Genomic DNA, 54,274 nt, shown 5'->3' on the forward strand with positions numbered 1-54,274 from the left:
CAGCGCCAGACTCACAGCGTGCATCAGGAGTGCACCGCCGAGCATCGACCACGCCTCCATCGTCTCGATCGGCAACGTGGTCTCGAGACGGCGAGTGAGGACACTCCCGAGTGCGAACGCAGCGGCGGCACAGAACACCAGCAGCGTTGCAACGACATCTGTCGTCAGCAGATTCGAGGGATCTGGCTGGGCGATCACGCCAACACCAACCAGCCCGACGAGCAAGCCGGCGGTACCAAGCGGCGACAGCGCGTCGGATGGGACGAGCACTCGAGCGAAACCGGTCGTCAAAACCGGTGAGAGACTCACCACGATTGCGGCTGCAGCTGCGGTCGTGTTTTGCTGGCCGACGAACAAGAAGACGTGATAGGCCGCGATCAGCAGCGTCGCTCCGACGACGACCACCGCCCACTCGTCGCGCCCGCTCGGATACCAGTCGTCGACGGCGTAGGCCGCGTAGGCAAGCATGACCACGCCTGCGATATCGTATCGCAGTGCTGCGAACAGCACTGGTGGAAAGTGCTCGAGGCCTGCACTGATCGCGACAAACGCGGTCCCCCAGATTCCTGCAAGGGCCAAAAAAAGCCCAAGCGTTCGAGCGCGACTCACATCGAACGTCTCGTCAGGAGCCCCCTCTCTGTTTCGATTCGAGAACAGCGCTGGCAGATGGAGCGATTCAGTAAGATGCAGAGGTTGACGACCACGAGACCAGCTCAGAGTGTCTGGATGGCGACGAAAATCCGGTCAGTTCACAGCGATGAGAGTCGGCGAAGTGTCGGGTCGTCTTCGGTCTGTTTGAACTGGTTCAAAAGCGGCTTGATATCGTCGAAGCCGTCGTCGAGGACGATGTCACCACTTCGAAGGTCGTATTCGATGATCCCGTAATCCGCGAGCCGAGGCAGATGGTTGTGGACTAGCGAAACGTAGACACGCTGTCTGGTTTCGTCGTCGACCTGTGTCTGATCGTCGTCGTGTTCCCACGCAGCAATCTGACCAACGACCTCTTCGAGGTTCGCGCCGCTGTGGGTTGCCAGTTCGTAGAGGAGATATCGGCGTTCTGACTCTGCAAGGAGTGAACACGCTGCTTCCATCCGAGTGGCGGTCGCGTTGTTCATACCTCTTCGAGGAACCACGCCATATTACACCTGCTGCCAACACAGATTGGGTCACCCTGCTGTTCGACCGCCGACTCGAGTACAGAAAACCGTCTGCTAAGGCTGTCAGGGGGAGTTGTACCGACGATTCAGGGGGAAATGGTTGGTGGTTTCATCTCGAGGCTGTAACGCTCGAGACCGAGTATCTCGGCTCACCGCCGGATAGACAACTGACACGACTGGGAACGGCGTACGAACGACCGAGTTCAGTCATCCGACTCGCCGGCTCGTGTTCCCGTCTCGTGGAGGTGACAGGCGACTGGATGAGGCCTGTCACCGAGTGTGGGATGGTTTCGCTCGCAGACGCTCTCGTAGCTCGCCCGTAACCGCTCGGCAGCACCCGTCCAGTTTTCGTCGGCCAGCTCGGCAAGTGCGTCTTCGACGATCGCATCGTGGCGTGGGGGCAACTCGGTCTCGAGCAACCGCGTTTTGAGCGCTGTAACGAAGGCAGGGACGTCTGCCTCCGGGACGCCACCAGCTGTAGGCTCAAACTGGCCGTCGTCACCGACGGAGGCGAGGGAGAGATCGCGGCGTTCGATCCGTTCACGCAGGTGCATCAGCTCACGGTAGGTCGCTTGCTCGATGTCCATCCCCTCGGGTGGGATCACCATCGGACAGCGGGTCCGGAACCGACAGCCACTGGGTGGGTCCCGCGGAGAGGGGACGTCACCGGTAAGCGTCTCCCGATCGCGCTTGCGTTCGTCGGTCGAGACACGAGGCACGCTCTCGAGCAAGGCCTGTGTGTAGGGGTGGTCGGGGCCGGCAAACAGTTCCTCTACTGGGCCGACCTCGACGATCTCGCCGAGATACATCACGGCCACGCGATCGCAGACGTGACGCACCACTGAGAGATCGTGACTGATCAACAAGTAGGTAAGGTCGAACTCGTCTTGCAGGTCGTCGAGTAGGTTCAGGACCTGCGCTTGCACCGAGACGTCGAGCGCCGAGGTGGGTTCGTCCAGCACCAGAAACTCGGGTTCCAGTGCGAGTGCGCGAGCGATCCCGATCCGCTGGCGCTGGCCACCGGAGAACTCGTGAGGGTAGCGATTGAGTTGATCCGCCGAGAGCCCAACGCGCTCGAGGAGTTTAGCGACGCGCTCGCGTCGCTCGGCGTTCGTCCCGACGTCGTGGATGTCGAGTGGCTGTCTGACGATTTCCCCGATCGTCATCCGGGGGTCGAGACTCGAGAACGGATCCTGAAAGACGACCTGTGCGTCGCGGCGGAACTCTCCGAGCGCAGTGTCGTCCATCTCGTAGATGTTCGCACCTTCAAACTCGACGCAGCCGTCCGTCGGCTCCTGCAGTCGGAGCAGCGTCTCACCGGCAGTCGATTTCCCGCAGCCGGACTCCCCGACCAGCCCTAGCGTCTCCCCACGATAGATGTCAAGGCTCACGCCGTCGACGGCTCGGACGGGCACCGGATCGTCGCCCAGTAGTTGATCGAGAAGCGAGTCGTTCTCCCAGAAGTACTTTTCGAGGTTCTCGACGCGGACGAGCGGCTCGTCGGTACTCACTGGTGTTCACCTCCGGTGGTTTCGGCCGGCGGATGTTGCCGTTCTTCGCCATGGTCTCCATCGCGGTCATCGGGGCCGACGTGTTTGTCCCCGGCTGGACGGCCCGTCCCGTCGAAGTAGTCGCCAGGCAGCGCTCTCTTGTCGTCATACCCCGTTTCGGCGAGCACACACCGCACCGTATGGTCGTCGCTGCCGCTCGCCGGATACTCGGCCGGATGGTCCAGGCAATCCTCCATGGCTTTCGGACATCGGTCGGCGAAATGACATCTGTTCTCCATCTCGTGATCGAGGAGACTCGGAACGTTCCCAGGAATCGGCTGGAGACGGCCGGCCGCTCCCTCGAGGTCGGGAACCGAACCGAGTAGTCCTGCCGTGTAGGGGTGGACGTGGTCGTCGAAGACATCCTCGAGCGTGCCGCGTTCGACGATTTCGCCGGCGTACATCACGCCCACGCGGTCACACATGCGAGCGACGACGCCGAGGTTGTGTGTAATCAGGAGAATCGTCATTCCCAGTTCCTCCTGAAGGTCGTCGAGCAGATCCAGAATCTGGGCCTGAATGGTCACGTCCAGTGCCGTCGTCGGCTCGTCGGCGATCAGCACGTCGGGCTCGCCGGCCAGCGCCTGGGCAATCATCGCCCGCTGAAGCATCCCGCCGGAGTACTCGTGGGGGTACTCGTCGGCTCGCTCGACTGGGTCGGGGATGCCGACCAGCTCGAGCAGTTCGATCGCCTGCTCGTGGCTCTCCGACGAGACGTACCGTCTCGAGGAGAACATCGATCCGAGGATCATCGAGGTCAGCGTGTACTCCTCCGATCGTGCGCGGGTTGACCGAGGGTTGGCGCTCGCGCGCCGCTGGACCTCCACCGCCTCGGCGATCTGCTCGCCGACGGTGATGGTCGGGTTGAAGCTGCTTTGGGGATCCTGAAAGATCATGCTGAAGTTCGACCCGCGCAGCGAGCGGCGAACCGACGGAGGGATTCGAAGCAGGTCGATCCGATCGCCGTCGATCGCGTCCGGGTAGTCGTCGGCGATCGCGTCGGCGAGGTCGGGATCGCGGTACCAGATCTCGCCGTTGGTAATCTCGCCTGGCGGTTCGATCAGGTCGATAATCGAACGGGCCGTGACGCTCTTGCCGCTGCCGCTCTCGCCGACGATGCCGTACGTGTCGCCGCGGTCGATCGAGAGGTCGATCCCGTCTACTGCGTTCACCTGACCCTCGTCGGTGAAGAACCTGGTCTTCAGTCCATCGACTCGAAGAATTTCGTCGGTCATACTAGCCGGCACCTCCGGCACCTTCGCCCTCGATGTTCGGGTCGAGGGCGTCCCGTAGCCAATCGCCGAGCAGGTTGACACCGATCACGGAGAGGACGATTCCGATCCCCGGGATGGTGGCGACCCACCACTGGTTGCGCATCACGTCGTGTCCCCGCTGGATCTCGTAGCCCCACGACAGGGTCGTCCCCGAGAAGCCCAGATAGGAAAGCGAACTCTCGAGGAGGATGATCGCCGCGACCTGGATCGTCGCGAGCACGATGATCGGCGTCAGGCTGTTGGGCAGGACGTGCTTGCGCATGATCGTGGCGTGGTTCGCGCCGAGCGAGCGCGCTGCCTTGACGTACTCCTCGTTGCGTATTGCCATCGCTTCTCCGCGGGCAACGCGTGCGAACCAGACCCATGTGACGAGCGCGACCACCACCGTGACCATTCCGGGAAACGTGATCGTCTCGGGCATTCCGTCCGCGAAGCCAGCCACGACGATCGGATCGGGGATACCGATCGTTCCCCTGCCGAACGCGCCCATCAGCGCTAGCGCGAGGACGAGCGACGGGAACGCCAGCATGACGTCCGCCATCCGCATGAGCCCGTCGTCAACCCGGCCGCCAAAGTAGCCCGCCACCAGTCCGACGGGGACGCCGATCGCGGTCGCGAGCAGCGTTCCGGAAAGTCCGACGAGCAGCGAGGTCCGGGCGCCGTAGAGGAACCGTGAGTAGATGTCCTGTCCGACATTGTTCGTTCCGAGAACGTGTTCGCTGGTCCCTTCAACGGTGTGGCTCACTCGTTCGCCGTCCTGGGCGATCGTGATTTCGTCGGTCAGACCGAGCGGCGGATACGATGCGCCGGCCTCGTCGCTGTGGCCCTGCTCGTGGGGATTGTGCGTCGCCAACACCGGAGCGAACAGCCCCATGAGGAGGATCGAAACGAAAATAACGATACCGAGTTTCGCCAACAAGCTCCGGCGCAGTTCCTTCGTCAGATTTGATTTGATTCGATTCGAAATCATCTGTCGGTCACCTGCGGGTTCAGCCGCGCGTAGAGCGCGTCAACCAGGATGTTGATCAGCACGAACGCGACCGCGATGAACAGCACGATCCCTTGGACGACCGGCCAGTCACCGTTTCGAAGCGACGTGATGAACATCTGTCCCAGTCCGGGCCAGTTGAATACCTCCTCCGTAATCACCGCGCCGCCCATCAGCGTCCCGAGCTGGAGCCCGAGGACCGTGATGATCGGGATCAGTGTGTTCCGGAGGACGTGTTTGTACCGAACCAGCGTCCGTGGAAGCCCCTTGGCTTCCGTCGCGGTCACGTACGGCTTCCCGAGTTCGTCGATCATGCCGCTTCTGGTCAGCCGCGTGATCAGCGCCGTGAAGTACGTTCCCAGCGTAATTGCCGGGAGAGTGATATAGCTGAGCCACGAGAGCAGATCGGCGACGTAGCCGTACCGGAACAGGTTGTACATCGCCTCGTGGAATGCGATGCCCCGGCCGGACGTAGGAAACACGCCGACCTGCATGGCGACGATCAGGATCAGCATGATCCCAAGCCAGAAGTTCGGCGTACTGATCCCGACGAGGGAGCCAAGCGTCGCGGCGTAGTCGGCGGGCTGGTCGCGCCGCGTTGCGCTGACGACGCCGAGGGGAATCGCGATGACGATCGCGACGACCGTCGCCGCCACGGCGAGTTCGACTGTCGCCGCGAAGTGTTGTGCGATAATATCGTTGACCGCGCGACGCTGATTGTATGAGTACCCCAAGTTCCCAGTTAGCAGATTGCCAAGGTAGTCAAAATACTGTACGTACATCGGCTGATCGAGGCCAAGATCCTGTCGGATCTGGTCCCGCGTCGACTGATCGGGGACCTGACCCGCAATCAAGTTCACGGGATCGCCCGGCGAAAGCGCTCGTAGGGCGAACGTGATCGTCACGACACCCCAGATGACGAACACCCCCTGCAGGAGCCGTCGTATCAGAAATTTTCCAAAGGCCATTCAGTTCACGTCCTGCGGTTAGCTGTTTTGAATAAGGCGTTTTCGTTCTCAATCGTTGCGGAGCCGGGGCCAGCCCGGCGGTTAGCTCATCTCCCAGACGAAGACGCTCTCGTCTTCGCGGGCGTCCCACTCGATGTCGGCGTCAAGCCCGTAGATGCTCTGTTGCTGGTGGAGGAAGACCCACGGCGCCTTTTCGCGGGCCATCTCGTTGATGTCCTGGAGAAGGGCCTCTCGTTCCTCGGGGTCGTCCTCGACTTGTGACTCCTCGAGGGCCGTCTGCAGTTCCTCGTCGCGGAAGCTCTGGACGCCGCCGTCGTCGTGGAAGAACCCGAACATGCCGTAGTCTGCGTCGCCCGTGATGACTCCCCAGCCGATCAGGAAGAACGGAATCTCCTCGTGGTCGACGCCGGCAGAGTTCGCATCCGAAACCACGTCGAACGGGACGGTCTCGAAGTCACAATCGACGTTCGGAAGCTGGTCGATCTGGTCGGCCGCGCGTTCGCCGACCTCGGCGTCGTTTAAGTACCGGCCCTCGGGGACGGTGAGCGTGATGTCGGCTGGGTCATCCTCCGTGTGTCCTGCCTCTTCGACGAGTTCCTCGGCCTGCTCTAAGTCGTGTTCGTAGGGATCGAGGTCCGGATTGTATCCGTTGACTTCCGGCGGCGTCGGCTGGGACATCGGGGCACCGAAGCCGTTCAGGATGTCGGTGATGATCTCCTCGTTGTCGACGGCGTAGTTCATCGCCTGCCGGAACTCTTCGCTGTCGAACGGCTCGACCTCGTTTTTCATCGGCAGGAAGATGTTGCGGAACGAGGTCACCTCCTCGATTCGTGCGTCGTCGTCGTCTTCGACGTTTCCGACTTCGCCGGGCTGGACGTTGTCGACGAAGTTGGTCTCGTCGGCCAGCAGCGAGCTCACGCGACCGGAGTCGGAGGTCTCGCCCTCGAAGACCAGTTCGCCGACGTTTGGCTCGTCGCCCCAGTACTCGTCGAACGGCTCCATGACGATTCGGTTCTGGCCCGGGTTGTACTCGGTAACCTGGTACGGACCGGTGCCGTTGAATGCCTCGGCGTCGTCACCGGAAATGACGCCGTCGTCGGTCGTCGGTGCGTCGTTCTCGTACCACTCCTGACTGACGGCTCGCAGGTAGTTGCCGAACTCGAACTCCGCGAGTTGGGCCGCCCCGCTGTAGGACAGTTCGAGGGTCGTGTCGTCAAGCGCCTCCGCACCCTCGATCGAGCCGAGCCCGGCGACCTGGTCCGAGGCCGGCGGAACGTCGGGATCGATCTGTCGCTCAAGAGTAAACGCGATATCTTCCGCGGTCAGCTCTTGTCCCTGATGGAAGACGACGTCGTCACGAATCGTGAGTTCGACCGTGCCGTCGTCACCGTGTTCCCAGTCTTCGACGATGCGGCCTTCGGGCTCTTCACCCGGCGTAACGTCGAACAGCGGCTCGTAGACGTGATCGTATACGTTAAAGTATGGTCCCGTGATGTGGTCGTTCGGATCTTCGACGTCGGGGAACTCTCCCTGCGTAATCGTGAGCGAGTCTATATCCAGGTCCCCTTCCCCGTTGGGATCGCCCAAACAGCCAGCAAGGGCACCGAGGCCGGTCGTCGCCCCAGCGACTCCCGTGAGCTTCAGTAACGTTCGCCGATCGACACTCTGATTGGTAGCACCCTTCATATATCATAGGAATATAACCAGACGTTTATAAATATTGGTAGCGCCGGTGGAAATATATAGTTCCCTTTTCCACATGGAAAAAACTGCTGGAATCCTCTCTCGTACCACGTGATTCACCCACAAACTTAAATCCGTCTCATCACATACTACAGATATGGCCGCTCACGGCCGGTCCGCACTGCGTGACCTGTTCGACGAGTCGCCCACACCCCACATCGCCCACCCCCCGCGGACCCACCATCGTGACTTCTACGTCGCTACTGATGGGTCGTTCCGGGAATCGGGCGGTGGATTGGGCGCTGTCATCGAAACGCGCGACGGCACCCGTGTTGCCCGCGTCGCAACCACGGATATGCCGCCCGACAACAACGTCGCCGAGTATCGAGCACTCCATCTCGGCCTCGACGTACTGGCAGCTCGTGCCCCTCGAGACGCCCGCATCGGCGTCCTCATCGACCACGACGACCTCGCCAGCAACGTCAACAGCACGATCCTCGCGACGAACCATCCCGACGGGAAACCACCACGGCCCGTCTCCATCCCTGCCGCGACACGCTATCATTGGCGGGGTATTCTGGCTCGACTCCACGGCTTCGGCGAGGTTCGGGCCGCGCGTATCGATAGCGACCAAAATCCTGCCCACCCGCTCGCGAACACGCCCGACCGCTACCAGCACGTCAATCAGGAGCTAAACCGGTGTGTGCTCCCCGAAATACCAGAGCCGTCGGCAGCACAGGCCCAGTTCCCGCCGCCGTCCCGTGCCGACCGCAACACCGGTGGCGGACGCGCTTCGGACTGACTCACACGCAGGTCCAGCGTCGAGCTGACGCCGACCGGAACCGCCACCGTTATTTCGTCGTTCGGAAGATGCATACTCGATGAGCCTTCGCGTCGCCGTTGCTGCGCCGTTTATTCAGAACGGCACCCAGCGACTGCAGGAAAACGAGTTCGTCGTCGCGCTCTCACTCGACCGGGACTGGTTTTCTCCCGACCAGTCAAAACGTCTGATCGATATCGCGACACAGGAGGGACTCCTCGAGCGAGTCGATGGGGCCCTCGAGACGACGTTCGAGACGGCCGACGTGACGGTCCCCGAGGAGTTCGTTCCCGACGAAGACCTCCTGCAGGAACGCTCCGCGTTCGAGCGCGTCCTCGAGAGCCTCGTCGCCGAAGGCGTTGAGAAACACGAGGCCGTCGGCGCGATCAACACACTCCAGCAGGAACTCGGCTTGACGATCGAAGTCGCCGCCGTCGTCTACGCTCGCCGGGAAGGTATCGACGTCTCCGATCTGCTCCCCGTCGCTCGCTCGACGCTCTGTGATGACGGGCAAGCCGAAGGGCGTTAGTTGCCGGCCGACCGACTACGCGTATGGTCGAGGAACGGATCACCGATGGCCGCCGGATCGCCGAACTACTTGCGTCTGAACTCGACGGCCGCGAGGACGGGGTCCTCGAGTCGGTTCAGGTCATGAACGCCGACCGCGACGTCGAGCCGACGGTCGACGGTGAGCGGGCATACGACGTCACCGTCGCCGACGAGCGGATCGCACAGGTGTTCGTCCACGACGACCGGGCCCGCCTCGAGTTCGAGGCCGGACAGGACGTCGCCGCTGAGACAGCCAAGGAGTTGGAACTTCGCGTGCGACCGAAAGCGACCGAGCCGCCTCGAACGCTCGTCTTCGTCGAACACGGCGCGGCGGTCAAACGTGGTTCGGACGTGGTACAGGCGGTTTGTCGATCGCTGCAGACGGACTCGAGCGAGTAACGCGCCGTCAAAATAGCCTGTTTCGTTCTTATCGTGTCTCGAGCGCCCCAACGACGTCCGGAACCTGCTCGCCGACAGTCGACTGCTCGACGTGGGCCGTGGCCCGTGGGTCGGGGTCGGGGCCGTCCTCGAGCAGCACCTGCACGGCCTCGAGACCGGCGTTCGTCGCGCCGTAGATGTCGGCCTCGACTTCGTCGCCGATGTAGACGGCCTCGTCGGGAGCGACGTCGAGTTCGCCGACGATCGCGTCGAACGCACGGTGGTCCGGTTTGCCGGCCTCGAGTTCGCCGGTGACGAGCGCGGCGTCGAACACGCGTTCCCAGCCGAGTGTCGTGAGCTTGTCCCGCTGGGCGCGAACGGGGCCGTTGGTGAGCAGTCCGACGCGGTACTCTCCTTTGAGATCCTCGAGCATGGCTTCGACGCCGGGTAACGGCTCGAGCGTCTCGGCGATCGTCTGCCGGTAGGCGTCGGCGACGGCGGCCGGCTCGGCGTCGGTCTCCCGGCCCTCGAGCAGGTCGGCGAAAATCGGTTCTCTGGTCTCGCGCGTGAGATTGCGCCGATGGGCCTCGAGATACGCCTCGCGTGTCAGCGGTGGCGCACCGGCAGTGGCGGCTGCCTCCTGCAGAATCGTGGTTCGGTCCTGTGTGGGCACGGCGAGTGTGTAATCGAGGTCGAAGACGACCGCCCGTGGCATAGCAGTCACAGGGGGCTCGAGTAGGTTGAAGCTATCCCTTTTCGATGGCGTCGAAACCCGCCAACAAACGGGCTGAAAATGTCCGGCCAGTAGCGACCAGTCGGACGGATTGCTGTCCTGGTTTACCGGCGCACCGTGAATCGGTCTCCGATTGCGCCGAAACTGACGGACAGCCGTCTGTCTCAGTCGCGACTGAATCGGCTGCCGAAACCTCGTTTCTCGAGTGTGTCCAGCGTCTCGAGTTGGTCTGCTCGGAACGATTCCTTGTCGAAGTCGTCGCTGATTGCGGTCTCAATAGTGTCTATCAGCTGATCAGATGCGAGCACGTTCGGGACACTGACGTAGGTCGCCCCCTGATCGAGCAGTTCACGAGCTTCCGCGGAGGTCTCGGACCGGAGGATTACGTCAGCGTCGGTCTCGACCTCGAGGACGGCCTCGGAGACGGGACGGTGGTCGACTGTCGAAACGACGAGCGACGCCTCCGTCACACGGGCTTTGTCCCATGGATACGACGATATGGCATCACCGAAGGTGTAGTTCTGGCATTCGATCTGCATGTCATCCCAGAGGACGGGGTCGTTCTCGATCACGACGTACTCCCGGTCGAGTCGCTCGAGCGTATCGACGAGACGACGTCCCTGCCGACCGTAGCCGACGATCACGGTGTGGTCGGAGAGTCCGTCAGTGACGTGACTGCGCTCGTCAATCTTCCGAGTCTGCCGTCCGGCGACGAGTCGTTCGATGAGGGACCGATAAACCGGTTCCTCGTACCGTCTGGCGACGGACGTCAGGATCATCGTCGCAGCAGCCGCGAGGATGATGGCATCGAAGAGGGTCTCGGAGATGCTCCCAAGCAACAGCGCCTGAATCGCGACCACGAGCGACAGTTCGCTAACCTGATTGAGGCTCGTACTCGAGAGGAACGCGGTTCTGGCGTCGTACCCCTCGTAGACGAACGAGAGCATGAGTACGAACGGGTTGACAACTAACACGAGGAAGACGAGCGTGAGCGCGACGACGAGCACGCTGATACTGGGAACCGACACGAGTGCACCGAGCGTGACGAAGAAGATCGCGACGAAGAAGTCACGAATGGAGGCGATCCCGTTTTGAACACCGAGCGCGGAGATATCGTCTCCCCGGATCGAAATCCCAGCGGCGAACGCCCCAACGACGATCGAGACGCCGGCGAGTTCGGCCCCTGCAATGAACGCGATAAGGATCGAGATACTCCCCATCATCACGAGTTCATCGGAGCCACCGGCAAGTCGGACGAGTAGCGGGAATCCGTGCCGGTAGACCAACAGCGCCACGAGCAAGAGGAGGACGGCGTAGCCGATTTTCGAGGTCACGATCGTCGACGTGTACTGCTCGGCTGAGAGAACGACGATCAGGCCGATCGCGAGTAGATCGTCGAAGAAATGAACTGAGGAGGCGAGTCGGCCATGGACGAGGTTGCTCCGAATCTCCTGCTCGAGTTCGCGTGCACCGACGATAGTCGAACTCAACGTGGCGGCGATCGCGAAGTAGACCGCGTTCTCGGGGCCGAAGCCGAACACCAGGTAGGCGACGCCGAACGCGATCGGGCCGACGACGAGCAGCTGTGTGACGGCTGCCGTTTCGGCGTCTCTGAGCACCGATTGAATAGAGCTGAAATCCGTCCGGAAGCCGAACGTGAACACCAGAAACGCGATTCCCCACTGGGCGAGTTCGATGAGTTCCGGCTCCGCGACGACCGTGCCGGTGACCAGCCCCGCCAGCAGATAAAACGGGATCGGTGAGAGCGAGAAGTGATTGGCGATCAGGAGGAACACGCCAGCCGTCACGAAGACGACCGCGAGTGCAGTGATCAGGTCAGTCATCGCCATCACCTCCCGGACCGGTCCGCAGATGCTGGCGATCGGTCGGATCACTGCGTGCACGCTCGGTGATCCGTTCGATGTCACGTTCGACTGCTTCGTCGAACGATGCCGGGTCGGAGACGTACCATTCGAGGTACTCGCTCAGCTTTTCGGCGGTCAGGTATGTACTCAGAATCACGTATGATGCGCCGCGGTCGTAGAGCTCACGCGCACCGTCGATCCGCTCGGCTTCGACGAAGGCGGTCGCGTCGTCACTAACCTCATTGAGGAGTGCTTTGTTCACGTCCAGTTGGACGGTCGAACTCAGGACGAACGACGCGTTCTTGAGGTTCGCCGCCTTTCGGATTTCGCCGTGACGGAAATCGCCGTAGATGTAGTCGTACCGCCCTTCTTCCTCGAGTTCCTCGATATGGTCCGTCCGGCGGTCGATGATGACGACGTCCCCGTACTCTTCCTCGAGCAACGGCAACACCTGCTGGGTGACCTCGTCGTAGCCGATGGCAATGGCGTGGTCGTCGTACGATTTCAGATCGATATCGGTTTTCGATTCGGACTCGAAGCGGCTGAACCACGGCTTCGATTTGGCGTAGAGCGTGTGGTTGTAGTTGATGATGTACGTCGAGACGCTCATCGTCATGAGCGCCATCAGACTCAGATAGCCGAGGATGTCCGTGCCGATGTAGCCCTGCTGGACTGCAAGCGCACCGACGACCAGCGAGAACTCACTGACCTGAACCATGTTGATCGCCCCGAGGAAGGAGGTTTCGACGCTGAAATCCTCCCGGTCGATCAGATAGAACATGATCCAGAAGTTGCCGACCATCAACACCACCGAGGCGACGATCGCCTCGAGCCAGTAGGCAAGCAGGTCGTCGGCCGCGAGTCGCAGCCCGATGCTGGCGAAGAACACGAGGATGAAGAAGTCCGTGATCGGCGTAATTCGATCCTCGAGTTCCTTGCTGTAGGGCAACTGGGCGAGGCTGATGCCGGCGAGGAAGGCCCCGACCTCGAGGGAGAGATCGAACTGTTCGGAGACGGCAATAAAGAGGAAGGCCCATGCGATGGAGACGACGAGGAAGACGTCCTTGTTGTCCGCGATCCGGCGGAACAGTTTCGGCAGGAGATATCGCGAGGAGGCGATCGAGAAGACACCGATAAACGTCATCATGACGGCGATGACGCCGAGTGTGGTCGCAATCTCGTTTGCACTGCCGAGTTCGTCGGCACCGAGCAAGGCGAGGATGATGACGAGATAGATGTCCTGAACGATGAGGACGCCGACGTCGATCTTCCCCGGTAGCGCGGTGATTTCGTCTTTGTCGGTGAGGATTTTGACGATGATCGGCGTCGCACCGAAGACGGTCGCCAACGCGATGATGACGACTTCCGTGGGATCGAACCCGAGCGCCCACGCGACTGCGAGTGCGAGTGCCGTCTGGAGAATCGTCTGCCAGACGGCGATGTTGATTATCGGGCGTAAAATCTCTCGGATATCGTCGAATCGCATCTTCATCCCGAGCAAAAAGAGCAGGAAACCGAGCCCGAGTTCGGCCATGCTCTCGACGAGCCCGTCTTCGGTGACGATGTCGAACATCACCGGGCCGAGGATCAGCCCCGTCAGGATGTAGGCGATGATCGTGGGCTGGCCCGTCTGGCGGGCGATCAGGCCAACGATCGTCGCGACGACGATAATAATCGCAAAGTCAGCCGCGAGGGCAATTTCACTCATCAGTGAGTAGTTCACTCGTGCATAGGTTCACTGCTGTTGTTATAGGTTGTCTTCTCCGTTCGGAACCACTCGCACGTCGTGAGCGGTCATACGGACTGCTGGAGTCACTGACCGTCGATCACCGACCCCGCCGCCCGTGATCGGGACCGCAGACCGTCTCAGTCGGCCAACCCCTCGATCAGAAACGTCGCGGATGCGAGGTTCGTCGCCAGTGCCGTGTCGTGGACGTCACAGATCCGCAACAGCGCGGAGATGTCGGGCTCGTGGGGCTGGGCGCGGAGCGGATCTCGGAGGAACACGATCCCATCGAGTTTGTTTTCGGCGACCTCCGACCCGATCATCAGGTCCCCACCGAGTGGCCCCGACTCCTTGCGCTCGACCTCGAGGTCGGTTGCCTCCATCAGTCGCTTACCGGTCGTCCCAGTTGCGATCAGGTCGTACGCACTCAACTGCGTTTCGTGTGTTTGTGCAAACTCGAGGAGATCCGACTTCTTCTCGTCGTGGGCAATAAGTGCGACGCGGGTCATATCGGATCGTTGATCTCCGGGACGATAACTGTGTGTGGCGCAACCGGTCCGCATTCGGCTCCGCTCGAGCGGAGCCGAACGTTTTTCGTGGCTGCTCGCCCGACCACTCGCCATGACAGATTCTGAGCCCAGTGCCCATCACGTCGGTATCACCGTGAGCGACCTCGAGGCGACCCTGCCGTTTTATCGGGACGTCCTCGGACTCGAGGTTATCACCCGATTCAGCGTCGGTGGCGAGGCCTTTTCGGCGGGCGTCGGCGTCGAGGACGCACGCGGCGAGTTTGCCCATCTCGACGCGGACGGCTGTCGAATCGAACTCATCGAGTACGACCCGCAAGCGCGGGGGTCGCCGGCCGCTGGTCTCAACCAGCCCGGGGCGACCCACGTCGGGCTTTCGGTGGACGACCTCGAGGCCTTCTATGACGCCTTACCCGAAGACGTTTCGACGATCAGTGAGCCCCAGACCACCGAAAGCGGAACGTCGATCCTGTTTCTGCGCGATCCAGAGTCGAATCTGATCGAAATACTCGAGAGCTAAGCGAGCCCCGAACCCGTTTCGAAAACTCAGCCGGTTCCTGCTCACGCGAGCGTCGATCGGACTTCCTCGACGGGGACGTCACAGTTCGAACAGACGTGCTTTTCGGCGGCGATATAGACGGTTCCACACGCCGAGCAGTGAAAGAGATTGCCGGGTGCGTCCGGGTTCGTGGCCGACTGATCGTCCGTCGCCTCGTCGGCGGTGTCGTCTGCCGGCGTGTCATCGGCAGCGAACAGTGTCGAGCGGATCCGATCTCGGATTCGGCCGATCGGAGAGGAAGAACGTCTGTTGGTTCGAATAGTCATGCGGTAGGTTTCGATTATATTCGCGAAGTAGTTGCTGTCTAAAGTATTTGGGAGTGGACCTACCGAGACGCACAACTGCTCGAGTCGAGAGCATCGAATACGGGTCGCTTCGGTGGCGTATCCGTCGGATCTGTCTCTGCGGGGCACGTGTGGTTACTGTGTACGTATACCGAGACGTCTCGAGAGCGGCCGAGCTCTCGAACGCGTCCGAGTGCTCTCTGACTCCGGCCGAGAGTATAGCAACCTTTTCGACCGTCGGGGGACCACTCGCTCGCATGAACTTCTTCGACCGCTTGCACGACCGTATTCGGACGGTCGACAGCGTCGTCAGCGTCGGACTCGATCCCGACCCGTCACGTATTCCTGCCCACCTCCAGGAGCACGACCTCCCGCGGTGGGCGTTCAACCGCCGGATCATCGACGCCACCCACGAACACGCGGCCGTCTACAAGCCGAACGCCGCCTTTTATGAAGACCCTGACGGCTGGCGTGCACTCGAGGAAACGATCGCCTACGCCCACGGCAAGGACGTCCCCGTCTTGCTCGACGCGAAACGAGCCGACATCGGGAACACGACCCGCCAGTACGCCGAGATGCTCGAGACCGTCGACGCGATCACGGTCAACCCGTATATGGGCCGGGACTCGCTGCAGCCGTTTCTCGCAGACGAGGAATCTGGCGTCTTCATCCTCTGTCGGACCTCGAACCCCGGCGGTGCGGACATTCAGGACCTCGAACTCGAGACGGGCGAACCCGTCTACGAGCGCGTGGCCGCGCTGGCGGATCTCTGGAACGACAACGACAACGTCGGCCTCGTCGTCGGCGCGACGAAACCCGAAGAACTCGAGGAGTTGCGCGAGCAGGTGCCGGAGCTGCCGTTTCTCGTGCCCGGCGTCGGCGCACAGGGCGGCGATGCCGAAGCCGCAGTCGAGTACGGCCTCGCAGACGGCGTCGGGCTGGTCAACTCCTCGCGCGGGATCATCTTCGCGGGCGAAGAGCAGGGCGAGGAGTTCGCCCACGCCAGCGGTCAGGCCGCAAAACGGCTGAAAAAGCGGCTCAACCAGTATCGGGAGTGACGCTGGGTCACTGTCTCGGCTGAACACGCTCTTCAGTTCGTCGTTTCTCGGTTCTGTTTCAGCCGTTCGGGCTATCTTCAACCACGCGACCTGCGATTCGGCCGTCGACGACGCGACCGAGGAGTTCGACCTCGACTGGCTCCGCCGGCGGTCGGTCCTCGAGTCGCTCGAGTCCCTCGACGACCGCGATATCCATCGGACTCGAGTCATGTGGATGGTCGGCGACGAGTCGGCCGTCGCGTTCCTCGAGGAGAAGGTCAAACCGGTCACCGATCGCAAGCGATTCGTCGAGTAGATCACGAATAGACGTCATAGCGGCCTCACAGGCGGTGGATATCCACGTCGTCGGACTGGCGGCTGGGGTCTGCCTGTGCGACACAGTCGACACAGAGCCCATGCGCTTCCTTGTAGTGGACTGAACAGGCGAGCGTGCCACAGTTTTGACACTGCTCTTCGGCGAGTCGTGACTCACAGATCTGGCAGAGACCGCTGACGCTCATGGCCGTAGTAGGGCCTCGAGTCTCTTGAAACCGGGGCTGGAACTGCGCCGTCACGATCGACGAATCCGACGGCTGTGGGACACCTCGTTTCTGTCTCCGTGAGAGAACGATGCCCGCTGTGACGATGCTATCATGTTTTATGTTCACAACCCACGGGAAGGCTTTTGCCATGTGGGATACTACCGGGCCACATGAGCCGTGACCGGGCTCTTCTCAAGCGAGCCCTGGACCGTGGCGAACAGGACGGTGGCAACGTCGAATTCAAAGAGCGACTCTCACGAGACGTCCACCTCGAGGGTGGACGACGAGAGAGTTTGGCCGCACAACTGCGCCACCGACTGCTCTCCGGCGATGGCGAGGCGACCTACGTCGTTGGTGTAACGGACGACGGTGGCCTTGCCGGGATCGATCCGGACACGTTCGCCGAGACGATGGACGTTCTCTCGCTGCTCGCCGAGGAAGCCGACGCGCATATCAACGACGTCCAGACGTGGGGCGTCGATGACGGCCTCGTCGGCATCGCGATCATCCAGGAAGGTGGTGTCCTCGAGACGGACGACGAACACGTCGTCGTCGGCACTGCGGGTCACGTCGACCACGGCAAGAGTACACTCGTTGGATCGCTCATCACTGGCACGCCGGATGACGGCGACGGTGCCACACGTAGCTTCCTCGATGTCCAACCCCACGAGGTCGAACGCGGCCTCTCGGCTGACCTCTCCTATGCAGTCTACGGCTTCGATGACGAGGGCCCGGTCCGAGTGCGAAACCCGAACCGTAAGGCGGATCGAGCGTCGGTCGTCGAAGAAGCCGATCGACTCGTCTCCTTTGTCGACACTGTCGGCCACGAGCCGTGGCTGCGGACGACCATTCGCGGCCTCGTCGGCCAGAAACTCGATTACGGCCTGCTCGTCGTCGCCGCCGACGACGGTCCGACCCGAACCACGCGCGAACACCTCGGCGTCTTGCTCGCCACCGATCTCCCGACGATCGTCGCGATCACGAAAACTGACGCCGTCAGCGACGAGCGTGTCGAGGAAGTCGAACGCGAGGTCGAAGGAGTTCTCCGCGAAGTCGACAAATCGCCGCTGCGGGTCGCCCGTCACGGCGTCGACGCTGCCATCGACGAGATCGGTGATCGCGTCGTCCCGATCGTCGAAACCAGCGCGATTACGATGGACGGCCTCGAGACGCTTGACGAACTGTTCGACCGCCTGCCAAAGACGTCCCAGGACACCGGCGAGTTCAGGATGTACGTCGACCGGAGCTACTCGGTAACTGGCGTCGGCGCGGTCGCCTCGGGGACGGTGATGTCCGGCGAGGTCGAAGCCGGCGACGAACTCTTACTCGGCCCGATGCCCGACGGCCGCTTCCGGGAGGTCGAAGTCCGCTCGATCGAGATGCACTACCACCGTGTCGACAAGGCTCAGGCGGGTCGAATCGTCGGCATTGCACTCAAAGGCGTCAAAGAGAGCGCCATCGACCGGGGCATGGTCCTCCTGCCTCGCGACGCCGATCCCAACCCGGTTCGGGAGTTCGAGGCCGAAGTGATGGTACTCAACCATCCTACCCGGATCGGCGAGGGGTACGAACCGGTCGTCCACCTCGAGACGATCGGCGAGGCCGCCGTGTTCTCCCCCGAAAACGGTCGCCTCTTGCCGGGTGACACCGGCGAAACCACGGTCCGGTTCAAGTTCCGACCCTACCTCGTTGAGGAAGGCCAGAAGTTCGTCTTCCGCGAAGGTCGCAGCAAGGGTGTCGGAACGGTGACCGGTGTCCATCTGATCGAGTAACGCTGCCGCTTTTCCATGCTTCGTCGGGCACTGGTTCGAACGCCCGGCTACAGGTCGAACGACTCGACGAGCAGCTCTTCGTCCGTCTCGCCGTAGACGTACGTTGGGCCGCCGATGACGTCGACTGTCACCTTCGCAGGCGCGAAGAGATCCGACGGGACCTCCGTGAAGTCCCACTCGAGATCGTCAAAGATCTCTCCGAACGGCCGGCCGTGGCCCTCGGCGGCCGTCGACGGCACCGAGTCGAAGACATCGGCATCCTCACGGACCGTCAGATGTGCCGTGCCGCCGTAGGCGATCGCGTCGTTCGTGCGTGCGATGGCAGTCCGCTCGTCGCCAGCGACGGGCGCGACCGGTGCCCGTCCCGTCGCCGAGACGATGTCCATCGGATCGTAGCCCAGTTCCGAGAGGCGGAACGTCGCAAGTTCGGCCGTGCGAGCGGCGTTCGTGATCGATCCAACGTGACTCGCGGTTGGGTACGCAAGCAGGAAGACACCGCTGGTCTCGACTTCGGCGAGGTCAGCGACCTGTTCAGCGGCGGCTTCGGTTGGGTCCTGATCCGTTTCGACAGCCAGCGCCGTCAGATCGAACGCGTCCGTGTAGCCGACGCGGCGGAACTCCGATTCCTCGGCCACGAGCGCACGTGCCGGACCGCTGCCAAGCCCCTCGAAATCCTCGGTCGTTAGCTCCCAGCCCGCCTTCTGCGAGCAGAGCAGCGACAGCGCCGGCTGATCCGTCGAGAGTTCGACGAACGGAACCGGCGCGCCACCGAGTTCGCCGAGGTCGTGACTCGGCGTTGCCATCCCTGCTGTCTGAATCTCCGTCAGTAACAGCCCTGCCTCGATCCCGCCGGCGAACTCGAGTCCGAAGTCGAGTACTGTCGCCTCGTTGTCGAGGTCGTAGCCACCGATGTTCAGCTCCTCGGCGTACTCGAGGGCCTCGTCGACCAGCTCGATCGCCATCCGATTGAGACTTTCCATAGCGGAGGATTCACCCTCCGACCTAAAACAGTTTGTCAGTTCGTGTCCGCAGCCGTCGTCGCTGCTCACCGACTGCACCGGCATGCGGTCTGCTGTAATTCATTTCCGGCGTGACCGCGAGCAGTCCTGCGGTCGTGGCAGGACATCGGGACGGCAAACCGTATCAGGTCGCCACGTCGTAGCCCGCGTCTTCGATCGTTCCGCTAACCGTAATCTCGTCAACCGTCGTCTCATCGTGTTCGACGCGTACCTCGCCCGCCTCGTGGTCTGCCGTCGCAGACGCGACCCCCTCGAGCGCCTCGAGTGCGTCGGTCACGGTTGCCTCACAGCCATCACACGCCATGCCGGTTACCTCGAGTGTTGTCTGTTTCATCGCCGGTGTCTCTGGTCTCGACGGAAGTGAGCGTTCTGTTTTCGGTGAGGTGGGATACCGAACGGGGGTGTTCTCTGTGTAGGAGACATCGCTTGACTCTCGACAGCCAATCATGCTCGATCACAGCAGTTATTTCGACGACTGTGCGTGTGTCGTGTACTTGTGGCTCTCAATCATGTTCCGTTTGCCGTCGAATACGACGCTAGAGTTCCGCTTCGCACGCGTCATTTCCGGGGAACCGACCGGCAGACGACCAGCACTAGTTCTGATCGGGTGACGGAGACGCGATGAGCAACGCCGTCGAATCACGACTCCAAGTTCGAGGGTGGAAAGGGTACACTGCACTAATCCTTCTGTGGCAGGTGACCGCGAGTATCTGTTTTTATTCAGTGTATGCGGTGACGCCGTTCATCCGTGATGAGTTTGGCATTTCTGCGACCTACGTCGGCGTGATGATGACGACGCTGACACTCGGCTATACGCTCTTTTTGCTCCCGGTCGGGTCGATTATCGACGAGCACGGAGAAGACCGAGCGTTGGTCCTCGGATTGCTCGGCCTCGCCGTCGGTGCCGTTGGCGTGACGGCAGCACCGACGTATCTCACCTTGCTCGCGGCCGTGTTCGTCCTTGGTGCGTTCTATGCGACAGCGATGCCGGGTACTAATAAGGCAGTTTTCAATGCGATTCCAGCCGACCGGCTCAACACCTCGATGGGGATCAAGCAGGTGGGTGTGACTGCCGGAAGTGGGATCAGTGCCGTTCTTGTCCCGTGGTTCGGTGCCGCATACTTCGGCTGGGAAGTCGCGTTCCTCCTTGCGGCGGGCTGGGCGGTGATTATAAGTATCGTCTTCTGGTCGATCTATGATGCTGGGAGTCGGAGCGGCGACAGCAATCGTCACGGTATCCGCGGCCACCTTGCGAATCCGGAGTACATGCTGTTGGCAGCTGCTGGATTCGCGCTTGGCGCAGGCCTGTTTACCACGATCGGGTACACCATTCTTTACATCGATGAGAATGTCGGTGCAAGCGTCGTTCTCGCTGGTGTTACCCTTGCTGCCGCGCAGGTCTTTGGCAGCGCTGGCCGTATCGGATTCGGTTGGCTCGCCGATCATCTTTCGATGCCGCTGACCGCATCGACACTTCGTATCCTCTGTCTCCAAGCGAGTGCCTCAGCAGTCCTTTTCGTCGCAGTGACGTTTGTCGACAGTCCAGTCGTCGCGCTCGTCCTCTTTTCTTTGCTCGGTTTCTTTGTACTCGGCTTTACTGGCGTCTACTACTCCTGTATTGGCTCGCTCGTTCCCACCGAAGAGATGGGAAGCGCGACCGCCGGTGGACAGATCGCGCTCAACTGCGGTGCTCTGCTTGCACCGCCCGCATTCGGTCTCATCGTCGATACTCGCAGCTACGAGGCGGCGTGGACGATGCTCGCGGGCGCGTCGTTCGTTGCCCTCTTGCTTCTCGTCGTTCTCCTCTGGCGAACGTAACACACCGTCTCCCACGCTCGAGGACCCTGTTGTACCGGTTGGTCACTGGCTCGCACGCCACATGGAATATCAACCGTTATGAACACAATCGCAATGGTACACGTATGGAGTTCATCCATACTGCAATCTGGGTCGACGATATCGACGCGACGAGAACCTTCTACTGTGATATCCTTGGACTCGAGGAGACGTGGGGGTTTACGGCCGACGACGGCGTCGAAAACGTCTACATCGGCACCCCTGACGGTTCCGAGATTCAGTTCAAGCACGATCCCGACGGAGACACAGCTGATCCAACGGGTATCGACCACCTCGCACTCGGTGTCGAAGATACCGACGACGTTTTCGACCGCGTCGTCTCAGAAACCGACTGTGACGTCCTCGAGGAGCCGACGACGATGGATGCAATCGATCGACGAGTCGCGTTTGTTCGTGATCCGAACGGCTACGTCGTCGAGTTCGTCGAACGCGTCTAGCTCCGAACTCGTTGCACTGCCAGATAATTTCTTTACCACCGCTAGCAAAATGCAGCCTAATAATAAACACTCAAAACATATTCTTGTGCGGAAACATATGATGATTGATCATAGATCATGGTCAATCCAACATAGTTAAACCAGGCAAGTGCAAGCATGTGAGTATATGCCAGATATGACGCAGCTGAGTCGACGTAATGTTCTTAAGGCAACTGGTGCAGCAGGAATCGCCGGTCTTGCTGGTTGTCTCGGCAGTGACGGGGAGACGGTCACGATCGGTGCGACCTCCGAAAACAGCTCGAGCCAGCAGGCGGCACAGGCGCTTGCACGTGCGGCAAACGAGCACAGCGAAGACGTGAACGTCTCGCCGCAGGTTACGAGCGGGTGGACCGCAAACCTCGACGAGTTCGACAGCGATAACATCCCCGCGATGGCCGTCGACAACAACTCGCTGTCGAAGGCGATGAACGAAGAAGATCCCTTCGACGAGGACCCTGTCGACGACTTCCCGATGCAGGGGTTCGTGTTCACGAGCCTCGAGATGTACTGGGTCGCAACTGAAGAGTCGGGCATCGAATCGACCGCCGACATCGTGGACGGAGATTACGATATCTACCCGATTCAGCCAGGATTCGGTACCCGACTGCTGACCGAGGAGGTCATTGATCGGGCCGGTATGTGGGAACCGCTCGACGACGAGGGTCGAATCTACAATGGTGACACCGGCGACGTTGCTGGTGCGGTTGAGGAAGGCCGAGTGGACGCACTGTGTGTTTACGGTGCAAACGGCGTCGACCTCACCTCGTGGGCCGAAGAAGTCGACGTGCAGGCGGACTTGCAAGCGATCCCGATCCACGACGAGTTCGAAGAGGCAATCGATAACACGCCTGGCGCACTCAAAACGGAGTTCGAGCCCTACGGCTGGAACCAGGATGTCACCGAAATCACTGACACTGTAACCAGCTGGGCACTCGGTGCACAGTGGGCGTTCGGACCCGAAGTGTCGGCAGATGCGACCTACGAGATCGCACGCCTCGCATATGAGCACGACGACACGATCCGTGAATCCGATCCGACGACGATCGACCACACGCCAGAATCGATGACCGAAGCCGTTATCGAAGACCTCGAGATTCACCCCGGTGTCGCGGATTTCTTCGAGGAACACGGCGTCTGGGACGACTCCTGGACTCGCGGCGAGATCTGAACAGAAACGTAGCACACCCTCTACGAACTATAATGATTGATAACAAAACACATCGCCAGTATCGCGTATCGAATAGCCGTAGGTGACTATGCAATGGTGACTCTCAACACAGACCGGAACAAACGGATACTCGAGTCGGTCCTCACCTACGGATCGGTCCTCTTCTGGGTGATGGTCCTCGGCTGGTCGTACTCTCAGCTGATGCCGCGTGCACAGTATGGGATCGTGTTTCTGGGCGCGATCTTACTCGTGTACATTGTCAACGAATTCATCGGCGTCATCGAAGAGGAAGACCGCCTTTCAGCGGTGTTGCTCACGATATCTGCAGCCGTCGTCATCACGACGGTGGTCTACCTCTTTACCAACTACAGTGCCCTCTATGAAGGTGCACGCGGGATCGCGACCGATTCAGCACTCGCGCTCGCGCTTGCGTTCACGCTGGTAATCGTTTATCTGACCTGGCGATCGTTCGGAATGACGTTCCTCGTCGTCTTGCTTGCCGGAATCGGATACGGTCTGTTCGGCCAGTACATCGGTGGCATCCTGGGACACGGCGGCATCACGTCCGAACGGATGCTTCGCCTCCTCGTCCTCGAGGTCGAGGGCTTTTTCGGGTCACTCAACCGACTCGTGGCAGCATGGATCGCGCCCTTTTTGCTCTATGCTGGCCTGCTCAAGGCCTACGGCGCGTTCGACATGATCTTGCGGCTGGCGGTTCGCTCCGCGAAATACATCTCGTCTGGGGTCGCCCAAACTGCGGTCGTCGCCAGTGCTGTCATCGGCTCTGTTAACGGGAGTCAGACCGCAAATGCGGGAATGACCGGATCGTTCACGATTCCGATGATGAAAGAAAGCGGCGTCAAACCCGAAACCGCCGGCGGGATCGAGTCCGTTGCCTCGACTGCTGGTCAGGTCCTCCCACCCGTGATGGGTGCAGCAGCGTTCATCATGGTCTCAGTGATCGGTGGTTCTGTCACGTACGTCGACGTGATGCTCGCTGGACTCATCCCGGCAGCAATCCTCATGGTCTCGATTTTTGCCGGTGTTCACTATATTGCAGCACCACAGATCGAGAATCCCACGATGGACGACTACTTCCAAGGGACCAAAACCACCGGTGAGTTCATTTATGAGGGCCTCAAGTACGCGATTCCGCTTGTGATCCTCCTCTACGTGCTTGGTGTCCTACAGTACACCGTGATGACCGGTGCGCTGTGGACGGCGGTGGCGATGATCATCACTGGCATCACGTTCCCGATTGCAAGAGCCCTGTACGAAGGAGAGAGCCTGACAGCAAAGGGTCGCGAAGTTCTTGTACATACTCGCGACGGGGCCCGTGAGGGCGCTGTGGTGCTCGCACCGGTTGCAATCATCCTTGCAGCAATCAACGGCGTCGTCGATATCTTGCTCACGACTGGCGTTCCGACGGCAATCTCGCTTGCATTGATGGACCTCTCCGGTGGCGTCCTCCTCCTCGCGGCAGTGATGTCGATGATAATCTGCATCCTCCTCGGGCTGGGAATGCCGACATCGGCAGCGTACACGATCGTCGCGTTGCTGGTCGCGCCTGCACTGACCGGACAGTTCCTCCTTCCCGACTTTGCTGCACACTACTTCGTCTTCTACGCTGCAATCCTCGCCGGACTGACCCCGCCAATCGCTACGTGCGCTGCGGTCGCCTGTGGGATCGCCGGTGCGAGTTTCTGGAAGACCGTCTGGGAGGCACTGAAAATCTCTGCGCCGCTCTATGTGCTCCCATTCGCGTTTATTTACCATCCGGAGCTCGTCTCCGGAGCGTTCGACGCGACTGCGATCAGCGCTGGTGCCCTCGCCATGCTCGGTGCACTGACGATCATCCACGGGATCAACTACCGGTTTGCCTTCGGTCGAAGCGTCTCCACCGGTGCTCGAGTCGTCTTCTTCGCACTCGGGATCATCGTGATGGTCTACCCCGACCTGCTGGTGCAGCTTGGCGCTCTCGCCGCTACGGCCGGCCTATTGGTCGTCCAGACAATCGTCGGAAAACCTGATCCGGTCGGAAAGCTCCAGGCGCTTGCAACCGGAATCAACGGTAGCAGCAAAGAGCCGATTGAAGCCGAACGGCCATAACCGCACTGCGTTTTGTTTCTCTTCGATCCGATCTCTCGAGCGTTACTCGTGGCTCGTCGCTGGCCGACCGAGATGATCCTCGACAGCCTCGACTTTCGCTGACGCAGTTGTCTCCTGCGTGCGCTTATCGTCGATCTTCAACACCGTGCTCACGCGGTCGCCGTCGACCGCTTCGTGGGCCGCCTGCGCAGCCGCGAACAGCTCCCCGATCTCGTCGGCCTCGATCACCGTCCCCATCGGGTTCGTCTCGTAGGCGACGTCGTACGCCTCGAGTGCATCGACGGCTTTTGCGACCTCGCCGGACATACTCCCCTCGGTCACTGGTGCCACACTCAGTAGTGCAACGACTGTCATCGATCGTACTGAGGATCGGAACGCCCCTAAATCCGACCCCTCGTTTCCACAACGGGAACACTCAACACAGCGTTACAGAACGAGCAGCGACGCTCGCGTGGCGTCGTGGCTGCTGGGAACGCACACGAGACGATTACTCGGCTTGGGGACGCGGGCAGTCGGTCAGTTCGTCTTCGATGATCGACTCGAGTCCGTCGGCGGATAGATGATGACATCTCCGTTGGCGTAGACGTACACCTCGTACTCGAGGGCGGTGAAGGCGACGTGACCACCCGTGCGCTCGGTGCCGTCTGCCTTTTTTCTGAATAGTCGGTCGAGTGCGTCCGGATCGACGCTGTCGTACAGTGAGAACTCGCCCTGTGAGACGTCGGTGTCCGCAATCGACGCAAGTGCATGGACGATCGTCGTCGTAATCGTCGCAGTGCCGTCGATATCGTGGTGGAAGACGTAGCGATCGTTCGTCTGATCGTACTGAATGTCGTCCGTGTCGTCGGTGGATGTGAGTTCAGTTTCCATAGGAGGTCTGCGAGTTCGGGCGTCTATCATTTCCTAGCCCTTCATGGTATAAAAGCCAATCGTAGACAACATTCGTAACTGTCTCTGACTGAAATGCTGCCTAATAGTTCAAAAATAGCCATTCTCTGTTGTCAATGAACGTCGTATTTACTGACTGGCTAGTGACATCAACGAATACGGCCTGTGTGCTCGTCTCTGCTATCGTGGTCGCTCGTGGTATTGGAGCCAAAGCACTACGCTGGCTGACGTTGACTCGCGTGAAACAGCTCGCTCGCTTCGATCGACGCTGTGACAGACTTGCTTCGAATCCAGGTTCGCATTCCAGAATTCGACGCGTACTCACGACACGCTTCGCGGTCGCTTGTGGGATTATATTTAGAGAAGTGCGCTGGCTGGAGTCTGACCCCCTCCTGAGAACCTGCTTGCTACGTTCGCAGGACCGAAGTCTGCTTCAAATTCGAGAACGATTTGCACTGAACAGATGACTCGCTACGCTCGTCGTTACAGTTCAATGAAAATGCGCTGGCTGGGATTTGAACCCAGGTTGTGACCATGGCAAGGTCACGTGATACCACTACACTACCAGCGCGTACTCACTCGGTCTCGAGTGCATTCGGATGGAGTTGCTACGTCTATTTATAAATGTCGAAACGAAAACCGCCCGCTCTGTGCCACGTTGCAATCAGTCTCTCGATTAGAACTCGAGCAACCACAACCTCCGTTTCGACCTGTTCGTACAACTGCCGGTACAGCTCGTCGGCATCGTCTGCTATCGAAGCGCGCTGGCTATCGTAGCCACTGCACGTCACTGCACGCCAGATCGCCTGGTTGGAGCGCGGTTCGACGCGATCACCGGAGCGAGAACCGCAATCTGGTGAGCGGGGAACGACGTGACCCGTGAGCTATGCGATCCGTGTGGACATCGTTTCAGTTGTTACTCTAGGATTTGGGCCGATCCTGAGAATCGACTCGTGTTCCTCACAGAACCGAAGTCTGCTTCAAATCCAGATTCGCATTCCAGAATCCATCGCATACTCACGACACGCCTCGCAGTCGCTCGTGGAATTGAGTTCAGAGAAATGCGCTGGCTGGGATTTGAACCGCTCCTGAGAACCTGCTCGCTACGCTCGCAGAACCTCAGTATGCTTCAAATCCGAGAACGGTTTTCACTGAACAGACGGCTCGCTACGCTCGTCGTTACAGTTGACAGTGAAAATGCGCTGGCTGGGATTTGAACCCAGGTTGTGACCATGGCAAGGTCACGTGATACCACTACACTACCAGCGCCCTGTTGCGCACTTACACTTACACCGGCAGGGATGTATAAGGGTTGCGAACCGGGAGCAGTATGGGTGTTCACGACGTACCATGTGGCTTCGACATAGCTTTCACCGATTCGTGTGCACACGCGTAGAAAAGATATACACGGGTTTCCAGTCACACCGTCGGCTCGTCATTTGAGACTCCCTGTATGTCCTGATTTCCCACGTGTGAGGCGTTCACAGCCGCAATCGAATCCGCTATCCTTTTACGATGGTATCGGCAACACATCGCTACAGTCTAGTGACGCGGCGCCGAAGCGTCTCGGCATGACCGTCAGCATACTCGTCCCGTCGTCGCTCACCCGTGAAGCCGAGGACAAACGCGAGGCAACTCGCAAACTCGGATACGTCGCCCGCGCGGCGACGATCTTTCGGGCTGATCGCCTGGTCGTCTACCCGGATCGGGAAGGCGAAACAGGCAGATTCGACGGCGGGTTCGTAAGCACCGTCTTGCGGTACGCCGCAACGCCACCATACCTTCGAAACGAGGCATGGGGAATGCGGGACGAACTGGAGTATGCGGGCATCTTGCCGCCGCTCCGCGCCATGTCACAGACCGGCTCCGAATCTACCGGTTCGGGGTCGTCAAGACAAGGAATCGTGACCGAGGTCGGACCTGAAGGGCGCGTCCGGGTCAATTGCGGCTTGCAACACCCGATCTCCCTCAACGTTCCTCCGAAAATGGAGGTCGACGAGGGGGAGCGCGTGACCGTCAGGATCTCTTCGCGACGACCGGTCCGAGCGAAACTCGAGGACAAACCCCTCCCGGGGCTGTCAGTCGAGCGGACGGACCTTTCCGCAGCACTCGGCCGTGAGGACGCTGGCGTCTGCATCGCCGCTTCCCGATTCGGTGAAGAGCTCACCGTCGGGCGGCTTGGGACGCTGGCCGGACGCATCGATCGTGACGGGCTGACTGTCGCGTTCGGTGCGCCCGAGAGAGGGCTGCCGGATATCCTCGGAATCGAGGCATCAGCTGTCAACGCGTCGTCGGGACAAGGCGACGCGGCCGAATCGTCCACTGGGGACGACACAGCCGATGACGGAGTCGAACCCACAGCCGATCCAGGGTTCGACCTCTGGCTAAATACGGTTCCGAATCAGGGCAGCGAGGTTGTGCGAACGGAAGAGGCTCTGTTCGCCACCCTCGCTCCCCTCTCACTGCAAGAGTGATAGAATGCCACAACCAAACGCACCACGCAAAGGCTCACTCGGGTTCGGCCCACGACAGCGGGCGACCAGCGAGGTCCCACGCTTTAACTCGTGGCCGGACGACGACGGACAGCCGACGCTCCAGGGTTTCGCGGGCTACAAGGCCGGTATGACCCACGTCGTTATGGTCGACGACAAAGCGAACTCGCCGACCGAGGGAATGGAAGAGACCGTTCCCGTGACGATCGTGGAGACGCCGCCAATGCGCGCCGTTGCTCTGCGAGTGTACGAAGACACCCCGTATGGTATGAAGCCACTGACTGAGGTCTGGACCGACGAGTTCGTTCCCGAACTCGATCGCGTGCTGGACCTTCCCGGTGACGATTACGACGTCGATGCCGCGACGGACGAACTCCGTGGCTACCTCGAAGAGGGACGCATCGACGACGTTCGCGTCATCACCCACACGGTACCGGGGGAGGTTCCCTCGATGCCGAAGAAGAAACCGGACGTGATGGAAACGCGCGTCGGCGGCGGCTCTATCGAAGAGCGCGTCGACTTCGCCCTCGAGACCGTCGAGGACGGTGGCGAACACGTCATGAACGACATGTTCCGTGCCGGCGAGTACGTCGACGCAAGCGGCGTCACGAAAGGGAAAGGGACGCAGGGTCCCGTCAAGCGATGGGGCGTCCAGAAACGCAAGGGCAAACACGCCCGGCAGGGCTGGCGTCGCCGCATCGGCAACCTCGGCCCCTGGAACCCATCCCGCGTCCGCTCGACGGTCCCACAGCAGGGACAGACGGGCTACCACCAGCGGACGGAACTGAACAAGCGCCTCGTCGACATCGGCGACGGCGCAGACGCGACGGTCGACGGTGGCTTCGTCAACTACGGCGAAGTCGATGGACCGCACGCGCTGATCAAGGGCTCGCTCCCCGGGCCAAACAAGCGTCTCGTACGCTTCCGCCCGGCGATCCGACCCGGAGACCAGCCGCGCCTCGATCCCGAGGTGCGCTACGTCTCCACCGCATCCAACCAGGGATAACACATGGAAGCAACAGTACGCGACCTGAACGGCGACGAAACGGGCTCTGTCGAGCTCCCGGCGGTCTTCGAGACCACATACCGCCCGGACCTGATCGCCCGCGCCGTTCGTGTCGCCCAGGCAAACCGGAAGCAGGACTACGGTGCCGACGAGTTCGCTGGCAAGCGCACGCCGGCTGAATCGTTCGGTAGCGGCCGCGGTATGGCCCACGTCCCACGCCAGGATGGACGCGCACGACGCGTTCCTCAGGCTATCAAAGGACGAAAGGCCCACCCACCAAAGGCCGAAAAAGACCAGTCCGAATCGATCAACACGAAAGAAAAGAAGTTGGCCGTCCGCAGCGCCATCGCGGCAACGACGGACGCCGAAATCGTCGCCGACCGTGGTCACGAGTTCGACGAGGACGCCGAGATCCCGGTCGTCGTCGACGACGAGTTCGAGGACCTTCAGAAGACGAAGGAAGTCGTCTCGTTCCTCGAGGCCGCTGGTCTCGAGGCCGACATCGAACGTGCCGACGAAGGTCGAAGCGTCCGATCCGGACAGGGGAAAGCCCGTGGCCGGAAGTACAAGACGCCGACGTCGATCCTCTTTGTCACCTCGAGTGAGTCCGGCCCATCCCGTGCGGCCCGGAACCTCGCTGGTGCCGACGTCACGACGGCTGCGGAGGTCAACGCAGAGGCACTCGCACCCGGCGCACAGCCGGGTCGACTGACTGTCTGGACCGAAAGCGCACTCGAAGAGGTGGCAGACCGATGAGTTCGATCATCGAACACCCACTGGTCACGGAGAAGGCGATGAACGACATGGACTACGAGAACAAGCTCCAGTTCGTCGTCAACCCCGACGCCACCAAACCCGAGATTCGCGACGAAGTCGAAGCTCGCTTCGACATCTCGGTCGCTGACGTCAACACGCAGGTAACGATGAAAGGCAAGAAGAAAGCGACAATCAAACTGTCCGAGGACGACGACGCTCAGGAAGTCGCCTCCCGGATCGGGGTGTTCTAAGAATGGGACGACGCATTCAAGGACAACGACGCGGACGCGGGACATCGACGTTCCGTGCCCCATCCCATCGCTACAAGGCGAAACTCGACCACAAGAAGGAAGAAGACGACGACGTCATTCGCGGAACCGTCGTCGACATCGAACACGACCCGGCTCGGTCCGCACCGATCGCCGCTGTCGAGTTCGAAGACGGCGATCAGCGACTCATCCTCGTTCCTGAGGGTGTCGCCGTCGGCGAGGAGATCCAGGTCGGTGTTTCGGCTGAGATCAAACCCGGGAACACGCTCCCGCTCGCGGAGATCCCCGAAGGGGTTCCGGTCTGTAACGTCGAGGCAAACCAGGGCGACGGCGGTCGATTCGCTCGCGCCTCCGGTGTCAACGCAGACCTGATCACCCACGACCGCAACGCAGCGGTCATCCAGCTCCCAAGTGGCGAGGTCAAGCGCCTCGATCCGCAGTGCCGTGCAACCATCGGCGTCGTCGCTGGTGGTGGCCGAACGGAGAAGCCGTTCGTCAAGGCAGGGAACAAGTATCACAAGATGAAATCGCGCGGGACGAAGTATCCACGCGTCCGTGGTGTCGCGATGAACGCCGTCGACCACCCATTCGGTGGCGGTGGCCGCCAGCACCCCGGCAAACCAAAGTCCGTCTCGCGGGACGCCCCGCCAGGACGGAAGGTCGGTGACATCTCGTCCCGACGCACCGGTCGAGGTGGCAACAAATGAGTCAGGAGTACCGAACCGGCCGTGAAGGTGAGTTCACCTACCGCGGCTACACGCTCGACGAGCTGCAGGAGATGGAGCTCGAAGAAGTTGCAGAACAGCTACCCGCTCGCAAGCGGCGAAGTATCAAACGCGGTCTCTCCGTCGAGAAGCAGAAGCTCCTCGAGAAGGCCCGCGAAAAAGACGAGGAAGAGACAGCGAACGCGCCGATTCGAACCCACCTTCGGGATATGCCAATCCTGCCGGAGTTCGTCGGCCTGACCTTCGAGGTCTACAACGGCCAGTCGTTCGAGCGCGTCCGTGTCGAACCCGAGATGATCGGACACTATCTCGGCGAGTTCCGACTGACCCGGACGTCCGTCGAGCACGGACAGGCCGGTATCGGTGCGACTCGATCCTCGAAGTTCGTCCCACTGAAGTGATCACCGTATGGGAATCAACTACTCAGTCGACGCAGACCCGGACACAACCGCGAAAGCGATGCTCCGAGAGCGTCACATGAGCCACAAGCACAGCAAAGAGGTCGCCCGCGAACTCAAGGGCCGTACCGTCGAAAACGCCCAGGCGTACCTCCAGGATGTCATCGACCAGAAGCAGTCGGTCCCATTCAAGTCCCACAACACCGGCGCGGGTCACCGCTCCGATATTGAGGGCTGGGACGCCGGCAAATACCCCGAGAAGGCCTCTGAAGCGTTCCTCGACTTGCTCGAGAACGTTGAGTCCAACGCGGACCACCAGGGCTTCGACGGCGCATCGATGGAGATCGCCCACGTCGCCGCCCACAAAGTCGGCGAATCGGTCGGCCGCAAGCCCCGCGCAATGGGACGTGCGTCCGCCTGGAACACGCCGCAAGTGGACGTCGAAATCGTGGTCGAAGAAACTGAGGACGACGAGGAAGATAACTAATGGCTGACGAACACCAGTTCATCGAAAACGGCCTCCAGCGGTCACAGATCGACGAGTTCTTCCAGGAAGAGCTCGGCCGCGCAGGCTACGGTGGCATGGACGTCGCCAAGACGCCGATGGGTACGCAGATCGTCCTCAAGGCCGAAAAGCCCGGGATGGTCATCGGCAAAGGTGGCGAGAACATCCGGAAGGTCACGACGGCTCTCGAGGAGAAATTCAACCTCGAGGACCCACAGATCGACGTGCAGGAGGTCGAAGAACCCGACCTGAACGCACGGATCGTCGCTGATCGACTGGCCAACGCACTCGAGCGTGGCTGGTACTTCCGGAAAGCCGGTCACACGACGATCGACCGCATCATGGAAGCCGGCGCACTTGGCGCCGAGATCGTCCTCTCCGGAAAGGTCACGGGCGCACGATCGCGCGTCGAGAAGTTCAACCGTGGCTACATCAAGCACAACGGCGAACCCGCCGAAGAGGTCGTCGACCACGGCCAGGGCGTCGCAGTGATGAAACTCGGTACCATCGGGGTCAACGTCAAGATCATCCCACCAGGTGCCAAGCTTCCCGACGACTTCGCCGTCTACGAAGACATGGACCCCGAGGAAGTCGTCCCTGACGCCGTCGAGGCCAACGAGGCAGAGGGTGTCGAGGAACTCCTCGAGGGCGAACCCGAAGCGGCCGAGGCAGCCGGCGCCGAAGCTGCGGCCGACGAGGCCGTCGAGACGGACGCCGAGGATGACCTCGACGAAGACGTCGTCGAGGAAGTCATCGAAGCCGAAGTCGACGACGAAGAGGAAGTCGACGTCCCAGACGAGTCCCCAATCGAGGACGACCTCGATGAACTCGAGGAAGACGTCGAAGCGGAAGCCGAAGAACTCGTCGCGGAGATGGAAGACGAGGACGACGAGGGAGGTGACGCCTGATGGCGATTCTCCACGTCGAAGAGATCCGCGACATGACGCCTGCAGAACGAGCAGAGGAGCTCGAAGAACTCGAGACGGAGCTGCTGAACCAGAAGTCCGTTCTCGCAGCCGGTGGTGCACCGGAGAATCCGGGCCGCATCGGCGAACTAGGTACCACCATCGCGCGGATCAAGACGATCCAGCGTGAGGAAGGCGACCTCGACGAAGAGTAATCGAACAATGGCACTGACACCTGAGACCCTGCCGCGACACGAACTCAATGGGCTCCCCGTGCGAGTCGTCGAGAGTGACGACGATTCGCGAGTGGGCCTCGAGGGCCGCGTCGTCATCGAGACGACCAACACCCTTTCCATCGAGATTCGGAACGGTGGCGAGTCTCGGGTCGTGATGGTGCCGAAGTCGGGCTCGACGTTCGAGTTCGCGATCACAGATGACGCCGCCGACTTCCCAAAGGAGTCGGGGACCATGTCCAAACTGGCCGACACTCAACCTGCGGGCACCGAGCAATCGGACGCCGCAGACAGCGCCGGCGAGGATGTGGCCTACGTTACGGTCGATGGCTCGCGACTGCTCTCACGCCCTGCCCGACGCACGGAAACTAGTGGTGATTCACCATGGCAATAGGACTAGACGTTGAAACCCCTCCGGAACCCGAAAACCCGGAGGAATACGACTACAAGACGTGTCCGTTCTACGGCGAGCTTCCCGTTCGAGGACAGATCCTCGAAGGGCAGGTCGTCTCGACGGACATGGACAAGACCGTAGTCGTCGAGCGAGAGTACGATGTGGCGGTTCCAAAATACGACCGCCTCATGAAACGACGCTCGCGCATCCCGGCACACGTACCGGGCGTGCTCGAGCCGCTCTCGGTCGGTGACTCGGTCAAGATCGCAGAGACCCGACCACTGTCGAAGACGAAATCGCACGTGGTCGTCGAAATAACTGAAGAAGCAACTGCAGCCGACGTCGCCGAGCTGACCGGCGAAAGCGAGCCGGACCCACAGCTTTCGGCCGACGACCTCGGCGGCAGCAACGAGGGTGATGAGTGATGGAGGCAATGAAAGCCGACGTCACCCAGGGACTCAAGAAAGGGTCGCTGGTCACGTGTGCCGACAACACTGGCGCACGCGAACTCAAAGTCCTCAGCGTCGCGGGCTACCACGGCACCAAGAACCGCCAGCCAAAAGCGGGACTCGGTGACAAAGTGACCGTTTCGGTCACCAAGGGTACGCCCGAGATGCGCCGACAGGTCCTCGAGGCCGTCATCGTCCGCCAGCGGAAGTCGATCCGCCGGCCAGACGGGACGCGACTGAAGTTCGAGGACAACGCGGCCGTCATCATCGACGAGAACGAAGAGCCCCGCGGAACGGAAATCAAGGGCCCGATCGCCCGCGAAGTCGCAGAACGCTTCGGAGCAATCGCAAGTACCGCAACGATGATCGTATAGACAATGAGCAAGCAACCACACAAACAGCGAAACCAGACGGAGCATGCGCCGCTGCACAAGCGAGGGAAGCAGCTCCACGCGACGCTGTCCGACGACCTCCGCGAGGAGTACGAGACCCGACGCACCCGTGTTAACGCGGGCGACACCGTCGAGGTCATGCGCGGTGACCACGCTGGAACGGAAGGCGAGGTCCTTCGTGCGATCCTCGAGGACGGGACGATCCACGTCGAGGACGTGACGGTCGAGACGGCAGACGGCGAAGAAGTGCCACGACCGCTTGCCCCCTCGAACGTCCGTATCACGGAACTCGACCTGGAAGACGAGCGTCGCGAGGCGCGTCTCGAAGGTGATACCGAATGAGCAACCACCAGAAACGACTGTCAGTACCGAAGTCCTGGCCGGTCGAGCGGAAGACTAACGTCTTCACGGTCAAGGCCGGTGCCGGCCCACACGGCAAAGAGGGCGTTCCGCTCGTCGTCTTGCTGCGGGACGTACTCGGCTACGTGGACTCGAAGAAAGAAGCACGATACGCCCTCTCCGAGGATGCAATCCTCGTCAACGGCGAGCCGATCAATGACGAACAGCGCCCAATCGGCATGTTCGACATTATCGCGTTCCCCGGCCGAGAGGAGTACTACCGCGTCTTCCCCGACGAAGGCGGCCGACTTGCGCTGACTGAGATCGACGAGGATGCTGCAGAAAGCCGCCTCGGCAAGATCGCAGGCAAACAGCAGGTCACCGGTGGGGACACGCAGCTGACGCTGCACGATGGCACGAACGTCATCGTCGACGACGGCAGCGAGTACAACACGAGCGACTCCGTCGTTGTCGACAACGACGACAAGTCGATCGTGGCTCACTTCCCATTCGAAGAGGGCGCACTCGTCACAGCCATCCGTGGCAACCACGGTGGCAAGATCGGCGAGATCGACGCGATCGACATCACGCCAGGAAGCGGTCCGAACACCGTCGGTGTCTCTACCGACGACGACGGATTCGAGACCATCCAGGAGTACGTCGTCGTGATCGACGAGAACTTCACGGGTGATGACGAATGAGCGAAGCTGACGTCGGCGAGTTCCACGAGATGCGAAAGCCCCGCGTCGAGAAAGTCGTCGTCCACATGGGCGTCGGCCGCGGTGGCCGCGAACTCGGCAAAGCCGAGGACATTCTCGAGGAAGTCACGCAGCAAGAAAGCGTCCGTACCCAGGCGAAAAAGACCGAACCCGATTTCGGCATTCGTCAGGGCGACCCGATCGGCGCGAAGGTCACCCTTCGTGGCGACGAGGCTGCTGAGTTCCTCGAGACGGCACTGCCGCTTGCGGAACTCTCCGCGAAGCAGTTCGACGATACTGGCAACTTCAGCTTCGGTGTTGCAGAGCACACCGAGTTCCCCAGCCAGGAATACGACCCGAACGTCGGGATCTACGGCATGGACGTCACCGTCAACCTGGTCCGTCCAGGCTACCGCGTCGCAAAACGCGACAAGGCCAACCGTTCGATCCCTTCGAGCCACCGACTCACCCCCGAGGACGCAATTGCGTACCTCGAGGCGAACTTCGACGTGAGCGTGGAGGCAGACGATGAGTGAAACTGAAACAGACGTAGAAAGCGAGCGCACGGGCGAGCACGCCGCAAAGCGCACGGGGCAGGAAGCGGCCTGCCAGCGCTGTGGCCGCAAACAGGGGCTTGTCGGCAAGTACGACATCAACCTCTGTCGGCAGTGCTTCCGCGAGATTGCTCGTGACATGGGATTCAGGAAGTATCGATAATATGACTGGAAACGATCCACTCAGCAACGCGCTCTCGGGACTCGACAACGCCGAGAGTGTGGGGCATCTGACCCACGAGGTAACACCCGCCTCCAACGAGATCGGCAGCGTACTCGAGGTCTTCTACGACCGCGGGTACATCGACGGCTTCGAGTACGTCGACGACGGTAAAGCCGGTCAGTTTGAGGTCGAACTGAAAGGAGCGATCAACCAGTGTGGCCCCGTCAAGCCCCGCTACGCCGTTGGCGCAGAAGACTTCGAGAAATGGGAGAAGCGCTATCTTCCCGCTCGAGGCTTCGGTGCACTCGTCGTCACGACGAGCAACGGTATCATGAGCCATTACGAGGCGCGTGAGGAGGGCATCGGTGGTCAGGTTATCGCATACGTCTACTAACCATGCGAGTCGAACTGGAAATCCCTGACAACGTAACCGTCGAGACCGACCATCTCGATGTGACCGTCGACGGTCCGGAAGGCAGCGTTTCGCGCCGTCTCTGGTACCCTGACGTGTCCGTCGAGACAGAAGACGACACTGTGGTCATCGAAAGCGACGCCGAGGACGCGAAAACGAACGCGACCGTCGGCACCTTCGAGAGCCACATCACGAACGCCTTCCACGGCGTGACCGAGGGCTGGGAGTACAAGATGGAAGTCTTCTACTCTCACTTCCCAATGCAGGTCCGCGTGGACGGCGACGAGGTCGTCATCGAGAACTTCCTCGGCGAGAAGGCACCGCGACGCACGACTATCCACGGTGAGACGGACGTCTCCGTCGACAACGAACGCCTCGTCCTCTCCGGTCCGAACAAAGAGGACGTCGGCCAGACGGCGGCAGACATCGAGCAGCTGACCCGAGTCAGCGGCAAAGACACCCGTGTCTTCCAGGACGGGGTCTACATCACCGAGAAACCCGCGAAAGGAGGTGCCTGATAGATGGCAGACGAAGACCAAGCAAACGACGAGCCACAGGAGCTCGAGGACATCAGCGGCGTCGGCGAGAGCAAGGCAGATGCCCTGCGCGAAGCCGGCTTCGAGTCCATCGAGGACGTCAAAGAGGCCGACCAGGACGAACTGGCCGAAGCCGATGGCGTCGGGAACGCACTTGCGGCCCGAATCAAAGCCGACGTCGGCGATCTCGAGGTCACCGAAGAGACCGAAGCCGAGATCGAAGATGAAGGCGAAGCAGAAGAAGAGCCAGCCGAGGACGTCGAGACGGAACTCCAGCCCCGCGGGCTGACCGAGAAGACGCCCGAGCTTTCCGAGGAGGAAGAACGACTGCTCCAGCGCCGCCGTAGCGTCAGCAGTCCACAGTTCAACCGACAGGACTACCACAAGAAAAAGCGGACCCCAGAATCCTGGCGCCGCCCACGCGGTCAGCTGTCGAAACAGCGCCGTGGCGTCAAAGGGAAGGGGCCGAAAGTGTCGGCCGGCTACCGAACGCCCGAAGCCGTTCGAGGGAAACACCCAAGCGGCTTCGACGAGGTCTACGTCGAGAACACCGACGACCTCGACGGTGTCGACGGCGACCATCAGGCCGTTCGAATCGCATCCGCTGTTGGCGCACGCAAGCGCGAGCGGATCGAAGAACAGGCCGAGGAACAGGGCGTTCGCGTCCTGAACCCAACCTACGAAGAAGTCGAGGTGGAATCCAATGACTGATCTTTCCGCACAGAAGCGACTCGCTGCCGACGTCTTAGACGTCGGGCAGAACCGCATCTGGCTCGACCCCGAGGCCCAGGCGGACATCGCCGAAGCGATTACCCGCGACGAGATCCGTGAGCTCGTCGACGAGGGACGCATTCAGGCCGAAGACGCCAAGGGCAACTCCCGTGGCCGTGCCCGTGAGCGCAACGCAAAACGCGCTTACGGCCACCAGAACGGCCCCGGCAAGCGCCGCGGCAAGAAAGGCGCTCGCCAGAACAAGAAAGAAGAATGGCAGAACAAGATTCGCGCACAGCGACGGAAGCTGCGTGAACTCCGCGACAAGGGCGAGCTGACGCCCACGCAGTACCGCGAGCTTTACAAGAAGGCTGGCGGTGGGGAGTTCCGTAGTGTCCGGTATCTGTTGAATTACATTGACGAAACCTACGGTGACCAATAATGGCGACAGGACCACGATATAAGGTACCGATGCGGCGTCGCCGTGAGGTCCGGACGGACTACCACCAGAGGTTGCGCCTGCTGAAATCGGGCAAGCCCCGCCTGGTTGCTCGCAAGAGCAACAAGCATACTACGGCGCAGCTGATTACTCCCGGACCTCAGGGAGACGAGACGCTCGCAAGCGCACACTCGAGCGATCTAGAAGCGTACGGCTGGGAAGCACCCACAGGAAACATCTCTGCGGCCTACCTGACCGGCCTGCTGGCCGGCAAACGAGCCGTCGAGGCAGGTCTCGAGGAAGCAGTCCTCGACATCGGCCTCAACACGGCAACCCCCGGGAACAAGGTGTTCGCGGTGCAGGAAGGCGCAATCGACGCAGGCCTTGAGATCCCGCACAACGACAGCGTGCTTGCAGACTGGTCGCGTACCCGCGGCGAACACATCGCCGAGTACGCCGAACAGCTCGACGAGCCACTGTACAGCGGTGAGTTCGACGCAGCAGATCTGCCAGAACACTTTGACGACGTACGAGAGGCGATTCTCGAATGAGCAACTACAACGACAGTGGATGGGAACCCGTCACCCGTCTCGGTCGGATGGTCCAAGAGGGCGAGATCGACGATATGGAGACCGCCCTCAACTCGGGACTCCCGCTGAAGGAACCCGAGATCGTCGACCAGCTCCTGCCGGGGCTTGACGACGAAGTGCTGGACATCAACATGGTCCAGCGTATGACGGACTCCGGACGACGCGTGAAGTTCCGATGTGTTGTCGCGGTCGGTAACCGTGACGGCTACGTCGGCTACGCGGAAGGTCGAGACGACCAGGTCGGGTCTGCCATCCAGAAGGCGATCGGTATCGCGAAGCTGAACATCATCCAGGTGCCACGCGGCTCCGGCTCGTGGGAAGACCGCTCGGACCGGCCCCACTCGCTGACCCGTCGGACCACCGGCAAAGCCGGCTCCGTCGAGGTCGAAGTCATCCCTGCCCCCGAAGGGCTCGGACTGGCTGCAAGCGACACCGTTCGTGCCGTCCTCGAGCTGGCCGGCATCGAAAACGTCTGGACGAAGAGCCACGGAAACACTCGAACGACGGTCAATCTCGCGAAAGCGACGTTCAACGCACTCGAGAACGCCTCGCAGTCGCGCCATCCACAGCGTCGTCCCGACCGAGAAGAAGCCGAGGTGAGTGAGTGATGAAAGCGATCGTTCAGGTTCGTGGTGAAGTGAACCGCAAGCAAGACGTGCAGGACACGCTGAAGATGCTCAACATCCACAGCGTCAACCACTGCGCACTTGTCCCCGAGACCGACACGTACCAGGGGATGATCACGAAGGTCAACGACTACGTCGCCGTTGGCGAACCCGATGCTGACGTCCTTGAGACGGTGCTCGCAAAGCGTGCCGAGCCCCTCGAAGGCAAACAGTCGGACGTCGACGAGGAGTGGCTCGCCGAGAACACCGAGTACGACGACTTCGGTGCACTCGCCGAGGCACTGCTTGCCGAGGAGACGACGCTTCGTGAGGAAGGACTGTCGCCGACGCTTCGACTGCACCCACCACGCGGTGGCCACGACGGCATCAAGAAGCCGACTGTCGAAGGCGGCCAACTCGGAAAGCATACAACGGGAGAGATTAACGACCTCCTAGACTCGATGCGATAATCATGACGAGCAAAAAACGACGCCAGCGCGGATCGCGCACACACAGCGGCGGCACCCACAAGAATCGACGTGGTGCGGGCCATCGCGGTGGTCGCGGCCGTGCCGGGCGGAGCAAACACGAGTTCCACAACTACGAACCGAAAGGGAAACACGGCTTCAAACGGCCACAGGGCATCCGTAAAGATGTCGCAGAGATCGACGTCCAGAAACTCGACGAGGACGCAATTCTCTACGCCGCTGACGGCCAGGCCGAAGAAACCGACGACGGCTACAAACTCGACGCACGTGATATCGTCGAAGACGGCCACGAGGTCGACATCGTCAAGGTCCTTGGCTCCGGCCAGGTCCGCAACACACTCGAGGTGACGGCTGACGCCTTCTCCGCAGCTGCTGTGGAGAAACTCGAGAGTGCCGGCGGAGCGGCAGTTGTCTCGGAACGCGGCCAAGAGGCCGAGTCCGACGACGCTGAAGCCGAATCCGAACAGAACGAGGAATAACTATGGGATGGAAGGAAGCCGCTGAACCGGTCTTGACGCGGATGCCCGCGGTGCGCCGTCCAGAGGGGCACGTCCCCTTCAAGCGGAAGCTGGCGTGGACTGCCGGCATCCTCGTGTTGTACTTCTTCCTGACGAACATCTCGCTGCTCGGAAGTGCGGAAGGTGCAACCGACATCTTCGGCGAGTTCCGTTCGATCCTCGCCGGTGAGCAGGGATCGCTGATGCAGGTCGGTATCGGACCGATCGTCACCGCGAGCATCGTCTTGCAACTGCTCGGCGGTGCGAACCTGCTCGGTCTCGACACGGACGACCCACGAGACCAGGTGCTCTACCAAGGGCTGCAGAAGCTGCTTGTCGTCATCATGACGGCGCTGACTGCGCTCCCGATGGTGTTCGCCGGCGGCTTCCTGCCAGCTCAGCAGTCACTGACGCTTGGTGGCCTCGAGTTCGGCCACACACAGGTCCAGACGCTGATGTTCGCCCAGATCTTCGTTGGCGGAATCCTCATCCTGTATATGGACGAGGTCGTCAGCAAGTGGGGGATCGGCAGCGGGATTGGCCTGTTCATCATCGCCAGCGTGAGCCAGCGACTCGTCACTGGGTTCATCCAGCCCGATGCCGGCGGGTTCTTCTATGACTGGTACCGGATCATCACCGGGCAGGTCGAGATCGGCTCGATTGTTGCTGGTGACGGGCTGTACACGCTGTTGCTTCAGGACGGGCATATCATCGCCTTACTGACAACGCTGCTGATCTTCGGGATCGTCGTCTACGCGGAGTCGGTCCGCGTCGAGATCCCGCTCAGCCACGCCCGCGTCAAAGGTGCTCGCGGTCGCTTCCCGGTGAAGCTCATCTACGCGAGCGTCCTGCCGATGATCCTCGTCCGTGCGCTGCAAGCGAACATCCAGTTCATGGGCCAGATTCTGAACAGCCAGTGGGCTGGTATGCCCGCAGCGCTGGGAGCCTACAATGCTGACGGCCAGCCAACTGGTGGGTTCTTCTACTACTTTGCGCCCATCTACTCACCTGACGACTGGATGTGGTGGACGGGTGCCGTCACCCAGGAAGCGTGGCAGGTGCTGATCCGCATCTCGATCGACCTGACGTTCATGGTCATCGGTGGTGCGATCTTCGCCATCTTCTGGGTCGAAACCACCAACATGGGTCCCAAGGCCACCGCCCGACAGATCCAGAACTCCGGGATGCAGATCCCCGGCTTCCGGCAGAACGTCGGTGTCATCGAGAAGGTCATGGAGCGGTACATCCCGCAAGTGACTGTCATCGGTGGCGCGCTGGTCGGCTTGCTCGCCGTCTGGGCGAACATGCTCGGCACGATCGGTGGCGTTACCGGAACCGGCCTGCTGCTGGCAGTCTCCATCACGTACAAGCTGTACGAGGAGATCGCCGAGGAGCAGATGATGGAAATGCATCCGATGATGCGCGAGATGTTCGGCCGCGAGTAACGGCTCGAACCGCTCTGCGCGTTGTTTCTGTATTTTGCACCGACAGCGCTGCCTCTCCAACCGCAACTGGCGGGTATCGTAGCGCGTGCACTACTTGCTCCTTACTCGCACGCACGTTGATTTGACGGAGACCAAGAGACAATGTGTTGTTGTTGGCAACCTGGTCGAAGCCGTGGCTCTAGTCGCTGCGTGCCGAGACGAGTGTCTAGAGTAGATCGCCGCGCACGGACTTCGCTGAACGAACCAGTTCGACGTGCGGATGTAGACACTCTTCTGGCGAGCCGTTCAGTCGGCACACTCCCGTGTAGCGTCGACTCGAGGCCGTTCAAAGAGCGGTGAACGAGCGAGCAAGTCGTTGCCAACAGTGTACGGAGTGAAAATAGAGATTGGGAGTCACAGCAAGGAGTTGTCGACAGCAGCGAACACGGTCGCGGTTTGGGTCGCGACGATGGACCAGCTATCGTAACAACTGAAACGGTTTGCACACCGATCGCACAGCTGTCATGCGATCGGGTGCGCATGACGGTCAGTGGTTACGATAACGTTCGTCTGATCGGCATAGACGTGCTGGATGGGTTGTTCTGTCACACAGTGATAGTGATCTGGCGCGTGACAGCGAATACGCACTGGCGAGCGTAGTGAATCACGACAGAGCTGCCTCGAGTGCGGAAATCAGCTAGCGATCTTCTAATCGGATCTGCTGCAAAACTGAAGCGTTCGTCGGTCGACGTTACTGGATAGAGTAACCAGCTGCGACGGTCAGCAGGAACACCATGAACACGGCAACGATCATCATGTAGCTGATCGCCCGTGGCTCCTCCCGCAGGTGCTGGTAGTAGCCAGCAATCAGGAGCGACTTGATGACTGCGAGGACGACAGTCCCGCCGATCGCTAGCTGTTCTGAAATTCCTATTTCGAAAAAGACGAACTTGGCGGTCCCTAACACCAGCAGCACGACGTATATGAGGGTGTATGTGCGAACGTCAGCCATTGGTACACTATTCGAAAGTTGGCCACTTATACCTTCCTCATACGATCGATGGTACCGGCCGATACGTGTCCTGGACAAACCAATTCGTAAATGCAAACGGAGGCCAACGTGATAGCAATGAGTAGACGGTCGATGTTCGTTCGCCGGACAGGTACTGCGTAGGTATGCTCTTCTCACTCACTGTCGCGGTCAGTGTTGTTACTGCGAGCAACGCCGCGGTTGGTCTCTCAGAACATGGTGGTGAGGTGTCGATTCCGACGCGGCTTTCTCTCATGCTGGGGGATTGGTGTGGTGGGGATGTCGAGACTCCTGTCGACGTTTGTGACCGATCGTGCGCTCGTCGGCCGCTTTCACGACGAACTGGTTGGGCTCCAATGGGCGACTCGAGGCCGTTGCCTCGCTGGGAGGCGGCGTGGGAGGCCCTGAACCCACCTCAGAACCCGACCCAGTACGCTCTGACGTCGTGGTTTGGCTACGTGAAGCTGGTGGGCATCCTGCCAGGATCGCTCCTCGCCGTCTGGGCCACACACGTCATCTCGGTTCGACTCTCTTCGAACGCTCACACGCGATTAGAATCCAGCATCCGTTCGTCGCTGTCGTAGTTCTGGTTACGGTACTGTGTCTGTACCCCTTTGTAACTCCCTCGATGGAGCCCGTCTACGTCCCTATCTGACACCGTTCCCGTCCGCGCCCGGCAGTTCGGAGCCAGACACCCCACAGATCACCGTCTGCTTGAGTCTAGTGGAGTTACTGTCCGCTCGCTGATCCGCTCTGGCAGACGTTCATGGTTCTCGGAATGTCTTTATCGACTGACGACTCAGTAGACGTACTGTGGCGACTCGCTTTCCGTTCTCGAACGACGTCTGCAATCACCTTCTCACGCTCTTTTTCAGCTGTCTGTTGCTCATCACGATCCTTTCGGCACCAGCCCTCGCCGCGGCACCCGAGAGCACTGCGGTGTCCAGTGCGCATTCCCAGACCGACAGCCCGCTCAACATCGAAGAACTGAACAGTTCGGCGTCAGAAACGGTCGAGATCGTCGTCCGACTCGAGGAGGTGACGATTCCAGAAGCTGCGAGTGATGCTGACGCCGAGCAGTTGTTGACTGATCATGCCAACGAGACACAGGATCCGGTACTCGAGTACGCGGCTACAACGCCAGGGGTCAGTGTCGAAACGGAGTTCTGGCTAACGAACGCCGTGTTGCTCGAGGTTGATCCCGACCGGATAGAACTCGAGGCGCTCGAGTCAGTCACAGCAGTCGAAACAGTGCACAGAAATTTCGAACTGACCATCCCAGAGCCTCAGACAACGATACAGACGGGTGAAACGTCGTCGGCTGCGATTGGCACCGAGCCCCATCAGTCGACAGCTGGCATCGAACTTCTGAACGCACCCGCCGTCTGGGATGCGTACGAAACACGTGGCGACGGCGTTCGAGTCGCGGTTCTCGACACTGGGATCGACGCCACCCATCCAGATATCGATCTCTACACTGCCGATTCATCGGATCCAACCTATCCAGGCGGGTGGGCGGCGTTCGATGAGACGGGTGACAGAGTCGATGGCTCAACACCGTACGACTCGGGGGTCCATGGCACGCACGTTAGCGGGACTGTCGCTGGTGGCGGGGCAAGCGGTACCCAGATCGGTGTCGCACCGGACGTGGAGTTGCTCCACGGCCTCGTGTTGAACGAAACGAGCGGATCGTTCGCCCAACTCATCGCTGGTATGGAATGGGCACTCGAGGAGGACGCCGACGTCATCAATCTAAGTCTGGGGATGACCGGCACGTACAGCCAACTCGTTGATCCAGTCACACACGCCATCGAAAGTGGTGCCGTCGTCGTCGCAGCAGTTGGTAACGAGGGTGTAGACAGTTCCAGCTCGCCTGCCAACGTGTACGATGTGATCAGCGTCGGTGCCGTCCACGAAGACGGGACCGTCGCCTCATTCTCCGGCGGCGAACATCTCAATCGGTCCGAGTGGCACACGGCCCCGGAAACGTGGCCCACATCGTACGTCGTCCCAACCGCTGTGGCCCACGGTGTCGGAGTTACCAGCGCCGTTCCGGGTGGTGGCTACCAAGCACTGCCGGGAACATCGATGGCGACACCGCACGTCTCTGGAACGGTCGCGCTGTTGCTGTCGGTCGAACCCGATGCCACTCCCGACGCCGTTTCGACAGCGCTATCCGAAACAGCCTGGAAACCAGATGGGGCCATCACCCCACAGCGTACCACGACGATGGATACTCGCTACGGGTATGGAATTGTCGACGCGAAAGCCACAACAGATGCGATCGTTGCGGTCCACAGCGACATCGACACGTCAGTCACCGGTGAGACGGCCGAGACGGAAGCGACGGAGACGACGGCGACTCGAGAGACACCACCGTTTAGCAGGCTGGTAGCCGGGACAGCCGCACTGGTCGTGACGACGATCAGCGTCGCAACACTGCTTCTCGCGCGGTCGCTTGCCCGCGAGACAAAGCGGTAGCACGGAACGCAGTCTCGTCGCAACCAGCGTTTCGGTTGCTCCGACGTCGGCTCGAGAAACGGTCGTGTCGTGCTGGACAGTCTGTGTTCGAGCAGTAACGTTCTGTGTGACTGTCCTAGCACGGCATGCTACCTGGCGAACCGAGCGTTTCCAGCGGCTCTCCGTCGCCAGTCTCCTAAAAAAGTCGAAAATCGAATCCTGCGTAGCGGGGGCCGCTACATCAGGTAGAACAGTGGGAACAGGAAGACCCACACGATGTCGACGAAGTGCCAGTAGAGGCCGAAGAACTCGACTGGCCGGTGGTCCTCGAGGTAGGCATCGATGCTGATGATCCGGTAGATCATGAACACGGCGATGAGCAGCCCGAGGATCACGTGGAGTGCGTGCAAGCCGGTCGTGACGAAGTAGATGGAGTGCTCGAGACTGGTCCACCAGTACTCGCCAATCGAGAACTTGTAGGTGTACTCGTAGGCCTTGACGCTCATGAACACCAGTCCGAGTAGGAGCGTCGCACCCATCGCACCGAGCAGTCCTCGCTTGTTCTGTCGCTCAGCGAAGACAAGTGCAAGGATGACCGTGAAACTCGAGGTCAACAGCACGTAGGTGTTGAGCAGGCCGGGCCAAGAGGCGAACGGAATCGTCTCCCAGTTACCCCAGCCCATGTGGAGGCGCATGAAGACGAACGCGCCGATCGCGGCGCCGAAGACGACGACGTCAGATGCCAGGAACACCCAGACACCGAACTTCGTGTTGCCGACGCCACCGAACGGCCATCGTTCGGCGATCGGCATCTCGGGGGCGTTGAACTCCTCGACACCGAACTTGAACAGCGTGTACCCGAGGATCGCGACACCGAGTGCCGTAACGAGGGGGTAGATGATGTTCGTTTCGGCGCTGGTGCCAACGAGTGCATCTGGCGCCGTTCCGGTTCCTTCCGCAAACTCGATCATGTACGGTGTAAGTCCCGAGAGACCGAGGAAGAACACGAACATTCCCAGACCGATACCGAGTGGCCAGATGCTGGCGTGGTCGGCGTGTTCTTCTTCGTGGGAGGTCGTGGCTGTGGCTTCACCGTGAGCGGTTGCCACACCACCGTCAGTGGCTGCTTTCGAGTCGTCAACGAACTCGAGTCGGCCGCTTGCGTAGCTTGGCCGGTCAGACCAGTTCTCCAGCGGTGGAGGCGACGGAATCGCCCACTCGGCTGTACGGGAGAACTCCCATGGGTTGTCGGGTGCTTCAGGACCAGACACCCAGCTCTTTGCGAACGTGTAGAACATGATCAGGAACGACGCACCGAGGATGAATGCCCCAACGGTCGCGATCTGATGGTAGAGCTGCGCTCCCTCAGTGTAGTGGAAGACACGGCGTGGCGTCTCCCAGGCGAGGAACATCGGGAAGTACAGCATGTTGAATCCGATGAAGTAGACTGCGAAGTTGAGCTTTCCGAGGCGCTCGGAGTACATCTTGCCGCTGATCTTTGGCCACCAGTAGTAGAGGCCGGCGATCAGTGCAGTCACACCCGAGACCATCACGTAGTGGAAGTGAGCGACGACCCAGTAGGTGCCACGGAACTCGTAGTCAAGCACGACGGCACCGAGGAAGACCCCGGTAATACCGCCGAGGATGAACAAGACGAGTGCGCCGAGGCTGAACAGGAACGGGGTCGTGAATCGAACGCGTCCCTTGACCATCGTGTAGATCAGCGCGAAGACCATCAGGTCAAAGGGCAGTGAGATCCCGATCGTTGTCGCCATGAACAGCGTCTTGATCTCGAGGTTGATCGTCGTCAGGAACATGTGGTGCATCCAGACGAGGAACGACTGGACGGCCACCAACACCATAGAGATGATGACCCACTTGCGGCCAACGAGTCGTCGACCAGTGAACGTCTGGAACGTCTCGAACATGATCCCCAGTGCGGGGAAGAAGACGATGTACACCTCGGGGTGTCCGAAGAACCAGAACAGGTGGCCCCAGAGCAGCCCCGATCCCTGATCAGTCGCGAAGTACTGTGTCAGGAAGAGGCGATCGATCGACAACAACAGCAACGCAGCCAGCAGTGCTGCGAAGGCAAACAGCATCATCCAGACCGTCAGCAGCCACGACCACGTGAACATCGGCATGTTCCAGAGGCCAAGGCCTTCCGCACGAGATCGGTGGATGGTGACAAGGAAGTTCACCGTCCCGATCGTAATCGACATGACGAACAGTGTCAACGCGAGCACGGTCGAGTTACTTCCTGTCGTCGCCTCGAGTGCGGGCGTGTACGTTGGCACGTTCAGCGGGGCGTACATCGTCCAGCCACCGGAGAGCGAGCCACCCTGGAAGAACGAGAGGGCGATCAGGAGTCCCGAGAACAGGTAGAACCAGTAACTCAGGGCGTTCAATCGTGGGAAAGCAAGGTCATCTGCCCCGATCTGAAGCGGGACGAAGTAGTTTGCAAAGCCGGCTGCAAACGGTGAGAGGAACCAGAAGACCATCAACAGCCCGTGGGCCGAGACGGCCTGGTTGAACTCGTTACCCGTCAACAGACCGGTTCCACCGGCTTCCCACAGGTGGGCACGGAACACGAGCGCGAGAATCCCACCGAACAGGAGGAAGAACAATGCTGTCGCCAGATAGAGGATCCCGACGTCTTTGTGGTTTGTCGTGACAAGCCATCGCTTGACAGACGTCATTGGCGGAAGATCACTCATTAGTTCTCACCTCCGTCGTCGTCTTCATCGTCCGTTTCGTCGTCGTCAGCTTCGTTCTCGGTACCGTTTGCATCGTCATCGGTATCTTCGTCGGCATCACCAACCGTGTAGGTCTCGCTTGCTGGGTCAGTGATTCCGACGGTGTCTTCGATCGTTTCGAAGTCGTCGTCTTCGAACGTGATCGTCAGGTCGTATTCGCCGCCCTGTTCGATCTCGTCGATCGTGACCGAGCCGTCCTCGAAGTCGCTTGCATCACGAGTGTACTCGAGGTCAGCATCGTACTCGTCGTTGTCCTGGTGGACGATTTCGAGCTGGAAGTCCTCGTCGGTGACGTTCGTGATTGCTTCACCGTCTTCGGTCTCGATCGTGACGTCGAGTGTCAGCTGATCGTCGAGCCAGGTCTCGAACTCATCTTGCTCCATGACGTTGACGGTCCCAGTCATCTGGGTGTGGAAGTCACCGCAGAGTTCGAAACACTCGATTTCGTGTTGTGCACCGGCTTCCTCAGCCATGAACCACGTATCGTCGTACTCACCCGGGATCGCGTCCGCTTTCACGCGTAAATCAGAGATCCCGAAGGTGTGCCAGACGTCGCCTGACGTCACCTCGATTGCAACCGGCTGATCTGCAGGAACGTTCATCGTTCCAGTCGCTTCAGCACCATTTGCGTATTCGAAGTGCCAGGCGAACCCGTCGCCTTCGACGTCGATTTCGACTGGATCTTGATCGAACTCGTCGTCCGGGTCCTCGACGTACAGGAGCATCCCGTAGGTCCAGACAACCAGCGAAATGACGATAATAGCGCTGATTCCGAACGATAAGAATAGTTTCTTGCCGCCCTTTCCACCTGTCGGTAACTCCCCGAGTGTTGGCAGTGATTCGTCGTCTTTCCGTTCGTCGGTATCGCGGTATTTGTACGCGTTGTACAATGTGTATGCGACAACGACAACGCCGACGAGCGTACCGAGTGCGAGAAACACCATGAAGATGCCCTCGAATACGTCGACACGCGTGCCACGCTCACCCAACACCTGCATCGGGGTCGTAAGTGCGTTGTAGATTGTATTCACCTCTTTTGAAGACCGCTTATATGACGGTGGATGGTTGCTGGGTGCACTTATCTATTTGGAAACGATTTAGCCGACTGTCTCGCAGTCTGCCTATACCGTGATGTCTCGTTTCCACGCAGTGCCAGCCAACCATTGTTCACAGTCGTTCATCATTCACTTCGGCCCAGAGCCCTTTTTTCTATCGCTGTCTGTCGGAGATCGTACCAAAGATAATATATATCTCGCCTCGAAAAACGGCCGAAAGCGAACGTGTTCGTATCAAAAATGGATACCTGACGCGCCCGAGTATCGGATTGCCGTGCTACACTCCTCCGATCCGCTCGCGCGCGATACACAAACTTTCGTCTTCTCCCATTATATATGATCCAGCAGAAGCTTCTATACGACTCACACTAACTACTACGTATGCCAGAAGAGGTCCTTTTCAAGTTCGAACGGCAGATGGAACGCAACGAGATCGCTGACTACCTCCGGACTGTCGCTGACAGCCTCGAAAGCGGCGGTCCGATCTCCCTCGAAGCTGGTGGCGACTCAGTAACGATGACCCCGCCAGCACGTCCAACGTTTGAGATCAAAGCCGAGCGAGAAACCTCGAGTTCGGCCCCCGACAAGCCGGGTGAACTCGGCCTCGAGTTCGAACTCGAGTGGAAGGAGGGAGATCACGAATCCGACACCGGCGAGCTCTCGATCGAGTAGTCATTGAAACGGAGTGGGCAGTCGCTGGTCACACTCGAATGCCAGCGACTCTATAGCAGCCACTGTTGCAAGCCAATCGTGTGATCAGCGACTGTGTCGATCAGTGATGGCTACAGTTCGACGACCCAGATTCGAACATCGGCTGGGAGATCGTAGACTTGCTGAACGATCGCATCGAGACACTGGGCGATCCGATTTGGATCCGCTTTCGCACTGATCTGGACGTTGACGCCCTCGGCGTCTTCAGGACGATGGATCTCGTCGATTTTGAACGCTGGGAACTCACCCAGAACGGATTTGAGTGTCTCGAGTTCGTCGTCAGTGCAGTCGAGGTTGATCGTCCCATCGCCGAACTGTAGCCACGGCACGCCGAGTGCTGGGTCGGGGCCGTCGGAGTCGCTGTCATCGAGTGCCGTCTCGTCGACCTCGAGCGTCAAAAATCCGCTTCCGCGGTTGCGGTGGGCAGTGATAGCGTCGACGTACAGTTTTCGTCGCTCGGCAGGGTCAGCTGCGTCGAAACGCGTCATACGAAACTGGATGGGCTCGCTTCTTTAAGCTGTTATGTGACAGCGATGACGTACACATTTCTTTAAGCCTTTATGGGAGGGTGGTGAACGGTGGGATATGGCACAGCCACGAATTCTGATCCTGGGTGCACCCGGGGCAGGAAAGGGGACCCAGAGCGCAAAGATCATCGAGGAGTTCGACGTCGACCACATCACCACCGGTGACGCACTCCGTTCGAACAAGGACATGGACATCTCCGACATGGACACGGAGTACGACACGCCACGCGAATACATGGATCAGGGCGAACTCGTCCCCGACGCAGTCGTCAACGCCATCGTCGACGAAGCGCTGAACCAGGCCGACGGCTTCGTGCTCGACGGCTACCCACGAAATCTCGAGCAGGCCGAGGAGCTGCAGGACATGACCGACTTGGACGTCGCACTCTACCTCGACGTCAGCGAGGAGGAACTCATCCACCGACTGACCGGCCGCCGGATGGATCCCGAGACGGGCGACATCTACCACGTCGAGTACAACCCACCGGAGGACCCCGAGGTCGAAGAACGCCTCGAGCAGCGCGACGACGACACCGAGGAAACGGTGAAAGAACGACTGCGCGTGTTCCGCGAGAACACCGAGCCCGTGATCGAGTATTATGAGGATGAGGGTGTGCTCGAGCGCGTCGACGGCGAGCAGGCACCGGACGAGGTCTGGGAGGAAGTGAAGGCGACGATCGAAGACGCGGCGTAAACTCAGCGACGCAGTTTTTCGCGGGCGTTAGTTCCCTTCGACGTCGACCTTGTGTTCGGCGACGTTGAGGTAGGTTAGCTGTGGTGGTAGCGTGTAGCCATCAGGATAGATATCGATCTCCGCATCTTCAAGGCTTTCATCATATTCGAAATTAACCTCGTTCCCGCCTTGATAATAAACCGAGGAAACATAGAGACCACCATAATAACTTGGATTAGAATGCAAACATGCTTGTTGCCAAGAACATCTTCCATCATCCGTTCCAGAGTAATTATTACTTGGAGCATATATGAGTCCTTCAAAACCACCACCTGTCATTTTAAATGAGGTTTCTGACGTCCCGTATACCTGGAACCGTTCAGCATCAAGATCCTCCCCAACTGTAGATGGTCCAACACCACCTCCTTCAACAGAAATATTTTCTGTCAAATATAATCGCACTACGTGATCATTTCCTTCAGTTCCATTGACTAAAAGTCCTTCCTCGTCATCGTAATTATTATTTCCATCTATTTCGATGCTCCCATCGAGTATTATTGTTACGTTCCCATGAGAGACGTCAATTTGTGAATAATCTCCATCAATATCTATGTTATCAGCAAAATATGTTCCATTTGGAGAGTCCGTGTGTGTTAGTGTTTCTCCACCATCTATCGACCATGGTTTATCAGAGGACACCCAATATTCTGATGAGTTTTTATCATCAACTAAATCATCAATGACATCATCAAGTTCTTGCATCGAATGATGTCTAACTTTGAAGTCTGTTTCATTAATATCTACGTTACCATCTTCGCCAGGTGGTTCGGAAACCGTTATTCCTGAGTCGAAAACCGCTTCGCCTTCGATATAGCCGAACTCTGCAGTTACCGTCCCACGATTATCGTCATGTACTTCGACGTTCTGAACGGTCGTGGCACCACCCTGCTGCTTAAAATACGCTTCCCAACCACGGTAGTACTCGCTTTCGACCTCTATCGTCACGGTATCGTTCTCAACGAGACTCGCCTCCTGTAGCGGATTGGTTTTGTGGTGTGAGACGTGGATGTTTCCGGAGTCAAGCTGTGCCTCGTCTCGAGTCTTGATAATCGGAAACGAGAGCGCCTCGGAGTCCGCGTCATAATTGATCGGTGGTGCCGAGACGACCCGTGTCTCGTTGCCCGTTTCTCGGAAGACGCCGCCAGCCTGATAGGCGATTTTGGTCCCGTCGTCGCCGGTGTACTCTATCGCGCCGATTGGAATCGTTTTGTTGACGTCACCGCCCTCGATAGTGAGGTTACCCGTATTACTCATCACGACAGCGCCGTCTTCTCCGGCGTCGATATCCATCGAGCGCGAAACGTCATCGTCTGACGACGCCGTTTCCATCTGCTGGCTCAACTCGACGAACGAATTCTCGACGCGGTCGTGTTCGGACTCCTGCTCAACATCAGTCAACATGTCACTAGCAACGAGAAAAATTCCGAGACTCCCAATCGCGACCATGCCGATTAGAAGCACGATCCCGATTAGCGTCGATTGCGCCCTCCCCGACAACATCGTTGTTTCGGTCCCGCGTGGTACGCTCATGTATTCTGTTTCGATAGTCACCATATTAATATAATCGGTCAATCCAACATGTTACGAATAGCCAGATCCAGTGATTTCGCGTTTCTCTCCTTGTTTGGAAGGGGTTCTCTCTCGAGTCAACCAGAATAGTTTTTGAGCTGTCATGTGGCTACGAGGCCAAGACAGCAGGCGATCGGCTGACAACCGAAGATAAACACTTGTATACCGAACGTGCCCTAGTCCCAGGCAGATGACTCGTACAGCGGAGAAGATCAACGACCTCGTTCGTGAGGATTCCTCGATGGGCGACGCCCTCGAGGCGATCCGCGAGGAAGCCGACAGGAACGGGGGCGAGGTCCAGTGGGCCGACGTCAACGACGACCTGTCGAGTGGACAATGGGGTCGACTGATTGAAAAGGGCGTACTGGTCGACGGCGACGAGGGATTCGAAATCGCCGATCGTGAGGCCTACGACGAGGCTCTCGACGGTGACGGTGACGGTGGGAGCTTCGACACCGATGTCGATATCGATGCCGAGGAATCCCAGTGGTCACAGTGGGACAAACTGGCAGGTGTGGGTGCACTCCTGTTGATGTTTGGCTACTGGATCGAGTCCGTCCGGGATACAGTGGGTGGCGCGCTCGATATGTTCCTGGGGCCGCTTGATGCCGCGCTGCCGTTTTATGCGGTCATTCTCTCTGTGGCGTTGCTGACCGGACTGTACTCGACGCTGCTGCAGGCGAACCTGATGAACCCCGAAATCATGGGCAAGTATCAGGAGCGGATGAAATCGATGCAGGACAAACAAAAGGACGTCCGCGAGCGCAAGGAGGAAGCCGAGGAACGCGGCGCCAGCGACGCTGAACTCGAGCGCCTTGAGGAGGAACTCGAGGAGGTTCGCGAAGAGCAGATGGAGGCCATGGCGGAGAACCTCGGGATGTTCAAAGAGCAGTTCCGACCGATGGTCTGGATCATGCTGTTTACCATCCCACTGTTCCTCTGGATGTACTGGAAGATCCACGGCGTGGGGATCGGAAGCGCCGAAGCGACGATCATCATGCCGATCGTCGGCGAGACGAGCTGGAGTTCAGGACTGCTCGGACCGATGCCGGCCTGGATCCTCTGGTACTTCCTCTGTTCGATGGGCTTTACGCAGCTGCTGCGCAAGGCACTGAACATCGATATGACGCCGTCGACGGCCTGAGATCGGATTTAGCATCCGACTGGCGAGGCCTTCGTTTTCCGTTTCAAATCGCTGCAGATAGCAATCGGCTCGACTGCAAGCCGAGCTATCAAGCCAGTGTTCGTCCGTCGACCGATTCAAAACCCATTTTACCGGCCGCCGCGCAGTTCGAATATGTTACTCACCGTCTCCGGCCCGCCGGGCAGCGGGAAGAGCACCACTGCGGAGTTGCTCGCCGACGCGTTTGATCTCGATCATATCAGCGGCGGTGACATTTTCCGAGAACTGGCCGATGAACGGGGCTATACGCCGCTCGAGTTCAACAAACTGGCCGAAGAAAACGACCAGATCGATCGCGATCTCGATCGGCGCCTTCGACGGATCGCCGTCGAGCAAGACGA

General features: G+C 60.0%; 64 protein-coding genes and 2 tRNA genes (2 of these 66 only partly in view). 41 read left to right on the top strand and 25 right to left on the bottom strand.

The window, feature by feature from the left end:
* From DV706_RS00240 to DV706_RS00270, 7 genes are all read right to left on the bottom strand, one after another.
* Nucleotides 1-609: the 5' portion of a DMT family transporter gene (locus DV706_RS00240; protein ID WP_049889979.1), read on the bottom strand. 318 nt of this gene lie to the left of the window's left edge; only the first 609 of its 927 coding nucleotides appear in the window; the start codon lies at nt 607-609; its stop codon lies beyond the left edge, outside the window.
* A gap of 140 nt (nt 610-749) precedes the next feature.
* Complete coding sequence (locus DV706_RS00245; protein ID WP_006067725.1) at nt 750-1,115, bottom strand: DUF7344 domain-containing protein; 366 nt, start codon at nt 1,113-1,115, stop codon at nt 750-752.
* Between the two features lie 245 nt (nt 1,116-1,360).
* A complete protein-coding gene (locus DV706_RS00250) occupies nt 1,361-2,668 on the bottom strand; it encodes an ABC transporter ATP-binding protein (protein WP_006067726.1) in 1,308 nt (435 codons plus the stop codon).
* A complete protein-coding gene (locus tag DV706_RS00255) occupies nt 2,665-3,942 on the bottom strand; it encodes an ABC transporter ATP-binding protein (RefSeq protein WP_006067727.1) in 1,278 nt (425 codons plus the stop codon). Before DV706_RS00255 ends, DV706_RS00250 begins: the two co-directional genes overlap by 4 nt.
* A 1-nt stretch (nt 3,943) precedes the next feature.
* Nucleotides 3,944-4,951 carry an ABC transporter permease gene (locus tag DV706_RS00260; RefSeq protein WP_006067728.1) on the bottom strand — a complete coding sequence of 336 codons (1,008 nt, stop codon included), beginning with the start codon at nt 4,949-4,951 and terminating at the stop codon, nt 3,944-3,946.
* A complete protein-coding gene (locus tag DV706_RS00265; RefSeq protein ID WP_006067729.1) occupies nt 4,948-5,937 on the bottom strand; it encodes an ABC transporter permease in 990 nt (329 codons plus the stop codon). Before DV706_RS00265 ends, DV706_RS00260 begins: the two co-directional genes overlap by 4 nt.
* Before the next feature lie 81 nt (nt 5,938-6,018).
* Complete coding sequence (locus DV706_RS00270) at nt 6,019-7,623, bottom strand: ABC transporter substrate-binding protein (protein WP_006067730.1); 1,605 nt, start codon at nt 7,621-7,623, stop codon at nt 6,019-6,021.
* A 154-nt stretch (nt 7,624-7,777) separates the two neighbouring features.
* Between DV706_RS00270 and DV706_RS00275 the strand changes: the two genes are divergently transcribed.
* The 3 genes from DV706_RS00275 to DV706_RS00285 all read left to right on the top strand — a co-directional run bounded on the left by DV706_RS00275 (nt 7,778) and on the right by DV706_RS00285 (nt 9,388).
* Nucleotides 7,778-8,422, top strand: a complete 645-nt coding sequence (locus DV706_RS00275) for a ribonuclease H family protein (protein ID WP_006067731.1) — start codon at nt 7,778-7,780, stop codon at nt 8,420-8,422.
* 79 nt (nt 8,423-8,501) lie between these two features.
* A complete protein-coding gene (locus DV706_RS00280) occupies nt 8,502-8,969 on the top strand; it encodes a DUF2240 family protein (RefSeq protein ID WP_006067732.1) in 468 nt (155 codons plus the stop codon).
* 23 nt (nt 8,970-8,992) lie between these two features.
* Nucleotides 8,993-9,388 (top strand): hypothetical protein, encoded by a 396-nt coding sequence (locus DV706_RS00285; RefSeq protein WP_006067733.1) that lies wholly within the window; start codon nt 8,993-8,995, stop codon nt 9,386-9,388.
* Nucleotides 9,389-9,416: 28 nt separating this feature from the next.
* On the opposite strand, the gene DV706_RS00290 is transcribed toward DV706_RS00285, so the two are convergent.
* The 4 genes from DV706_RS00290 to DV706_RS00305 all read right to left on the bottom strand — a co-directional run bounded on the left by DV706_RS00290 (nt 9,417) and on the right by DV706_RS00305 (nt 14,200).
* A complete protein-coding gene (locus DV706_RS00290; RefSeq protein ID WP_006067734.1) occupies nt 9,417-10,082 on the bottom strand; it encodes an HAD family hydrolase in 666 nt (221 codons plus the stop codon).
* A 182-nt stretch (nt 10,083-10,264) separates the two neighbouring features.
* Nucleotides 10,265-11,950 carry a cation:proton antiporter gene (locus tag DV706_RS00295; RefSeq protein WP_006067735.1) on the bottom strand — a complete coding sequence of 562 codons (1,686 nt, stop codon included), beginning with the start codon at nt 11,948-11,950 and terminating at the stop codon, nt 10,265-10,267.
* A complete protein-coding gene (locus tag DV706_RS00300) occupies nt 11,937-13,673 on the bottom strand; it encodes a cation:proton antiporter (protein WP_006067736.1) in 1,737 nt (578 codons plus the stop codon). Before DV706_RS00300 ends, DV706_RS00295 begins: the two co-directional genes overlap by 14 nt.
* A gap of 158 nt (nt 13,674-13,831) precedes the next feature.
* Entirely contained in the window at nt 13,832-14,200 is a 369-nt protein-coding gene (locus tag DV706_RS00305; RefSeq protein WP_006067737.1) for a methylglyoxal synthase, read from the bottom strand.
* A 112-nt stretch (nt 14,201-14,312) separates the two neighbouring features.
* On the opposite strand from DV706_RS00305, the gene DV706_RS00310 reads away from it, so the two are divergent.
* Nucleotides 14,313-14,738 carry a VOC family protein gene (locus tag DV706_RS00310; RefSeq protein ID WP_049889991.1) on the top strand — a complete coding sequence of 142 codons (426 nt, stop codon included), beginning with the start codon at nt 14,313-14,315 and terminating at the stop codon, nt 14,736-14,738.
* A 41-nt stretch (nt 14,739-14,779) separates the two neighbouring features.
* Here DV706_RS00310 and DV706_RS00315 read toward each other — a convergent pair whose 3' ends face one another.
* A complete protein-coding gene (locus tag DV706_RS00315; RefSeq protein ID WP_006067739.1) occupies nt 14,780-15,043 on the bottom strand; it encodes a hypothetical protein in 264 nt (87 codons plus the stop codon).
* Between the two features lie 275 nt (nt 15,044-15,318).
* On the opposite strand from DV706_RS00315, the gene pyrF reads away from it, so the two are divergent.
* Nucleotides 15,319-16,119 carry an orotidine-5'-phosphate decarboxylase gene (gene pyrF / locus DV706_RS00320; protein WP_006067740.1) on the top strand — a complete coding sequence of 267 codons (801 nt, stop codon included), beginning with the start codon at nt 15,319-15,321 and terminating at the stop codon, nt 16,117-16,119.
* Between the two features lie 58 nt (nt 16,120-16,177).
* Here the strand turns inward: pyrF and DV706_RS00325 are convergent, their stop codons facing one another.
* Both DV706_RS00325 and DV706_RS00330 read right to left on the bottom strand, forming a co-directional pair.
* Nucleotides 16,178-16,432 carry a hypothetical protein gene (locus tag DV706_RS00325; RefSeq protein WP_006067741.1) on the bottom strand — a complete coding sequence of 85 codons (255 nt, stop codon included), beginning with the start codon at nt 16,430-16,432 and terminating at the stop codon, nt 16,178-16,180.
* A gap of 7 nt (nt 16,433-16,439) precedes the next feature.
* Nucleotides 16,440-16,619 carry a hypothetical protein gene (locus tag DV706_RS00330; protein WP_006067742.1) on the bottom strand — a complete coding sequence of 60 codons (180 nt, stop codon included), beginning with the start codon at nt 16,617-16,619 and terminating at the stop codon, nt 16,440-16,442.
* A 191-nt stretch (nt 16,620-16,810) separates the two neighbouring features.
* On the opposite strand from DV706_RS00330, the gene DV706_RS00335 reads away from it, so the two are divergent.
* Complete coding sequence (locus DV706_RS00335; RefSeq protein WP_006067743.1) at nt 16,811-18,412, top strand: GTPBP1 family GTP-binding protein; 1,602 nt, start codon at nt 16,811-16,813, stop codon at nt 18,410-18,412.
* Between the two features lie 47 nt (nt 18,413-18,459).
* On the opposite strand, the gene mch is transcribed toward DV706_RS00335, so the two are convergent.
* Both mch and DV706_RS00345 read right to left on the bottom strand, forming a co-directional pair.
* Entirely contained in the window at nt 18,460-19,392 is a 933-nt protein-coding gene (mch, locus tag DV706_RS00340) for a methenyltetrahydromethanopterin cyclohydrolase (RefSeq protein ID WP_006067744.1), read from the bottom strand.
* A gap of 163 nt (nt 19,393-19,555) precedes the next feature.
* On the bottom strand, nt 19,556-19,765 hold the full coding sequence (locus tag DV706_RS00345; protein WP_049889992.1) for a heavy-metal-associated domain-containing protein: 210 nt from the start codon (nt 19,763-19,765) through the stop codon (nt 19,556-19,558).
* A gap of 287 nt (nt 19,766-20,052) precedes the next feature.
* On the opposite strand from DV706_RS00345, the gene DV706_RS00350 reads away from it, so the two are divergent.
* From DV706_RS00350 to DV706_RS00365, 4 genes are all read left to right on the top strand, one after another.
* A complete protein-coding gene (locus tag DV706_RS00350) occupies nt 20,053-21,249 on the top strand; it encodes an MFS transporter (protein WP_006067746.1) in 1,197 nt (398 codons plus the stop codon).
* Nucleotides 21,250-21,353: 104 nt separating this feature from the next.
* Nucleotides 21,354-21,725, top strand: coding sequence for a VOC family protein (locus tag DV706_RS00355; protein ID WP_006067747.1), 372 nt, complete (start codon nt 21,354-21,356; stop codon nt 21,723-21,725).
* A gap of 166 nt (nt 21,726-21,891) precedes the next feature.
* Complete coding sequence (locus DV706_RS00360; protein WP_136350752.1) at nt 21,892-22,932, top strand: TAXI family TRAP transporter solute-binding subunit; 1,041 nt, start codon at nt 21,892-21,894, stop codon at nt 22,930-22,932.
* A 93-nt stretch (nt 22,933-23,025) separates the two neighbouring features.
* Nucleotides 23,026-25,041, top strand: coding sequence for a TRAP transporter permease (locus DV706_RS00365; RefSeq protein WP_136350753.1), 2,016 nt, complete (start codon nt 23,026-23,028; stop codon nt 25,039-25,041).
* A gap of 42 nt (nt 25,042-25,083) precedes the next feature.
* On the opposite strand, the gene DV706_RS00370 is transcribed toward DV706_RS00365, so the two are convergent.
* The 4 genes from DV706_RS00370 to DV706_RS00385 all read right to left on the bottom strand — a co-directional run bounded on the left by DV706_RS00370 (nt 25,084) and on the right by DV706_RS00385 (nt 27,198).
* The gene (locus DV706_RS00370; protein ID WP_006067750.1) at nt 25,084-25,395 is read right to left on the bottom strand and encodes an MTH1187 family thiamine-binding protein; all 312 of its coding nucleotides are present in this window, start codon (nt 25,393-25,395) and stop codon (nt 25,084-25,086) included.
* Nucleotides 25,396-25,557: 162 nt separating this feature from the next.
* Nucleotides 25,558-25,911 carry a HalOD1 output domain-containing protein gene (locus DV706_RS00375; protein ID WP_006067751.1) on the bottom strand — a complete coding sequence of 118 codons (354 nt, stop codon included), beginning with the start codon at nt 25,909-25,911 and terminating at the stop codon, nt 25,558-25,560.
* 518 nt (nt 25,912-26,429) lie between these two features.
* Nucleotides 26,430-26,500 (bottom strand) — tRNA-Gly (locus tag DV706_RS00380).
* Nucleotides 26,501-27,127: 627 nt separating this feature from the next.
* A tRNA-Gly gene (locus tag DV706_RS00385) sits at nt 27,128-27,198 on the bottom strand.
* A 302-nt stretch (nt 27,199-27,500) separates the two neighbouring features.
* On the opposite strand from DV706_RS00385, the gene DV706_RS00390 reads away from it, so the two are divergent.
* From DV706_RS00390 to secY, 25 genes are read left to right on the top strand one after another with little or no spacing between them, the layout of a single operon-like run.
* Nucleotides 27,501-28,403 carry a putative RNA uridine N3 methyltransferase gene (locus DV706_RS00390; RefSeq protein WP_006067752.1) on the top strand — a complete coding sequence of 301 codons (903 nt, stop codon included), beginning with the start codon at nt 27,501-27,503 and terminating at the stop codon, nt 28,401-28,403.
* A gap of 4 nt (nt 28,404-28,407) precedes the next feature.
* On the top strand, nt 28,408-29,427 hold the full coding sequence (locus DV706_RS00395; protein ID WP_006067753.1) for a 50S ribosomal protein L3: 1,020 nt from the start codon (nt 28,408-28,410) through the stop codon (nt 29,425-29,427).
* 3 nt (nt 29,428-29,430) lie between these two features.
* On the top strand, nt 29,431-30,183 hold the full coding sequence (gene rpl4p, locus DV706_RS00400) for a 50S ribosomal protein L4 (RefSeq protein WP_006067754.1): 753 nt from the start codon (nt 29,431-29,433) through the stop codon (nt 30,181-30,183).
* Nucleotides 30,180-30,434 (top strand): 50S ribosomal protein L23, encoded by a 255-nt coding sequence (locus tag DV706_RS00405; protein WP_006067755.1) that lies wholly within the window; start codon nt 30,180-30,182, stop codon nt 30,432-30,434. The genes rpl4p and DV706_RS00405 overlap by 4 nt, the downstream gene beginning before the upstream one ends.
* A 2-nt stretch (nt 30,435-30,436) precedes the next feature.
* Nucleotides 30,437-31,159 carry a 50S ribosomal protein L2 gene (locus DV706_RS00410; protein WP_006067756.1) on the top strand — a complete coding sequence of 241 codons (723 nt, stop codon included), beginning with the start codon at nt 30,437-30,439 and terminating at the stop codon, nt 31,157-31,159.
* Nucleotides 31,156-31,578, top strand: a complete 423-nt coding sequence (locus DV706_RS00415) for a 30S ribosomal protein S19 (protein WP_006067757.1) — start codon at nt 31,156-31,158, stop codon at nt 31,576-31,578. The genes DV706_RS00410 and DV706_RS00415 overlap by 4 nt, the downstream gene beginning before the upstream one ends.
* 7 nt (nt 31,579-31,585) lie before the next feature.
* Nucleotides 31,586-32,062 carry a 50S ribosomal protein L22 gene (locus DV706_RS00420; protein ID WP_006067758.1) on the top strand — a complete coding sequence of 159 codons (477 nt, stop codon included), beginning with the start codon at nt 31,586-31,588 and terminating at the stop codon, nt 32,060-32,062.
* Nucleotides 32,062-32,988: a 30S ribosomal protein S3 gene (locus tag DV706_RS00425; RefSeq protein ID WP_006067759.1), complete on the top strand. Its 927-nt coding sequence runs from the start codon at nt 32,062-32,064 to the stop codon at nt 32,986-32,988. The genes DV706_RS00420 and DV706_RS00425 overlap by 1 nt, the downstream gene beginning before the upstream one ends.
* Nucleotides 32,988-33,200: a 50S ribosomal protein L29 gene (gene rpmC, locus DV706_RS00430; RefSeq protein ID WP_006067760.1), complete on the top strand. Its 213-nt coding sequence runs from the start codon at nt 32,988-32,990 to the stop codon at nt 33,198-33,200. The genes DV706_RS00425 and rpmC overlap by 1 nt, the downstream gene beginning before the upstream one ends.
* Nucleotides 33,201-33,207: 7 nt before the next feature.
* Nucleotides 33,208-33,612 carry a ribonuclease P protein component 1 gene (locus DV706_RS00435; RefSeq protein WP_006067761.1) on the top strand — a complete coding sequence of 135 codons (405 nt, stop codon included), beginning with the start codon at nt 33,208-33,210 and terminating at the stop codon, nt 33,610-33,612.
* The gene (locus DV706_RS00440) at nt 33,603-34,037 is read left to right on the top strand and encodes a 30S ribosomal protein S17 (protein ID WP_006067762.1); all 435 of its coding nucleotides are present in this window, start codon (nt 33,603-33,605) and stop codon (nt 34,035-34,037) included. The genes DV706_RS00435 and DV706_RS00440 overlap by 10 nt, the downstream gene beginning before the upstream one ends.
* Nucleotides 34,037-34,435, top strand: coding sequence for a 50S ribosomal protein L14 (locus DV706_RS00445; RefSeq protein WP_006067763.1), 399 nt, complete (start codon nt 34,037-34,039; stop codon nt 34,433-34,435). The genes DV706_RS00440 and DV706_RS00445 overlap by 1 nt, the downstream gene beginning before the upstream one ends.
* Nucleotides 34,436-34,438: 3 nt before the next feature.
* Nucleotides 34,439-34,795, top strand: a complete 357-nt coding sequence (rplX, locus tag DV706_RS00450; protein ID WP_006067764.1) for a 50S ribosomal protein L24 — start codon at nt 34,439-34,441, stop codon at nt 34,793-34,795.
* Nucleotides 34,792-35,493 carry a 30S ribosomal protein S4e gene (locus DV706_RS00455; protein WP_006067765.1) on the top strand — a complete coding sequence of 234 codons (702 nt, stop codon included), beginning with the start codon at nt 34,792-34,794 and terminating at the stop codon, nt 35,491-35,493. Before rplX ends, DV706_RS00455 begins: the two co-directional genes overlap by 4 nt.
* On the top strand, nt 35,490-36,026 hold the full coding sequence (locus DV706_RS00460; protein ID WP_006067766.1) for a 50S ribosomal protein L5: 537 nt from the start codon (nt 35,490-35,492) through the stop codon (nt 36,024-36,026). Before DV706_RS00455 ends, DV706_RS00460 begins: the two co-directional genes overlap by 4 nt.
* Nucleotides 36,019-36,207 carry a 30S ribosomal protein S14 gene (locus tag DV706_RS00465; RefSeq protein ID WP_006067767.1) on the top strand — a complete coding sequence of 63 codons (189 nt, stop codon included), beginning with the start codon at nt 36,019-36,021 and terminating at the stop codon, nt 36,205-36,207. Before DV706_RS00460 ends, DV706_RS00465 begins: the two co-directional genes overlap by 8 nt.
* Before the next feature lies 1 nt (nt 36,208).
* Nucleotides 36,209-36,601, top strand: a complete 393-nt coding sequence (locus tag DV706_RS00470; RefSeq protein WP_006067768.1) for a 30S ribosomal protein S8 — start codon at nt 36,209-36,211, stop codon at nt 36,599-36,601.
* Between the two features lie 2 nt (nt 36,602-36,603).
* Nucleotides 36,604-37,137 (top strand): 50S ribosomal protein L6, encoded by a 534-nt coding sequence (locus tag DV706_RS00475; RefSeq protein ID WP_006067769.1) that lies wholly within the window; start codon nt 36,604-36,606, stop codon nt 37,135-37,137.
* 3 nt (nt 37,138-37,140) lie between these two features.
* A complete protein-coding gene (locus DV706_RS00480) occupies nt 37,141-37,866 on the top strand; it encodes a 50S ribosomal protein L32e (RefSeq protein WP_006067770.1) in 726 nt (241 codons plus the stop codon).
* A complete protein-coding gene (locus DV706_RS00485) occupies nt 37,859-38,308 on the top strand; it encodes a 50S ribosomal protein L19e (protein WP_006067771.1) in 450 nt (149 codons plus the stop codon). Before DV706_RS00480 ends, DV706_RS00485 begins: the two co-directional genes overlap by 8 nt.
* Nucleotides 38,308-38,856 (top strand): 50S ribosomal protein L18, encoded by a 549-nt coding sequence (locus DV706_RS00490; protein ID WP_006067772.1) that lies wholly within the window; start codon nt 38,308-38,310, stop codon nt 38,854-38,856. The genes DV706_RS00485 and DV706_RS00490 overlap by 1 nt, the downstream gene beginning before the upstream one ends.
* Complete coding sequence (locus DV706_RS00495) at nt 38,853-39,503, top strand: 30S ribosomal protein S5 (protein WP_006067773.1); 651 nt, start codon at nt 38,853-38,855, stop codon at nt 39,501-39,503. Before DV706_RS00490 ends, DV706_RS00495 begins: the two co-directional genes overlap by 4 nt.
* Nucleotides 39,503-39,970: a 50S ribosomal protein L30 gene (locus DV706_RS00500; RefSeq protein WP_006067774.1), complete on the top strand. Its 468-nt coding sequence runs from the start codon at nt 39,503-39,505 to the stop codon at nt 39,968-39,970. The genes DV706_RS00495 and DV706_RS00500 overlap by 1 nt, the downstream gene beginning before the upstream one ends.
* A 2-nt stretch (nt 39,971-39,972) precedes the next feature.
* Complete coding sequence (locus tag DV706_RS00505; RefSeq protein WP_006067775.1) at nt 39,973-40,467, top strand: uL15m family ribosomal protein; 495 nt, start codon at nt 39,973-39,975, stop codon at nt 40,465-40,467.
* Nucleotides 40,468-40,469: 2 nt separating this feature from the next.
* The gene (gene secY, locus DV706_RS00510; RefSeq protein WP_136350754.1) at nt 40,470-41,930 is read left to right on the top strand and encodes a preprotein translocase subunit SecY; all 1,461 of its coding nucleotides are present in this window, start codon (nt 40,470-40,472) and stop codon (nt 41,928-41,930) included.
* Nucleotides 41,931-42,660: 730 nt separating this feature from the next.
* Here the strand turns inward: secY and DV706_RS00515 are convergent.
* Complete coding sequence (locus tag DV706_RS00515; RefSeq protein ID WP_006067778.1) at nt 42,661-42,921, bottom strand: cytochrome C oxidase subunit IV family protein; 261 nt, start codon at nt 42,919-42,921, stop codon at nt 42,661-42,663.
* A 374-nt stretch (nt 42,922-43,295) separates the two neighbouring features.
* Between DV706_RS00515 and DV706_RS00520 the strand changes: the two genes are divergently transcribed.
* Nucleotides 43,296-43,523 carry a hypothetical protein gene (locus DV706_RS00520; protein WP_049889994.1) on the top strand — a complete coding sequence of 76 codons (228 nt, stop codon included), beginning with the start codon at nt 43,296-43,298 and terminating at the stop codon, nt 43,521-43,523.
* A 229-nt stretch (nt 43,524-43,752) separates the two neighbouring features.
* Nucleotides 43,753-45,420, top strand: coding sequence for a S8 family serine peptidase (locus tag DV706_RS00525; RefSeq protein ID WP_006067779.1), 1,668 nt, complete (start codon nt 43,753-43,755; stop codon nt 45,418-45,420).
* Between the two features lie 215 nt (nt 45,421-45,635).
* On the opposite strand, the gene DV706_RS00530 is transcribed toward DV706_RS00525, so the two are convergent.
* Together DV706_RS00530 and coxB are read right to left on the bottom strand one after the other, a co-directional pair.
* Nucleotides 45,636-48,116 (bottom strand): cbb3-type cytochrome c oxidase subunit I, encoded by a 2,481-nt coding sequence (locus DV706_RS00530; protein WP_006067780.1) that lies wholly within the window; start codon nt 48,114-48,116, stop codon nt 45,636-45,638.
* Nucleotides 48,116-49,153: a cytochrome c oxidase subunit II gene (coxB, locus tag DV706_RS00535; protein WP_006067781.1), complete on the bottom strand. Its 1,038-nt coding sequence runs from the start codon at nt 49,151-49,153 to the stop codon at nt 48,116-48,118. The genes DV706_RS00530 and coxB overlap by 1 nt, the downstream gene beginning before the upstream one ends.
* Nucleotides 49,154-49,591: 438 nt before the next feature.
* On the opposite strand from coxB, the gene DV706_RS00540 reads away from it, so the two are divergent.
* A complete protein-coding gene (locus DV706_RS00540) occupies nt 49,592-49,882 on the top strand; it encodes an amphi-Trp domain-containing protein (protein ID WP_006067782.1) in 291 nt (96 codons plus the stop codon).
* A gap of 110 nt (nt 49,883-49,992) precedes the next feature.
* Here the strand turns inward: DV706_RS00540 and DV706_RS00545 are convergent, their stop codons facing one another.
* Complete coding sequence (locus tag DV706_RS00545; RefSeq protein WP_006067783.1) at nt 49,993-50,409, bottom strand: hypothetical protein; 417 nt, start codon at nt 50,407-50,409, stop codon at nt 49,993-49,995.
* Between the two features lie 97 nt (nt 50,410-50,506).
* Here DV706_RS00545 and DV706_RS00550 point away from each other — a divergent pair, with 97 nt between their 5' ends.
* Nucleotides 50,507-51,142 (top strand): adenylate kinase, encoded by a 636-nt coding sequence (locus DV706_RS00550; protein ID WP_006067784.1) that lies wholly within the window; start codon nt 50,507-50,509, stop codon nt 51,140-51,142.
* Nucleotides 51,143-51,169: 27 nt separating this feature from the next.
* Here the strand turns inward: DV706_RS00550 and DV706_RS00555 are convergent, their stop codons facing one another.
* Complete coding sequence (locus DV706_RS00555; protein WP_083902075.1) at nt 51,170-52,711, bottom strand: DUF7289 family protein; 1,542 nt, start codon at nt 52,709-52,711, stop codon at nt 51,170-51,172.
* Nucleotides 52,712-52,940: 229 nt separating this feature from the next.
* On the opposite strand from DV706_RS00555, the gene DV706_RS00560 reads away from it, so the two are divergent.
* Together DV706_RS00560 and cmk are read left to right on the top strand one after the other, a co-directional pair.
* Nucleotides 52,941-53,894, top strand: coding sequence for a DUF106 domain-containing protein (locus DV706_RS00560; protein ID WP_006067786.1), 954 nt, complete (start codon nt 52,941-52,943; stop codon nt 53,892-53,894).
* A 153-nt stretch (nt 53,895-54,047) separates the two neighbouring features.
* On the top strand, nt 54,048-54,274 hold the 5' portion of the coding sequence (cmk, locus tag DV706_RS00565) for a (d)CMP kinase (protein WP_006067787.1). 349 nt of this gene lie beyond the right edge of the window; the window shows 227 of its 576 coding nt (coding positions 1-227); the start codon lies at nt 54,048-54,050; the stop codon falls past the right edge of the window.

The sequence above is a fragment of the Natronorubrum bangense genome (assembly GCF_004799645.1).
In the GTDB taxonomy this organism is placed as follows: domain Archaea; phylum Halobacteriota; class Halobacteria; order Halobacteriales; family Natrialbaceae; genus Natronorubrum; species Natronorubrum bangense.

Coding starts and splice junctions, on each gene's coding strand:
- DV706_RS00440 (WP_006067762.1), top strand. CDS start 33,603: ATGGCAATAGGACTAGACGTTGAAACCCCTCCGGAACCCGAAAACCCG.
- DV706_RS00310 (WP_049889991.1), top strand. CDS start 14,313: ATGACAGATTCTGAGCCCAGTGCCCATCACGTCGGTATCACCGTGAGC.
- DV706_RS00405 (WP_006067755.1), top strand. CDS start 30,180: ATGAGTTCGATCATCGAACACCCACTGGTCACGGAGAAGGCGATGAAC.
- DV706_RS00425 (WP_006067759.1), top strand. CDS start 32,062: ATGGCTGACGAACACCAGTTCATCGAAAACGGCCTCCAGCGGTCACAG.
- DV706_RS00330 (WP_006067742.1), bottom strand. CDS start 16,619: ATGAGCGTCAGCGGTCTCTGCCAGATCTGTGAGTCACGACTCGCCGAA.
- DV706_RS00550 (WP_006067784.1), top strand. CDS start 50,507: ATGGCACAGCCACGAATTCTGATCCTGGGTGCACCCGGGGCAGGAAAG.
- DV706_RS00455 (WP_006067765.1), top strand. CDS start 34,792: ATGAGCAACCACCAGAAACGACTGTCAGTACCGAAGTCCTGGCCGGTC.
- DV706_RS00265 (WP_006067729.1), bottom strand. CDS start 5,937: ATGGCCTTTGGAAAATTTCTGATACGACGGCTCCTGCAGGGGGTGTTC.
- DV706_RS00335 (WP_006067743.1), top strand. CDS start 16,811: ATGAGCCGTGACCGGGCTCTTCTCAAGCGAGCCCTGGACCGTGGCGAA.
- DV706_RS00420 (WP_006067758.1), top strand. CDS start 31,586: ATGGGAATCAACTACTCAGTCGACGCAGACCCGGACACAACCGCGAAA.
- DV706_RS00350 (WP_006067746.1), top strand. CDS start 20,053: ATGAGCAACGCCGTCGAATCACGACTCCAAGTTCGAGGGTGGAAAGGG.
- DV706_RS00555 (WP_083902075.1), bottom strand. CDS start 52,711: ATGAGCGTACCACGCGGGACCGAAACAACGATGTTGTCGGGGAGGGCG.
- DV706_RS00465 (WP_006067767.1), top strand. CDS start 36,019: ATGAGTGAAACTGAAACAGACGTAGAAAGCGAGCGCACGGGCGAGCAC.
- DV706_RS00435 (WP_006067761.1), top strand. CDS start 33,208: ATGGCACTGACACCTGAGACCCTGCCGCGACACGAACTCAATGGGCTC.
- DV706_RS00490 (WP_006067772.1), top strand. CDS start 38,308: ATGGCGACAGGACCACGATATAAGGTACCGATGCGGCGTCGCCGTGAG.
- rplX (WP_006067764.1), top strand. CDS start 34,439: ATGAGCAAGCAACCACACAAACAGCGAAACCAGACGGAGCATGCGCCG.
- DV706_RS00245 (WP_006067725.1), bottom strand. CDS start 1,115: ATGAACAACGCGACCGCCACTCGGATGGAAGCAGCGTGTTCACTCCTT.
- DV706_RS00305 (WP_006067737.1), bottom strand. CDS start 14,200: ATGACCCGCGTCGCACTTATTGCCCACGACGAGAAGAAGTCGGATCTC.
- DV706_RS00445 (WP_006067763.1), top strand. CDS start 34,037: ATGGAGGCAATGAAAGCCGACGTCACCCAGGGACTCAAGAAAGGGTCG.
- DV706_RS00470 (WP_006067768.1), top strand. CDS start 36,209: ATGACTGGAAACGATCCACTCAGCAACGCGCTCTCGGGACTCGACAAC.
- DV706_RS00325 (WP_006067741.1), bottom strand. CDS start 16,432: ATGACGTCTATTCGTGATCTACTCGACGAATCGCTTGCGATCGGTGAC.
- DV706_RS00260 (WP_006067728.1), bottom strand. CDS start 4,951: ATGATTTCGAATCGAATCAAATCAAATCTGACGAAGGAACTGCGCCGG.
- DV706_RS00485 (WP_006067771.1), top strand. CDS start 37,859: ATGACTGATCTTTCCGCACAGAAGCGACTCGCTGCCGACGTCTTAGAC.
- DV706_RS00540 (WP_006067782.1), top strand. CDS start 49,592: ATGCCAGAAGAGGTCCTTTTCAAGTTCGAACGGCAGATGGAACGCAAC.
- DV706_RS00460 (WP_006067766.1), top strand. CDS start 35,490: ATGAGCGAAGCTGACGTCGGCGAGTTCCACGAGATGCGAAAGCCCCGC.
- DV706_RS00395 (WP_006067753.1), top strand. CDS start 28,408: ATGCCACAACCAAACGCACCACGCAAAGGCTCACTCGGGTTCGGCCCA.
- coxB (WP_006067781.1), bottom strand. CDS start 49,153: ATGCAGGTGTTGGGTGAGCGTGGCACGCGTGTCGACGTATTCGAGGGC.
- DV706_RS00475 (WP_006067769.1), top strand. CDS start 36,604: ATGCGAGTCGAACTGGAAATCCCTGACAACGTAACCGTCGAGACCGAC.
- DV706_RS00315 (WP_006067739.1), bottom strand. CDS start 15,043: ATGACTATTCGAACCAACAGACGTTCTTCCTCTCCGATCGGCCGAATC.
- mch (WP_006067744.1), bottom strand. CDS start 19,392: ATGGAAAGTCTCAATCGGATGGCGATCGAGCTGGTCGACGAGGCCCTC.
- DV706_RS00255 (WP_006067727.1), bottom strand. CDS start 3,942: ATGACCGACGAAATTCTTCGAGTCGATGGACTGAAGACCAGGTTCTTC.
- DV706_RS00370 (WP_006067750.1), bottom strand. CDS start 25,395: ATGACAGTCGTTGCACTACTGAGTGTGGCACCAGTGACCGAGGGGAGT.
- DV706_RS00355 (WP_006067747.1), top strand. CDS start 21,354: ATGGAGTTCATCCATACTGCAATCTGGGTCGACGATATCGACGCGACG.
- DV706_RS00285 (WP_006067733.1), top strand. CDS start 8,993: ATGGTCGAGGAACGGATCACCGATGGCCGCCGGATCGCCGAACTACTT.
- rpl4p (WP_006067754.1), top strand. CDS start 29,431: ATGGAAGCAACAGTACGCGACCTGAACGGCGACGAAACGGGCTCTGTC.
- DV706_RS00275 (WP_006067731.1), top strand. CDS start 7,778: ATGGCCGCTCACGGCCGGTCCGCACTGCGTGACCTGTTCGACGAGTCG.
- DV706_RS00545 (WP_006067783.1), bottom strand. CDS start 50,409: ATGACGCGTTTCGACGCAGCTGACCCTGCCGAGCGACGAAAACTGTAC.
- DV706_RS00515 (WP_006067778.1), bottom strand. CDS start 42,921: ATGGCTGACGTTCGCACATACACCCTCATATACGTCGTGCTGCTGGTG.
- rpmC (WP_006067760.1), top strand. CDS start 32,988: ATGGCGATTCTCCACGTCGAAGAGATCCGCGACATGACGCCTGCAGAA.
- DV706_RS00410 (WP_006067756.1), top strand. CDS start 30,437: ATGGGACGACGCATTCAAGGACAACGACGCGGACGCGGGACATCGACG.
- DV706_RS00495 (WP_006067773.1), top strand. CDS start 38,853: ATGAGCAACTACAACGACAGTGGATGGGAACCCGTCACCCGTCTCGGT.
- secY (WP_136350754.1), top strand. CDS start 40,470: ATGGGATGGAAGGAAGCCGCTGAACCGGTCTTGACGCGGATGCCCGCG.
- DV706_RS00295 (WP_006067735.1), bottom strand. CDS start 11,950: ATGGCGATGACTGACCTGATCACTGCACTCGCGGTCGTCTTCGTGACG.
- DV706_RS00290 (WP_006067734.1), bottom strand. CDS start 10,082: ATGCCACGGGCGGTCGTCTTCGACCTCGATTACACACTCGCCGTGCCC.
- DV706_RS00415 (WP_006067757.1), top strand. CDS start 31,156: ATGAGTCAGGAGTACCGAACCGGCCGTGAAGGTGAGTTCACCTACCGC.
- DV706_RS00390 (WP_006067752.1), top strand. CDS start 27,501: ATGACCGTCAGCATACTCGTCCCGTCGTCGCTCACCCGTGAAGCCGAG.
- DV706_RS00520 (WP_049889994.1), top strand. CDS start 43,296: ATGGGCGACTCGAGGCCGTTGCCTCGCTGGGAGGCGGCGTGGGAGGCC.
- pyrF (WP_006067740.1), top strand. CDS start 15,319: ATGAACTTCTTCGACCGCTTGCACGACCGTATTCGGACGGTCGACAGC.
- DV706_RS00270 (WP_006067730.1), bottom strand. CDS start 7,623: ATGAAGGGTGCTACCAATCAGAGTGTCGATCGGCGAACGTTACTGAAG.
- DV706_RS00280 (WP_006067732.1), top strand. CDS start 8,502: ATGAGCCTTCGCGTCGCCGTTGCTGCGCCGTTTATTCAGAACGGCACC.
- DV706_RS00560 (WP_006067786.1), top strand. CDS start 52,941: ATGACTCGTACAGCGGAGAAGATCAACGACCTCGTTCGTGAGGATTCC.
- DV706_RS00530 (WP_006067780.1), bottom strand. CDS start 48,116: ATGAGTGATCTTCCGCCAATGACGTCTGTCAAGCGATGGCTTGTCACG.
- DV706_RS00505 (WP_006067775.1), top strand. CDS start 39,973: ATGACGAGCAAAAAACGACGCCAGCGCGGATCGCGCACACACAGCGGC.
- DV706_RS00375 (WP_006067751.1), bottom strand. CDS start 25,911: ATGGAAACTGAACTCACATCCACCGACGACACGGACGACATTCAGTAC.
- DV706_RS00345 (WP_049889992.1), bottom strand. CDS start 19,765: ATGAAACAGACAACACTCGAGGTAACCGGCATGGCGTGTGATGGCTGT.
- DV706_RS00500 (WP_006067774.1), top strand. CDS start 39,503: ATGAAAGCGATCGTTCAGGTTCGTGGTGAAGTGAACCGCAAGCAAGAC.
- DV706_RS00300 (WP_006067736.1), bottom strand. CDS start 13,673: ATGAGTGAAATTGCCCTCGCGGCTGACTTTGCGATTATTATCGTCGTC.
- DV706_RS00480 (WP_006067770.1), top strand. CDS start 37,141: ATGGCAGACGAAGACCAAGCAAACGACGAGCCACAGGAGCTCGAGGAC.
- DV706_RS00360 (WP_136350752.1), top strand. CDS start 21,892: ATGCCAGATATGACGCAGCTGAGTCGACGTAATGTTCTTAAGGCAACT.
- DV706_RS00365 (WP_136350753.1), top strand. CDS start 23,026: ATGGTGACTCTCAACACAGACCGGAACAAACGGATACTCGAGTCGGTC.